General features: G+C 71.4%; 45 protein-coding genes. 30 read left to right on the forward strand and 15 right to left on the reverse strand.

All coding sequences use genetic code 11. The annotated features are described in order from the left end of the window. Nucleotides 1-238 precede the first annotated feature (238 nt). The 4 genes from ABZT49_RS31450 to ABZT49_RS31465 all read left to right on the forward strand — a co-directional run bounded on the left by ABZT49_RS31450 (nucleotide 239) and on the right by ABZT49_RS31465 (nucleotide 4,725). Nucleotides 239-1,138 (forward strand): metallophosphoesterase, encoded by a 900-nt coding sequence (locus tag ABZT49_RS31450; RefSeq protein WP_355292176.1) that lies wholly within the window; start codon nucleotides 239-241, stop codon nucleotides 1,136-1,138. A gap of 160 nt (nucleotides 1,139-1,298) precedes the next feature. Further along, complete coding sequence (locus ABZT49_RS31455) at nucleotides 1,299-3,575, forward strand: CDC48 family AAA ATPase (protein WP_355292178.1); 2,277 nt, start codon at nucleotides 1,299-1,301, stop codon at nucleotides 3,573-3,575. 125 nt (nucleotides 3,576-3,700) lie between these two features. Further along, entirely contained in the window at nucleotides 3,701-4,285 is a 585-nt protein-coding gene (locus ABZT49_RS31460) for a L,D-transpeptidase (RefSeq protein WP_355292180.1), read from the forward strand. Between the two features lie 146 nt (nucleotides 4,286-4,431). Beyond that, complete coding sequence (locus ABZT49_RS31465; RefSeq protein WP_355292182.1) at nucleotides 4,432-4,725, forward strand: GIY-YIG nuclease family protein; 294 nt, start codon at nucleotides 4,432-4,434, stop codon at nucleotides 4,723-4,725. Nucleotides 4,726-4,974: 249 nt separating this feature from the next. Here ABZT49_RS31465 and ABZT49_RS31470 read toward each other — a convergent pair whose 3' ends face one another. Continuing rightward, on the reverse strand, nucleotides 4,975-6,393 hold the full coding sequence (locus tag ABZT49_RS31470) for an FAD-linked oxidase C-terminal domain-containing protein (protein WP_355292184.1): 1,419 nt from the start codon (nucleotides 6,391-6,393) through the stop codon (nucleotides 4,975-4,977). A 227-nt stretch (nucleotides 6,394-6,620) separates the two neighbouring features. On the opposite strand from ABZT49_RS31470, the gene ABZT49_RS31475 reads away from it, so the two are divergent. Continuing rightward, entirely contained in the window at nucleotides 6,621-7,184 is a 564-nt protein-coding gene (locus tag ABZT49_RS31475) for a thioesterase family protein (protein ID WP_355292186.1), read from the forward strand. A gap of 75 nt (nucleotides 7,185-7,259) precedes the next feature. Here ABZT49_RS31475 and ABZT49_RS31480 read toward each other — a convergent pair whose 3' ends face one another. Next, nucleotides 7,260-7,508, reverse strand: a complete 249-nt coding sequence (locus ABZT49_RS31480; protein WP_355292188.1) for a hypothetical protein — start codon at nucleotides 7,506-7,508, stop codon at nucleotides 7,260-7,262. Nucleotides 7,509-7,656: 148 nt separating this feature from the next. Between ABZT49_RS31480 and ABZT49_RS31485 the strand changes: the two genes are divergently transcribed. The 4 genes from ABZT49_RS31485 to ABZT49_RS31500 all read left to right on the forward strand — a co-directional run bounded on the left by ABZT49_RS31485 (nucleotide 7,657) and on the right by ABZT49_RS31500 (nucleotide 12,830). Continuing rightward, on the forward strand, nucleotides 7,657-9,996 hold the full coding sequence (locus tag ABZT49_RS31485; protein ID WP_355292190.1) for a UvrD-helicase domain-containing protein: 2,340 nt from the start codon (nucleotides 7,657-7,659) through the stop codon (nucleotides 9,994-9,996). Nucleotides 9,997-10,390: 394 nt separating this feature from the next. Next, nucleotides 10,391-11,107, forward strand: coding sequence for a PhoH family protein (locus ABZT49_RS31490; protein ID WP_093570027.1), 717 nt, complete (start codon nucleotides 10,391-10,393; stop codon nucleotides 11,105-11,107). Between the two features lie 464 nt (nucleotides 11,108-11,571). Further along, nucleotides 11,572-12,222: an NAD(P)H-binding protein gene (locus tag ABZT49_RS31495; protein ID WP_355292192.1), complete on the forward strand. Its 651-nt coding sequence runs from the start codon at nucleotides 11,572-11,574 to the stop codon at nucleotides 12,220-12,222. A 5-nt stretch (nucleotides 12,223-12,227) separates the two neighbouring features. Then, nucleotides 12,228-12,830 carry a heme-binding protein gene (locus tag ABZT49_RS31500; RefSeq protein ID WP_355292194.1) on the forward strand — a complete coding sequence of 201 codons (603 nt, stop codon included), beginning with the start codon at nucleotides 12,228-12,230 and terminating at the stop codon, nucleotides 12,828-12,830. A gap of 86 nt (nucleotides 12,831-12,916) precedes the next feature. Here the strand turns inward: ABZT49_RS31500 and ABZT49_RS31505 are convergent, their stop codons facing one another. The 8 genes from ABZT49_RS31505 to ABZT49_RS31540 form a co-directional block, all read right to left on the reverse strand. Continuing rightward, nucleotides 12,917-14,479 carry a cytochrome c gene (locus tag ABZT49_RS31505; RefSeq protein ID WP_355292195.1) on the reverse strand — a complete coding sequence of 521 codons (1,563 nt, stop codon included), beginning with the start codon at nucleotides 14,477-14,479 and terminating at the stop codon, nucleotides 12,917-12,919. 18 nt (nucleotides 14,480-14,497) lie between these two features. Next, the gene (locus tag ABZT49_RS31510; protein WP_355292197.1) at nucleotides 14,498-14,767 is read right to left on the reverse strand and encodes a hypothetical protein; all 270 of its coding nucleotides are present in this window, start codon (nucleotides 14,765-14,767) and stop codon (nucleotides 14,498-14,500) included. A 246-nt stretch (nucleotides 14,768-15,013) separates the two neighbouring features. Continuing rightward, complete coding sequence (locus ABZT49_RS31515; RefSeq protein WP_355292199.1) at nucleotides 15,014-15,502, reverse strand: TspO/MBR family protein; 489 nt, start codon at nucleotides 15,500-15,502, stop codon at nucleotides 15,014-15,016. Further along, on the reverse strand, nucleotides 15,499-16,683 hold the full coding sequence (locus tag ABZT49_RS31520) for a geranylgeranyl diphosphate reductase (protein ID WP_355292201.1): 1,185 nt from the start codon (nucleotides 16,681-16,683) through the stop codon (nucleotides 15,499-15,501). Before ABZT49_RS31520 ends, ABZT49_RS31515 begins: the two co-directional genes overlap by 4 nt. Before the next feature lie 50 nt (nucleotides 16,684-16,733). Further along, a complete protein-coding gene (locus ABZT49_RS31525) occupies nucleotides 16,734-18,074 on the reverse strand; it encodes a BCD family MFS transporter (protein WP_355292203.1) in 1,341 nt (446 codons plus the stop codon). Continuing rightward, the gene (chlG, locus tag ABZT49_RS31530) at nucleotides 18,071-18,997 is read right to left on the reverse strand and encodes a chlorophyll synthase ChlG (protein WP_355292205.1); all 927 of its coding nucleotides are present in this window, start codon (nucleotides 18,995-18,997) and stop codon (nucleotides 18,071-18,073) included. The genes ABZT49_RS31525 and chlG overlap by 4 nt, the downstream gene beginning before the upstream one ends. Before the next feature lie 176 nt (nucleotides 18,998-19,173). Next, the gene (gene ppsR / locus ABZT49_RS31535; protein ID WP_355292207.1) at nucleotides 19,174-20,586 is read right to left on the reverse strand and encodes a transcriptional regulator PpsR; all 1,413 of its coding nucleotides are present in this window, start codon (nucleotides 20,584-20,586) and stop codon (nucleotides 19,174-19,176) included. Nucleotides 20,587-20,666: 80 nt separating this feature from the next. Then, on the reverse strand, nucleotides 20,667-21,554 hold the full coding sequence (locus ABZT49_RS31540) for a cobalamin B12-binding domain-containing protein (protein ID WP_355292209.1): 888 nt from the start codon (nucleotides 21,552-21,554) through the stop codon (nucleotides 20,667-20,669). 269 nt (nucleotides 21,555-21,823) lie between these two features. Between ABZT49_RS31540 and bchF the strand changes: the two genes are divergently transcribed. From bchF to ABZT49_RS31640, 20 genes are all read left to right on the forward strand, one after another. Then, the gene (gene bchF, locus ABZT49_RS31545) at nucleotides 21,824-22,315 is read left to right on the forward strand and encodes a 2-vinyl bacteriochlorophyllide hydratase (RefSeq protein WP_355292211.1); all 492 of its coding nucleotides are present in this window, start codon (nucleotides 21,824-21,826) and stop codon (nucleotides 22,313-22,315) included. Further along, nucleotides 22,312-23,586 carry a ferredoxin:protochlorophyllide reductase (ATP-dependent) subunit N gene (locus ABZT49_RS31550; protein ID WP_355292213.1) on the forward strand — a complete coding sequence of 425 codons (1,275 nt, stop codon included), beginning with the start codon at nucleotides 22,312-22,314 and terminating at the stop codon, nucleotides 23,584-23,586. The genes bchF and ABZT49_RS31550 overlap by 4 nt, the downstream gene beginning before the upstream one ends. A gap of 4 nt (nucleotides 23,587-23,590) precedes the next feature. Continuing rightward, nucleotides 23,591-25,129: a ferredoxin:protochlorophyllide reductase (ATP-dependent) subunit B gene (gene bchB, locus ABZT49_RS31555; RefSeq protein WP_355292215.1), complete on the forward strand. Its 1,539-nt coding sequence runs from the start codon at nucleotides 23,591-23,593 to the stop codon at nucleotides 25,127-25,129. Next, the gene (locus ABZT49_RS31560; protein ID WP_355292217.1) at nucleotides 25,104-28,820 is read left to right on the forward strand and encodes a magnesium chelatase subunit H; all 3,717 of its coding nucleotides are present in this window, start codon (nucleotides 25,104-25,106) and stop codon (nucleotides 28,818-28,820) included. The genes bchB and ABZT49_RS31560 overlap by 26 nt, the downstream gene beginning before the upstream one ends. After that, complete coding sequence (bchL, locus tag ABZT49_RS31565; protein WP_355292219.1) at nucleotides 28,817-29,707, forward strand: ferredoxin:protochlorophyllide reductase (ATP-dependent) iron-sulfur ATP-binding protein; 891 nt, start codon at nucleotides 28,817-28,819, stop codon at nucleotides 29,705-29,707. The genes ABZT49_RS31560 and bchL overlap by 4 nt, the downstream gene beginning before the upstream one ends. Further along, entirely contained in the window at nucleotides 29,707-30,408 is a 702-nt protein-coding gene (gene bchM / locus ABZT49_RS31570) for a magnesium protoporphyrin IX methyltransferase (RefSeq protein WP_355292221.1), read from the forward strand. Before bchL ends, bchM begins: the two co-directional genes overlap by 1 nt. Continuing rightward, nucleotides 30,405-31,811: an MFS transporter gene (locus ABZT49_RS31575; RefSeq protein WP_355292223.1), complete on the forward strand. Its 1,407-nt coding sequence runs from the start codon at nucleotides 30,405-30,407 to the stop codon at nucleotides 31,809-31,811. Before bchM ends, ABZT49_RS31575 begins: the two co-directional genes overlap by 4 nt. A 12-nt stretch (nucleotides 31,812-31,823) precedes the next feature. After that, a complete protein-coding gene (gene puhA, locus ABZT49_RS31580) occupies nucleotides 31,824-32,615 on the forward strand; it encodes a photosynthetic reaction center subunit H (RefSeq protein ID WP_355292225.1) in 792 nt (263 codons plus the stop codon). Beyond that, nucleotides 32,612-33,235, forward strand: coding sequence for a photosynthetic complex putative assembly protein PuhB (gene puhB, locus ABZT49_RS31585; protein WP_355292227.1), 624 nt, complete (start codon nucleotides 32,612-32,614; stop codon nucleotides 33,233-33,235). The genes puhA and puhB overlap by 4 nt, the downstream gene beginning before the upstream one ends. Nucleotides 33,236-33,246: 11 nt before the next feature. Beyond that, a complete protein-coding gene (gene puhC, locus ABZT49_RS31590; RefSeq protein WP_355292229.1) occupies nucleotides 33,247-33,711 on the forward strand; it encodes a photosynthetic complex assembly protein PuhC in 465 nt (154 codons plus the stop codon). Further along, nucleotides 33,711-34,010: a hypothetical protein gene (locus ABZT49_RS31595; RefSeq protein ID WP_048432793.1), complete on the forward strand. Its 300-nt coding sequence runs from the start codon at nucleotides 33,711-33,713 to the stop codon at nucleotides 34,008-34,010. Before puhC ends, ABZT49_RS31595 begins: the two co-directional genes overlap by 1 nt. After that, the gene (gene acsF, locus ABZT49_RS31600; RefSeq protein WP_355292230.1) at nucleotides 34,007-35,068 is read left to right on the forward strand and encodes a magnesium-protoporphyrin IX monomethyl ester (oxidative) cyclase; all 1,062 of its coding nucleotides are present in this window, start codon (nucleotides 34,007-34,009) and stop codon (nucleotides 35,066-35,068) included. The genes ABZT49_RS31595 and acsF overlap by 4 nt, the downstream gene beginning before the upstream one ends. 7 nt (nucleotides 35,069-35,075) lie before the next feature. After that, a complete protein-coding gene (puhE, locus tag ABZT49_RS31605) occupies nucleotides 35,076-35,858 on the forward strand; it encodes a putative photosynthetic complex assembly protein PuhE (RefSeq protein WP_355292232.1) in 783 nt (260 codons plus the stop codon). A gap of 44 nt (nucleotides 35,859-35,902) precedes the next feature. Beyond that, entirely contained in the window at nucleotides 35,903-37,114 is a 1,212-nt protein-coding gene (gene hemA / locus ABZT49_RS31610; RefSeq protein ID WP_355292234.1) for a 5-aminolevulinate synthase, read from the forward strand. Between the two features lie 274 nt (nucleotides 37,115-37,388). Continuing rightward, a complete protein-coding gene (gene bchI / locus ABZT49_RS31615) occupies nucleotides 37,389-38,411 on the forward strand; it encodes a magnesium chelatase ATPase subunit I (protein ID WP_355292258.1) in 1,023 nt (340 codons plus the stop codon). After that, entirely contained in the window at nucleotides 38,408-40,156 is a 1,749-nt protein-coding gene (locus ABZT49_RS31620) for a magnesium chelatase subunit D (protein ID WP_355292236.1), read from the forward strand. The genes bchI and ABZT49_RS31620 overlap by 4 nt, the downstream gene beginning before the upstream one ends. 3 nt (nucleotides 40,157-40,159) lie before the next feature. Continuing rightward, on the forward strand, nucleotides 40,160-41,047 hold the full coding sequence (bchO, locus tag ABZT49_RS31625; RefSeq protein ID WP_355292238.1) for an alpha/beta fold hydrolase BchO: 888 nt from the start codon (nucleotides 40,160-40,162) through the stop codon (nucleotides 41,045-41,047). Between the two features lie 63 nt (nucleotides 41,048-41,110). Further along, nucleotides 41,111-42,637, forward strand: a complete 1,527-nt coding sequence (gene crtI / locus ABZT49_RS31630) for a phytoene desaturase family protein (RefSeq protein ID WP_355292240.1) — start codon at nucleotides 41,111-41,113, stop codon at nucleotides 42,635-42,637. Further along, nucleotides 42,618-43,697 carry a phytoene/squalene synthase family protein gene (locus ABZT49_RS31635; RefSeq protein ID WP_355292242.1) on the forward strand — a complete coding sequence of 360 codons (1,080 nt, stop codon included), beginning with the start codon at nucleotides 42,618-42,620 and terminating at the stop codon, nucleotides 43,695-43,697. Before crtI ends, ABZT49_RS31635 begins: the two co-directional genes overlap by 20 nt. Further along, the gene (locus ABZT49_RS31640; protein WP_355292244.1) at nucleotides 43,694-43,837 is read left to right on the forward strand and encodes a hypothetical protein; all 144 of its coding nucleotides are present in this window, start codon (nucleotides 43,694-43,696) and stop codon (nucleotides 43,835-43,837) included. Before ABZT49_RS31635 ends, ABZT49_RS31640 begins: the two co-directional genes overlap by 4 nt. Before the next feature lie 46 nt (nucleotides 43,838-43,883). On the opposite strand, the gene ABZT49_RS31645 is transcribed toward ABZT49_RS31640, so the two are convergent. Then, nucleotides 43,884-44,765 (reverse strand): LysR family transcriptional regulator, encoded by an 882-nt coding sequence (locus ABZT49_RS31645; protein WP_355292246.1) that lies wholly within the window; start codon nucleotides 44,763-44,765, stop codon nucleotides 43,884-43,886. A gap of 145 nt (nucleotides 44,766-44,910) precedes the next feature. On the opposite strand from ABZT49_RS31645, the gene ABZT49_RS31650 reads away from it, so the two are divergent. Continuing rightward, on the forward strand, nucleotides 44,911-45,564 hold the full coding sequence (locus ABZT49_RS31650) for a hydrolase (protein ID WP_355292248.1): 654 nt from the start codon (nucleotides 44,911-44,913) through the stop codon (nucleotides 45,562-45,564). A gap of 95 nt (nucleotides 45,565-45,659) precedes the next feature. On the opposite strand, the gene ABZT49_RS31655 is transcribed toward ABZT49_RS31650, so the two are convergent. The 4 genes from ABZT49_RS31655 to ABZT49_RS31670 all read right to left on the reverse strand — a co-directional run. Beyond that, nucleotides 45,660-46,661, reverse strand: coding sequence for a DUF3616 domain-containing protein (locus ABZT49_RS31655; protein ID WP_355292250.1), 1,002 nt, complete (start codon nucleotides 46,659-46,661; stop codon nucleotides 45,660-45,662). Between the two features lie 179 nt (nucleotides 46,662-46,840). Then, nucleotides 46,841-47,164, reverse strand: a complete 324-nt coding sequence (locus ABZT49_RS31660; protein WP_355292252.1) for a hypothetical protein — start codon at nucleotides 47,162-47,164, stop codon at nucleotides 46,841-46,843. A gap of 73 nt (nucleotides 47,165-47,237) precedes the next feature. Beyond that, nucleotides 47,238-48,626: a dihydrolipoyl dehydrogenase gene (gene lpdA, locus ABZT49_RS31665; RefSeq protein ID WP_355292254.1), complete on the reverse strand. Its 1,389-nt coding sequence runs from the start codon at nucleotides 48,624-48,626 to the stop codon at nucleotides 47,238-47,240. A gap of 3 nt (nucleotides 48,627-48,629) precedes the next feature. Then, nucleotides 48,630-49,565 (reverse strand): dihydrolipoamide acetyltransferase family protein (locus ABZT49_RS31670; protein ID WP_355292256.1); only part of this gene is annotated, 936 nt, incomplete at its 5' end.

Here is a 49,565-nt window from a genome sequence, read left to right on the forward strand (position 1 = left end):
CTCGGCATCCCCGATCACGGGCCACCCATCCCACCTCTCGCAGACTTGGTCAGGCAGACCTCACCAGCCTGACCGCCCGCGATTTTGCCCCGGTTACTCAGGCAGTGTTCTAGGTCTTTGATTCTGCCGCATTTTCTGCGACGAACCGGTATCCGCTTCGTCGGAAAATGCTTCAGGGGGAACCGCGCGCGACCCCGGCGCACTGGACCCGATCCGATCTCATGCGTTCCTGCCCTCGATGACGTTCCGCCTCGCCCACCTCACCGATCCGCATGTCGGGCCCCTGTCCCGCCCGCGCCTGCGCCAGCTGATGAGCAAGCGCGCCACCGGCTGGGTCAACTGGAGCCGCGGCCGCAAGCTCACCCACGACATGGAGATCCTGGCCGCTCTGGTCTCCGACCTGCGCGCAGCCGCGCCCGACCACATCGCCTGCACGGGCGATCTCTGCAACATCGGCCTGCCGAGCGAGTGGGACACCGCCCGCACCTTCATGGAGGGCTTAGGCGAGCCCGGCTTCGTCAGCTTCGTGCCCGGCAACCACGACGCCTATGTGCGCGGCTCGCTGAGAGGCCTCCTCGACGCCGTCGGGCCCTGGACCCGGGACGATGCCGGCCGCGACAAGGCGTTTCCCTATCTGCGCCGGCGCGGACCGCTGGCCCTCGTCGGCCTGTCCTCGGCGATCCCGACCGCGCCCTTCGTGGCGAGCGGGCGCCTCGGCTCCGAGCAGATCCGGGCCGCCGAAAAGCTGCTGTCGGATCTCGCCGCCGAGCCCGAGCGGCCGTGCCGCGTGGTGATGATCCACCATCCCCCCCATGTCGGCGGCGCCAAGGCGGGGCGCAACCTAACCGACGCCCACGCCTTCGAGGCGATGATCGGCCGGGTCGGCGCCGACCTCGTGCTGCACGGCCACAACCATGTCGGCTCGGTCGCCTTCCTGATGGCGCCCGGCGGGCGGCGCGTGCCGGTGATCGGCGCGCCCTCGGCCTCCGCCCGCGGCGGCGCGCTCAAGCACTGCGCCGGCTACCACCTCTATGAGATCGAGCGTACCGGCACCGGCTACTCCCTCACCGCTACCTTACGCGGCCTCCTGCCCGAGGGTGGGATGGGCGATCTCGGTACCCTGACCCTCAAGGCCTGAGGTCCAAGGCCTCACCCGCGCCGCAACAATTCAGGCGAGAGGGCGTTCTCCCGCCGATGCGCCCCCGCTCTCCGGGTGGCGCCGGTGTGCGGCAGGGGAGGCGGCGCGGCCGCCCGCGGCGGGGCTTCGCGTCCCGGCCCCGAGGAGCGAGGTCACTCCGATGGCGGACGAAGCAGGCGGCGTGAGGGCGCAGGTCGCGAACGCGCGGGCCGAGGATGTGGGCCGGGGCGTCGCCCGGGTCAGCGCGGCCCTGCTCCAGAGCCTCGGCCTCCAGGAGGGCCAGCCGATCGAGATCATCGGCAAGCGCCACACCACGGCGCTCGCCATCGCGTTGGGCCAGGAGGACGAGGGCCTGAGCATCATCCGCCTCGACGGCCTCCAGCGCGTCAATGCCGGCGTCGGCTCCGGCGACCACGTCGAGATCCGCAAGGCCGAGGTGCGCCCGGCGACCCGGGTGGTGCTGGCCCCGGCCCAGAAGAACCTGCGCCTGCAAGGCTCGGGCGAGGCCCTGCGCCGCACCTTCTACCGCCGGCCGCTGGTCGCCGGCGACGTGATCTCGACCTCGGTGCCCTCGCGCTTCAAGCGCGAGGAGGTGCCGGAGGAACTGCGCCAGATGCTCAGCCTGCCGGCCTACGGCCTGCAGGAGATCCGCCTCGTCGTGGTCTCGACCCAGCCGGCCCGCGGCATCGTCCAGGTCACCGCCGAGACCGAGGTCGAGCTGCGCCCGCTCTACGAAGAGCCGAAGGAGGTGCGGCGCGCCGACGTCACCTACGACGACATCGGGGGCTTGGGCACCACCGTCGACCAGGTGCGGGAGATGGTGGAATTGCCGCTGCGCCATCCCGAACTGTTTCAGCGCCTCGGCATCGATCCCCCGAAGGGCGTGCTGCTCTACGGGCCTCCCGGCACCGGCAAGACGCTGCTCGCCCGCGCCGTGGCGAACGAGACCGAGGCGCAGTTCTTCCACATCGCCGGCCCGGAGATCATGGGTAGCCAGTACGGCGAATCCGAGCAGCGCCTGCGCCAGATCTTCTCCGAGGCGCAGCGCAACGCGCCGGCCATCATCTTCATCGACGAGATCGACTCGATCGCCCCGAAGCGCGAGGAGGTCCGCGGCGAGGTCGAGCGGCGCATCGTGGCCCAGTTGCTCACCCTGATGGACGGCCTCGAGCCGCGCCAGAACATCGTGGTGATCGGCGCCACCAACCGCCGCGACGCCATCGACGAAGCCCTGCGCCGCCCCGGCCGCTTCGATCGCGAGATCATCATCGGCGTGCCCGACGAGCCCGGCCGCCGCGAGGTGCTGACCATCCACACCCGCGGCATGCCGCTCGGGGACAATGTCGACCTCGACGAGATCGCCCGCACAACCTACGGCTTCGTCGGCGCCGACCTCTCGGCGCTCGCCCGCGAGGCGGCGATGGACGCGCTCCGCCGCGTCCTGCCGCAGATCAACCTCAAGGAGGGCATCCCGCACGAGATCCTGGAGCAGCTCCAGGTCTGCCGCGAGGATTTCTTGAACGCCCTCAAGCGCGTCCAGCCCTCGGCGCTCCGCGAGATCATGATCCAGGTCCCGAACGTCACCTGGGACGATGTCGGGGGCCTCGGCGACGTGCAGACCAAGCTGCGCGAAGGCGTCGAGCTGCCCTTGCGCAACCCGGAGGCGTTCCGCCGTATCGGCATCCGCCCGGCCAAGGGTTTTCTGCTGTTCGGACCGCCCGGCACCGGCAAGACCTTGCTCGCCAAGGCGGTGGCCCGGGAGGCGCAGGCGAATTTCGTTGCGACCAAATCCTCCGACCTGCTCTCGAAATGGTACGGCGAATCCGAGCAGCAGGTCTCGCGCCTGTTCGCCCGCGCCCGCCAGGTCGCCCCGACGGTCATCTTCATCGACGAGATTGATTCGCTCGCCCCCGTTCGCGGCGGCGGCCTCGGCGAGCCCGCCGTGACCGAGCGGGTGGTCAACACCATCCTCGCCGAGATGGACGGCCTGGAGGAACTGCAGGGCGTGGTGGTGATGGCCGCGACCAACCGGCCGAACCTCGTCGATCCGGCTCTTCTGCGTCCCGGCCGCTTCGACGAGCTGGTCTACGTGCCGGTGCCGAGCATCGCCGGGCGGCGCCACATCCTGGGCATCCACACCCGCGCGATGCCGCTCGCCGACGACGTCGACCTCGACGGGCTCGCCGAGCGCACGACCCGCTTCACCGGCGCCGACCTCGAGGACCTGACCCGCCGGGCCGGCCTGATGGCGCTCCGCGAGAACCTGGCGAGCGAACGGGTGACGCAAGCGCATTTCGACGCGGCGCTCCGTGAGACCCGCGCCTCGGTGACGCCGGAGATGGAGCAGGATTACGAGACGATGCTGCGCACCCTCAAGCAGGAGGGCCCGCAGCGCCAGCCGATCGGCTTCGTGCCCCTGCGCCAAGCGGCGGAGTAGAGCGGGAGGTGCTCCCCGGCCTGTGGCGGATTAGCATCACGGGCCGGGCGGCGATTGTTTCCGCCCTGTTTTCGCCACAGCCCGGCGGCCAACCCGTTCGATCTGTTTCGAACGGGAGGGGGACCATGACCCGTCTGACCGCGCCGCGGCGCTGCTTGAGGCCGCTTCTGGCGGCGACCGCCCTGCTGAGCCTTGCGGCACCAGCCCACGCCATCAGCCTGCTCGAGCGCGGGCCGATCGCCGACTTCCTCACGGTGTTTCGCCAGCAGGGCGTACCGCGCCAGACCATCGGCTGGAACAGCCCCTACAAGCCCGGCACGGTGGTGATCTCGACCAGCCAGCGCCGGCTCTACTACATCCTGCCGAACCAGGAGGCCGTGCAGTACGGCGTCGGCGTCGGCCGCGAGGGTTTCTCCTGGGCTGGCACCAAGACCGTGACGATGAAGAAGGAGTGGCCCTCCTGGCGCCCGCCGGAGCAGATGATCAAGCGCCGCCCCGACCTGCCGCGCTACATGGCCGGCGGCAACGACAACCCGCTGGGCGCGCGCGCTCTCTATCTCGGCTCCTCGCTCTACCGCATCCACGGCTCGAACGAGCCGGAGACGATCGGGGCGGCCGTGTCCTCGGGCTGCATCCGCATGACCAACCGGGACGTGATCGATCTGTACGATCGCGTGAAGGTGGGGACGAAGGTGGTGGTGCTGCCGTAGGGTTCGTTCTTCCGGGTTGTCCGGATGCGAAGCGGCCATGTCGGCGTTTGTGCCGACATATCGAGCCGCTTCGCGGCACTTCTCATGCTGGATCCCGGATCTCCTTCCGCTTACGCCGCTCTCGTCCGGGAAAGGGCGGTGCGCGAATGGCGAAGGGCGGCTTCGTCTACATGCTGGCGAGCGGGCGCAACGGCACGCTCTATCTCGGATCGACGGTTGATCTGTGCCGGCGCCTTTATGAGCATCAGCAGGCTTATACGCCTGGGTTCACGACGCGCTACGGTGTGCTGAACCTGGTCTGGTACGAGCAGTACGACCTCGTCACTGAAGCTCGCCACTGCGAATACGCGCTCAAGAAATGGCGCCGCGCCTGGAGAATCTCGCTGATCGAGGCAATGAACCCGGAATGGCGTGATTTGTCAGTAGACTTCAACAGCTGAGCTCGTCGCACTTCCACACCGCCCCTTTCCCGGACGACTGAAGCGAAGCGGAAGGAGATCCGGGATCCAGCATAAGAAGTGCCGCGAAGCGGCTCTGTATGCTGCACCGTTGCAGACATAAAGACGCTTCGCGACTTTTTGCGCTGGATCCCGGATCTCCTTCCACTTCGTTTCAGTCGTCCGGGAAAGGGAGAGCCTTATGACGAATGTCCGCCTACAAGCTCGATCTTGTCGTGGAAGGCGGGCCGCCTAAACCGCTACAACCTTCCCCGGATTCATGATGTTGTCCGGATCGATCGCCCGCTTCAGCGTCCGCATCAGGTTCAGCGCTTCCGGCCCGTGCTCCAGCTCCATGAAGCGCATCTTTTTCTGGCCGATGCCGTGCTCGCCGGTGCAGGTGCCCTCCATGGCGATGGCGCGGGCGACCAGACGCTCGATGAAGCCGGTGACCCGGGCGATTTCGTCGGGATCGTCCATCATGACGAGCGGCGAGGTGTGGAAGTTGCCGTCGCCGACATGGCCCGCGATCGGCGCGGTGATCCCGGTCTCGACGATGTCGCGCTTCGTCGCGTCGACGCACTCAGCCAACCGCGAGATCGGCACGCAGACGTCGGTGGCGATGACCCGCGCGCCCGGCCGCATGCCGACCGCCGCCCAGTAGACGTCGTGGCGGGCCTGCCACAGCCGGGTGCGGTCCTCCGGCTTCGTCGCCCACTCGTAGGGACCGCCCTCGAACTCCGCCGCGATCTCGCCGAAGCGCTCGGCCTGCTCGCGCACGCTCGCATCCGTGCCGTGAAATTCGACAAGCAGCAGCGGGGTCTCGGGCAGGGTCAGCTTCGAGTAGGCGTTGCAGGCCGCGACCTGGACCTCGTCGAGGAGCTCGATCCGCGCCACCGGCAGGCCGGACTGGATCGTTACGATGACCGCGTCGCAGGCCGCCTTGATGCTCGGGAACGGGCACACGCCGGCGGAGATCGCCTCCGGGATGCCGGCGAGCTTGAGGGTCAACTCGGTGATGATGCCGAAGGTGCCCTCCGAGCCCACCAGCAGCCGGGTGAGGTCGTAGCCGGCCGAGGTCTTGCGCGCGCGTGGGCTGGTGCGGACGACGTCGCCGTTCGGCATCACGGCGGTGAGCGACAAAACATTGTCCTTCATCGTGCCGTAGCGCACCGCGTTGGTGCCCGAGGCGCGGGTCGCCGCCATGCCGCCCAGCGAGGCGTCGGCGCCCGGATCGATCGGGAAGAACAGGCCCTGGTCGCGCAGGTGCTCGTTCACCGCCTTGCGGGTCACGCCGGGCTGGACCACGCAGTCGAGGTCCTCGGCATGGACCGCCAGCACCTTGTTCATCCCGTTCATGTCGATCGAGATGCCGCCGAACGGCGCGTTGACGTGGCCCTCGAGCGAGGTGCCAGTGCCGAAGGCGACGACCGGCATCTTGTGGGCGGCGCAGACCCGCACCACCGCCTGCACGTCCTCGGTGCTCTCGGCATAGACCACCGCGTCCGGCGGCTGGTTGGCGACCCAGGTCAGGGTGCTGGCATGCTGCTCCCGCACCGCCTGCGAGGTGACGACGCGGTTGCCGAAGAGCGCGGTCAACTCGCGGATGACCGCCTCGACGGTCTCCGGGGACGGGCGCTCGCGGGTCGGAACAGGGCTTGGGGCGTTCATGGCGGATCTCCCGGACGGTGTGGCGACCGGACGGACCGGCCTTTTGCCGGCCACTCTAGCAGCCGTGTCCCGGCCGGCATATCCGGGCGCCCGGTCACGGAGAAGTGCGCTCCGGGGCTGACACCTTGCCCCAAGGTGCAACGCATCCGGGGATGCATCCCTTCCCCAAGCGTGGTACGTCCCAGGGCGCCCTTGTCATCCCGCTTGCGCTCACCGGGAGCCCCACAATGGCTGACGACCGTCCCGCCTCGGTCTTCTTCTTCGCGCCGTTCGTGTCGTCCACGATGGTGATCGAGCCGGGCTGGATCGATTACAACGGCCACCTGAACATGGCCTATTACCATGTCCTATTCGACCGGGCGGTGGACGAGGCGTTCGGCGTGGTCGGCCTCGGGCCCGACTATATGGAAACCGGACGCGGTACGACCTTCGCCGCCGAGGTCCATGTGCGCTATCGCCGCGAACTGGTCCTCGACGACCCGGTGCGGGTGACGCTGCAGCTCATCGCCTTCGATGAGAAGCGGATCCACTTCTATTCCGAGATCCGCCACGCCACCGAAGGCTGGGTCGCCGCCACCTCGGAGAACCTGTCCCTCCACGTCGACCCGGTGACGCGGCGCGTGGCGCCGTTCCCGGAGGACATCCAGGCCAATCTCTCGGTCATGCTCGGCTCGCATGCCCGGCTGCCGCGGCCCGACGATCTCGGTCGGGTGATCGGCATCCCGGACCGCAGCCATCCGCGGCCGGAGGCGATCGCCTTCGCGGCTGCCGGCGCGCGGGTCAGGCACTGAGGCCCGGGCCCGGCGCGTCGGTGCCACAAAACCGGCCATACGGCGCGGCAGCGCCGCCGAACTAGCAGTCCGGCGTCAGCGCCGCGGGACCACGATCGGCGCGGGCGGCGGCGGTGTGGCCTGCTGGCTCCGGATCTGCCCCTGAAGCTGGTTGGTCTCGAACCGGTTCTGCTGCTGGATGCTCCGCGTCTCGGCACCGGACGTGATCGAGCGGTTGATCCCCTCGACGGCCTGCTGGGAGCGGTTGGCGGGAACCTGGTTCTGCGCCAGCGCCGGGAGCGGCGCGGCGGCGAGCGCCAGGATCAGGAGGCTGTGGGCGCGCATCGGAATCCTTGTCATAGCGAGGGCCTGTCCGTGGGAGACGACGCCGGGACCCCTGCAAGGTTCCGGTGCAAGGGTTTCGGCGCTTGGTGAAAGAGGGATGCGCGACCCACCCTCGACGCCGTTCGCGTTTTGGTCCAGTGATGCGGGCATGACTCGCGACATCCCGGACGGGACTGCCCCCATCTCGATCTCCGCCCGCGCCCGCGCCGCGGTGGTGCCGCAGGACGCCTCCTACCTCACGGGGCTCAATCCCGAGCAGCGCCGCGCCGTCGAGGCGACGGAGGGCCCGGTCCTGGTGCTGGCCGGCGCCGGCACCGGCAAGACCCGGGTGCTGACGACCCGCATCGCCCACCTGATCTCGACCGGGCGCGCCCGGCCCTTCGACATCCTGGCGGTGACCTTCACCAACAAGGCCGCCCGGGAGATGAAGGAGCGCATCGGCGCGCTGATCGGCCCGGCCGGGGAGGGGATGCCGTGGCTCGGCACCTTCCACGCCATCGGCACCAAGATCCTGCGCCGCCACGCCGAGCTGGTCGGCCTGCGCTCCGACTTCACCATCCTCGGCACCGACGACCAGCTGCGGCTCCTGAAACAGGTGATCGCCGCGGCCGATCTCGACGAGAAGCGCTGGCCCGCGCGCAGCCTCGCCGGCACGATCGACGGCTGGAAGAATCGCGGCCTGTCGCCTGAGCAGGTGCCGGCGGGCGAGGCCTCGGCCTTCGGCTTCGGCAAGGGGGGCGGGCTCTACGCCGCCTACCAGGAGCGGTTGAAGTCGCTCAACGCGGTCGATTTCGGCGACCTGCTGCTGCTCTGCCTGCGGCTGTGGCGCGAGAATCCGGACGTGCTGACCAACTATCAGCAGCGCTTCCGCTACATCCTGGTCGACGAGTACCAGGACACCAACGTCGCCCAGTACCTCTGGCTGCGCCTCCTCGCCCAGGGCCACCGCAACGTCGCCTGCGTCGGCGACGACGACCAGTCGATCTACGGCTGGCGCGGCGCCGAGGTCGACAACATCCTGCGCTTCGAGCACGACTTCCCGGGTGCCCTGGTGGTGCGGCTGGAGAACAACTACCGCTCGACCGGCCATATCCTGGTCGCCGCCTCGGTGCTGATCGCCCATAACGAGGGCCGGCTGGGCAAGACCCTGCGCACCGACAGCCCGGAGGGCGAGAAGGTCACGGTCACCGGCGCCTGGGATTCGGAAGAAGAAGCGCGCCTCGTCTGCGAGGAGATCGAGAGCCTGCAGGCCAAGGGCCACAAGCTCGCCGAGATCGCCGTGCTGGTGCGCATCTCGGCCCAGATGCGCGAGATCGAGGACCGCTTCGTCCAGCTCGGCCTGCCCTACCGGGTGGTCGGCGGCCCGCGCTTCTACGAGCGGGCCGAGATCCGCGACGCGCTGGCGTATCTCCGCATCGTCGCCAACGGCTCCGACGACCTCGCCTTCGAGCGGATCTTCAACACGCCGAAGCGCGGCCTCGGCGACGCGACGCTCCAGGCCCTGCACGGGCTCGCCCGCCGCGCCAAGGTGCCGCTGCTCCAGGCCGCCCGCATGATGAGCGAGACCGAGGAGCTGAAGCCGAAGCCCCGCTCCACGGTGCGCGCCCTGTGCCAGAGCTTCTCCCGCTGGGCCAAGCTCCTGGAGGACCAGCCGCACACCGAGGTGGCCCAGACGATCCTGGAGGAATCCGGCTACACCGAGATGTGGCAGAAGGAGCGCACCGCCGACGCCGCCGGCCGCCTGGAGAACCTGAAGGAGCTGGTGCGCTCGATGGAGGAGTTCCCGGACCTCGCCGGATTCCTCGAGCACGTCTCCCTGGTGATGGACGCCAACGAGGCCGAGGGCGGCGACCGGGTGAGCCTGATGACGCTCCACGCGGCGAAGGGCCTGGAATTCGACACCGTGTTCCTGCCCGGCTGGGAGAACGGCCTGATGCCGAACCAGCGCGCCCTCGACGAGAGCGGGCGGGCCGGCCTGGAGGAGGAACGGCGCCTCGCCCATGTCGGCCTGACCCGGGCGCGCAAGCGCGCCAAGATCTCCTTCGCGGTCAACCGGCGCATCCACGGCCTGTGGTCGTCGACGGTGCCGAGCCGCTTCATCGACGAATTGCCCGAGGCGAGCGTCGCGGTGCTCGACGCGCCGGCGAGCTTCTCGCAGGGGCCGTCGCGCTTCGACCGGCAGGCCCCGGCCTTCGGCTCGTCCTATTCCACCCCCGGCTGGCAGCGGGCCCAGGCCCAGACCGCCGCTCAGGACCGGTTCGGCGGCGGAGGGCGGAACAATTCGCCCGGCCGGCGCGGGCCGCAGCAGATCGAGGGCACGCTGGTGGCGAAATCCATCACGCCGTCGGCCTTCGAGCCGGGCGCGCGCATCTTCCACACCAAATTCGGACCGGGCTCGGTGGCGGCCGTCGACGGCAACAAGCTCACCGTTGACTTCGACAAGGCCGGCCGGAAGATGGTCCTCGACAGCTTCGTCCAGCCGGGCTGAAGCGGTCCCGCGGGCACCGTCCGCGGACCAACCGGGAGCGGCGATCAGGTGGCGATCTCATCCGGCGACCCCGTCCTCATCGCCCGCCCCGCCGTCGCCCGTACCGCTTCCGCGCCCACCCCCTCCACCTCTGTGTGGTTTTCATCACAATCCGTCGCCCCTTCCGCGTCCCTGCCGGTTTCGCAGGGGCATGGTGCGGCGCGACAATTGCTCGTTCATCATCGGCTGCTTACCTTGTCAGGCGAAGCGGGCGGACTTGTCCACCGCCTGCGTCAACCCCGACCGGAACCGTTGCGGCCCGCGAGGCTTTGAATCGTCACAAGAACACAGGAGATCAGGGACACGAGAGGGCACACCAATATCGGCACCGCAAGTCCAGTGGGAGTGTTGATCCGTGAAGAGACGACGCGCACGACTTGAACTGGTTGACGACCGCCCGATTCGCGTGCACCGCACGCGCTTCGAGGAAGAGCGCAACCCGCCACCGATCCAGCCGATGACGGCCCGTCAGGCCGAGTATCTGGAAGCCCTCGGGTCCCACCCGCAAGTTATCGTCCTCGGTCCCGCTGGCACCGGCAAGACCTACATCGCCGGCACCCGCGCCGCCGACCAGCTGCGCCAGCGTCGCGTCGCCAAGGTGGTGATCACCCGGCCGAACGTGCCCTCCGGCCGCTCCCTCGGCTTCTTCCCCGGCACCCTCGAGGACAAGATCGCCCCCTGGGTCGCCCCCCTCACCGAGACCATGAAGGAGCGCATGGGCGAAGGCGCCTTCGAGATCGCCGTCAAGGCCGGCGACATCGAGGTTGTGCCGTTCGAGGTGATGCGCGGCCGCACCTTCAAGAACTGCCTGGTGATCCTCGACGAGGCCCAGAACACCACCCCCGCCGAGATCAAGATGTTCCTGACCCGGATCGGCGACGACACCCAGGTCATCATCAACGGCGACGTCTCGCAGACCGACCTGCGCGAGACCTCGGGGCTGCGCACGGTCATTCACCTGGTCAAGAGCCGGATGATGCCGATCCCGATCGTCGAGTTCGGCCTGGACGACATCGTGCGCTCGGGGATCTGCGCCGAGTGGGTGCGGGCGTTCGAGGAAGCGCGGGTGTGAGGTTGTGCTGCCTGCCCGGCTGGAGAAGCCGGGCAGGCTTCGAATAGAGAACGGCACAGAGAACGATTTCGAGTATCTGCCTCGAAGCTTGATCAACTGCGTGACCCGCAAAACTGGGCTCTAGGATTCTGAGCGCCTAACCGTCGGCTGCGACATCCCATCCATCCCACTCACGATCTCATCCTGAGGTGCCGGAGCGAAGCGGAGGCCTCGAAGGAGGCCTCCAGTGATCACGGAGGCTTCTGGAGGCCTCCTTCGAGGCTCCCTGCGGTCGCGCCTCAGGATGAGGTCGTGAGTGGGATGGATGGAGTTATGCGGCTGGGCATTCCTCGGCGATTGACGTCCGGGGCCTATTGCCGCAACGGCCGCGCCCGTGGCGGAATCTGCCCCAGCGCCAGCAACCATCGCGCGCCCGAACGCTTCCTAGGGTCGACCGACTCCTTCGCTCCCCCCAGGACGCCTCCATGCCCCACCTCCTCGTCATCGGCGCCAGCCAGGGCATCGGCCTGGAGACGGTCAAGGCGGCTCTCGCCGCGGGGCACCGGGTGCGGGCCTTCGCCCGCTCGGCGAACAAGATCGACCTGTCCGATCCGGATCTCGAACGCTTCCCCGGCGATGCCCTGTCGACGGCCGACGTCACGGCCGCACTCGACGGGGTCGATGCCGTGGTCCAGGCCCTCGGCGTGCCGTTCCGCGACCTGTTCGGGCCGGTGCGGCTGTTCTCGGACGCGACCAACGTGCTCGTGCCGGCGATGGAGAAGGCGCGCGTGCGCCGGCTGGTTGCGGTCACCGGCTTCGGCACCGGCGATAGCCGCGCGGCGATCAGCCCGCTGCAGCGCTTGCCGTTCCGCCTCGTCTTCGGCCGCGCCTACGACGACAAGGACGCCCAAGAGATCCGGATCCGCCAGAGCGGGCTCGACTGGACCCTCGTCCGCCCCGGCGTGCTCACCGGCGGGCCCGCGACCGGGCGCTATCAGGTGCTCGACCGGCCGTCCTCGTGGAAGAACGGGCTGATCGCCCGGGCGGACGTGGCGCAGTTCATCACCCGCGAGATCGCGAGCGGCGACCATGTCGGGCGCGCCGTCGTGCTGATCCACCACCCGCTACCGCTCTGACTTCCATGGACAAGATCCTCTACTACGCCGTCACGCTGATCGAATCGGTCCTCGGGGTGTTCGGGATCCGCGCGTTCTACGACCAGCCCCGCTACGCGGTGGTCGAGCGGCTCGACCACGGCGTCGAGATCCGCGCCTACGAGCCGCGACTCGCGGTCGAGACCGATTCGCGCGGCCAGGGCGACGGCGAGGCGTTCGGGCGCCTGTTTCGCTACATCACCGGGGCGAACCAGGCCGGCGACCGCATCGCCATGACGGCGCCGGTGGAAGCCGGCGGCCAGCGCATCGCCATGACGGTGCCGGTGGAGCAGGGGACGGGCGGCACGATGCGGTTCTTCCTGCCGCACGCCGTCGCGGCCGCCGGCGCACCGCAGCCGACCGAGCCCGGCGTTCGCCTCGTCGAGGTACCGCCGGAGCGGATCGCGGCGCTCCGCTTCTCCGGCCGCATCACGCCGGAGGCCCGCGCCGAGCAGGAGCGCATCCTGACCGAGGTGTTGCGGGCCGCCGGCCGGTCCCCGGCCGCGCCACCGTTCTTCATGGGATACGACCCGCCCTTCGCGCTTCCGTTCCTGCGGCGCAACGAGGTGGCGGTGCGGCTCGGCGGGTAAGGGTCCCGTCCCGCGAGGCGCCGGGCAAGCTCTCCGGGAACCGGCGACAAACGTTGGGGGGACGGACGCCGGCCCCCCGTCGCCGACTACTTCTCGGCCCGGCTCGGACTCTTCAGCTGTCCGTAGACCACGCCCGAGAAGCTGCCGAGCGTCGTCGGCCAATCGAGGCCGGTCTTGTCGTGGTCGGCGACCTGGCAGAAGGTGGCGGTCAGCCCGTTGACGAGATCGGCCGAACTCGCCTGCGGCGCGGCCTGGCGCACGGCCGGCAGCAGGGTCGCGACGCGGGGCAGCATCTGCTCGGCCTTCAGGTCCTTGAGCTGGCCCGCCGCATCCGCGGTCTTCAGCGCCTCGGCGAGCGTCGGGTTCGAGACGGTCTCGCAGGGGGCGTTGCCGGCGAGCATCGTCTGGGTCTCCTTGCGCAACGTCGCCACCTGGCCGGGCTCGGCGGTCGGCGGGGCCTGGTTGCCGAAGGTCTGGCGGACGTAGTTCGTGACGTCGGCGATCTCCGCGTCGGTCATGCCGACGCCGACCGCCGGCATCGCCGCGTACTCGCCCTTGGCGTCGAGGCCGCCGAGGATCACCCGGATCACCGTCTCCGGGCCCTTGGCCAGCACCGCGCCGTTGCCGGCGAGCGCCGGGATCGCGCCCGGCATGCCCTGGCCGTCCGGCCGGTGGCAGGCGACGCAGCGGTTGAGGTAGGTGTCGGCGCCCGGCGCCGCGGAGGCCGACTTGAAGTCGGACTTCACGTCGGGCGTGTAGGTCGGCTTGGGCGCCAGCGTCTTGAGGTAGACCGCGATGGCGCGCACGTCCGCGTCCGTCATCTTGCTCAGGCTCTCCTCGATCACCTGGCGCATCGGCCCGGCGACGACGCCGGCGCGGCCCGGGGCGGCGCCGGTCTTGAGGTAGGTCGTGAGCTGGTCCTCGCTCCACTTGCCGAGGCCCTCCTTGTCGTCGCCCGAGAGGTTCGGCGCGTACCAGCCATCGATCGTGCCGCCCTCGAGGTAGCCGCTCCATTGCGAGGCGCCGACGAGCTTGCTGCCGTTGTGGCAGGCGCCGCAATGGCCCGGGCCCTCGACCAGGTAGGCGCCGCGATTGACCTCTTCGCTCGCCTTCGGGTCGGGCTTGAAGCGCCCCTCGGTGAAGAAGGCGAGGCGCCAGGCGAGCAGCCCCTCGCGGATGCTGAACGGGAAGGCGATGTCGGTGGGTTTGCGCGGCGCGTTCACCGGTTCGAGCGAGAACAGGTAGGCCTTGATCGCCGCCACGTCCTCGTCGGACAGGCGGGTGTACCAGGGGAACGGAAAGGCGGGGTAGAGGTAGCTGCCGCTCTTGGTGATCCCCTGGTGCAGGGCCTTTTTGAAGTCGTCATCGCTCCAGTTGCCGATGCCGGTCTCCTTGTCCGGCGTGATGTTCGGCGTCGCGAGCTTGCCGATGCCGCCCGGAAAATTGATGTAGAGGCCGCCCGCATAGGGCTTGCCGCCCGGCGCGGTGTGGCAGGCGACGCAGTCGCCGGCCGTCGCGAGATAGCGGCCCTTCTCCACGAGGTCGGACGAGGCCGGCTGCGCCAGTGCCGTGCCGGCCGCGAGGGCGAGAGCGCTGGAGCCGAGCAGGGCGGTGAGCGTGCGACGACGGGTGACTTGCTTGCGACGCATGGGGCTTCCTCCGAAGAATTAGCGGGCGGCGGAGCGCAGCCGCAGCCAGAGATCGGCGACATGGGCGGCGCCCGCCCCCGCGAGCGCGGCGGCGAGCCAGTATCCGGACGCACCCGCGAGCACGGCGCGCAGGGCCACCATCAGGCAGGCGCCCGAAGCGAGGTTGATGAGGAGCGCCCCCCGCCCGGGGCCGCCCCGGCGTCGCCACAGGACGATCAGGACGGCCTCCGCGGCGACGATGAGCAGCGCGGCGTCGACGATATGGCCGCTGGCGAGGAGGTCCGGCACGCGTCAATCCTCCTGACCGCATCGATGATGCGCAGTCGATCGGGGAAATCACCGAGCAGACGGGAGAGTCCAGTTCTGCAAACTCGGGACATAGGGTGGCGTTCGCCGAAATCGCCCCACGGTTCACGATGTCGCATCTGCGGCGATCCGGTCTCAAGCGATCGAATTTTTCGCGACCCGAGCAACGGGTCCGGTGCCGGACACACCGGATCTGCACCGAACCCGGCGGATGCTGCGTGAGGTGGATCAGAACGGCCCGTTCAGCCGCACGATCGACCAGTTGAGCATCGCGGCGGTCCCGACCCAGACGAGGTAGGGCACGAGGAGCAGCGCGCCGAGGCCGGTATGGCGCCCCACCACCAGGATTAGCACGGCCACCGACAGCCACAGGGCCGCCACCTCGATCAGCGCCCAGTCCGGCCGCTGCAGGCGGAAGAACACGCCGCTCCAGGCGATGTTGAGGGCGCCGTTCACCGCGAAGGCGGCCAGCAGCCAGACCCGTTCGGGCCCCTCCGGCGCCGCGTTCCAGGCCAGCACGCCGGCGATGGCAGCCAGCGTGAAGATCGTGGTCCAGACCGGGCCGAACGCCCAGTCGGGCGGCTTCCAGGACGGCACCTGCAAGGAGCGGTACCAGGGACCCAGCGTGGTGAGCCAGGCGCCCGCCGCCGCCACCACGATGGCCGAGACAGCCGCCACCACGATCGGGCCCCAGCGCCCGCCGAGAGCGTCGATCACGGCGAGACCCAGCGGAAGAGGTGGGCGAGGTCCTTGAAGAAGATCCGCGCATGTGCTGCGGGCTTCGCCCGCACCAGTTCCTTGTTCATGTAGGCGTCCCAGGTGAGCGACTGCACGTCGGGGTCGCGGCAGATGCTGACGAAGCGCTCGCGCAACGCGTCGTTGCGGTACCAGACGCCCTGCATCAGCCGCAGGATCCAGAACACCCGGCCATGCGCCTTGAGGAAGCGCCGCCGCGCCTGCGCAAGCGCGCGGGCCTTGCCGGTGGCGAGGAAGTCGTGGGCCGCTTCCGCGGCGAGGCGCCCGCCGAACATCGCGTAATAGATGCCCTCGCCCGAGGCCGGGGCGACGAGGCCGGCGGCGTCGCCGGTGAGCAGCACGTCGCGGCCGTTGTCGAAGCGGGAGAGCGGCTTCAATGGCAGCGGTGCGCCCTCGCGCCGGATCGTCTCGCCGAGATCGAGACCGGTGGCGGCACGAAGCCGTCCGACCGCGCCGCGCAGCGAGAACCCCTTGCGGGCGCTGCCGGTGCCGATGCTGAGCGTGTCGCCGTGCGGGAAGATCCAGGCGTAGAAATCCGGCGACAGGACGCCCTGGTAGTAGACGTCGCAGCGCGTCGCCTCGATCGTCTCCGCGCCGGCGGGGGGCGTGCGCACGATCTCGTGGTAGGCGAAGACCTGCCGCATCTTGCCGTGCGCCGGGATCTCCTGGCGCCCGACGGCCGAATTGGCGCCGTCCGCCCCAATGACGAGGCGGGTGCGGATCGTCGCCTCGCCGCCCTCCGCATCCCGGTAATGCACCGTGACCGGGCCGTCACCCGCGCGGGTGAGGCGCAGGTAGGTGCCGGTCACCCGCTCGGCGCCGGCCAAACCTGCGCGCACTCGCAGCCACTCGTCGAACGGCCCCCGGTCGACCATGCCGACGAAGCCCTCGCCGACCGGCATGTCGACTGCGCGGTCCCGCGGCGACACCATGCGGGCGGAACGGATCTTCGCCACCAGCAGGTCGTCGGGGATGGCGAAGTCGCGGATCAGCCGCGGCGGGATCGCACCGCCGCAGGGCTTGATGCGCCCGGCCCGGTCGAGCAGCACGACCCGGCGCCCGAGCCGCGCGAGATCGGTCGCCGCCGTCGCCCCGGCCGGTCCCCCTCCCACCACCACCGCGTCGACGATTTTCTCGTCCATGGCCGTGCCTCCGGGTTGTCCGGGCCGGTTGATGGCGGCCGGGATTGTTCTTAGACCGCGTGCCGCACCGACAGCGTCCCGACCGTCCGCGCACCCCGCTCCGGCCGCCCGATCCGGGTGGCCAGCCAGGCAGCGAGCAGGAACAGCGCGGCCTCCGTGACGAACACCAGCGCGTAGGCCGGCACCACGGTGCCGAAGGCCAGCCGCGCGAGGTCGACGCCCGCCGCGCCGAGGAAGCCGCCGAGTCCGAAGGCGACGCCTTGGGCGGCGCCCCACACCCCCATGCGGGTGCCGTGGCGGCGCTCGCCGTCGGGCGCGCCGCCGCTGCCGGCGAGCGCCATCATCTGGCCGATCGCCGCCACCGCGAAGATGCCGTTGAACAGGCCGAGCCCGACGACGCAGGACCGCAGGGGGACGTCCGGCCCGGCATAGCCGCAGGCCGCGATCGCCGCGAGCGCGGCGGCCGAGCCGAGGCAGCCGGTGACGGTCCACAGGCGCAAGGAGGCGAGCGGCCCGCGCCCGTTGGCGGTGACGAGGGCGACGACGATCATGCCGGCGAGCACCCCGCCATTCTGCAGGCCCGAGAGCTTGGTGGTGGCGCCCGGCGACAGCGCGAAGACGAGGCCGGCGAAGGGTTCGAGGATCAGCTCCTGCGCGCTGTAGGCGAGCATCGCCAGGAAGACGAAGACCGTGAAGCGGCGCGCCTCCGGCTCGGCCCAGACCTCGGCGAGGACGCGCGCAAAGGGCCGCGGCGGCGCGCCTTCGGCAGCGGTGGAGGCGGGGATCCGCGCCGGCTCGACGCCCCAGAGTGCGCCGAGCGCCACCAGGAAGGCGATCAGCGACACGCCGCTCGAGACCGCAACGAGGCGGGGCCCGGAGAACGGATCGAGCAGGTGCCCGGCGGTCGGCGCGGTGACGACGAAGCCGGCGATCATCATGATCCAGACGATCGTCGCGGCAGCCCCCCGGCGATGGGGCGCGACGCCGGTGGAGAGCAGCACGAGCAGCGAGGTGCCCGCCGCCCCGACTCCGATGCCGACGGCGAGGAAGGACGCGACCAGGAGCCCGAAGCCCGCCGCCGGATGGCTCGCGACGAGCGCCGTGCCGAGGGCGGCGCCGGCGCCGCCGAGCGCCAGGAGCGCCATGCCGCCGACGATCCAGGGCGTGCGGCGGCGGCCGAGATCCGAGCCGTAGCCCCAGCGCGGGCGCAGCACCTGCACGGCGTAGTGCAGCGCCACCAGCCCGCCGGGCAGGGCGGCCGGCAGCGCCAGCTCCACCACCATCACGCGGTTGAGGGTCGAGGTGATGAGCACCACGATGGCGCCGAGCGCGGTCTGGACGAGGCCGAGGCGGACGATGGTGCCCCAGCCGAAGGTCGCCGGGCCGCTCATGCGAGGCCCCCCACAAGACTTCCACGCAGGGCGAGCGCCGCGGTGAGCATGCCGAGCACGTAGAGCAGCGTGCCGGTGCCGTTGTACCAGGCGGCCCATCGGTTCGGATCGCCGAGGAAGCGACGCATCAGCAGGCCCTGGCCGGCGAGCAGGGCGGCGACGAGGGCGGCGTGCCAGGGCGCCCCCCAGGCCAGCAGCAGGATCACCACCACCGCCTGCGGCGCCGCCATGACCCAGCAGGCGAGGCGGGCGGCCCGGTCGGCGCCGAGCTGGACCGGAAGCGAGCGGATGCCGGTGCGCCGGTCGCCCTCCATCGACTTGAAGTCGTTGAGGGTCATGATGCCGTGGGCGCCGAGGCTGTAGAGGAGGGCGAGTCCGATGATCCGCCCGTCCGGCAGGGCGCTGCCCATCACGGCGGCGCCGGTGAACCAGGGCAGGCCCTCGTAGCAGAGGCCGCAGGCTGCGTTGCCCCACCAGCCGTCGCGCTTCAGCCGCGCCGGCGGCGCGCTGTAGAGCCAGGCGAGGGTGAGCCCGAAGACCGCGGCGCCGAGCACGAAGGGCCCGAGCAGGGCGGCGACCGCGAGCGACAGGAGCGTCCAGGCAATCGCCACATAGAGGCCCCAGCGGCCGGGGATGCGGCCCGACGGGATCGGCCGGTTCGGCTCGTTGATGGCGTCGACGTGCCGGTCGAACCAGTCGTTCGCCGCCTGGCTGGTGGCGCAGACCAGTGGCCCCGCGAGCAGGATGCCGGCGATCACCACGGGCCAGCGCCCCTGGACCGGGCTTCCCGAGGAGACCACCCCGCAGGCGAAGGCCCACATCGGGGCGAACCAGGTGATCGGCTTGAGCAGTTCCAGAAGCGCCCGGGGCGCCGGAACCGCCGGGGGCGCGATCAGGGGCTTGGTCAGGGGCTCGGTCGTCATGCCGCGAGGGTGGGACGGCCCCGGGCGAGTGTCAAGCGCGCTTTACACTCTCGCGCGCCTCGTCGCGAAGACGTGCGCGCTCACGCGTTGTTCAACCGGTTGCGATCGCCATGCGGGGACCAGCCTGGCTCAAGGCACGGCGCGCGCGGGGAATGATGCGCAATCCAGACTGCACATCATTCCCCGCCATCATCCGCCTCTTCCGTCCCGTCGAGGTCGCCGAGACCGTAGCGGCGCATCTTGGCGTAGAAGCCCTGCCGGCTGAGACCCAGCATCTCGGCCGCCGAGGCACGATTGTCGTGGGTGATGCGCAGGGCCGCCTCGATGCACAGGCGCTCGATCAGGTCGGTGGTCTCGCGCACCAGCGCCTTCATCGAGACGCGGCCGACGAGCTCGGTCATGTGCTCGACCGAGCGCGGCAATTCGCGCCCGCCGGTTGCCACGGCGGCGACGCGGCGGGGCAGGGTGCGCAGGGTGAAGCCGAAGCAGGGCCGGTCGCCGCCCGGGACCGAGACCGCCGCGACCTCGACCTCGTCGAGCGCGCCGAACTCGCCCCGCACCACGGTGGCGAAGTGGCGCACCGAGCCGTGCTCGGCGAGCGTGGTGAACAGGGCGGCGATCTCGGTGCCCTCGCGCCCGAGCCATCGCTCGAGCGATTCGCCCTTGGCCTGATGCTCGGTGGCGAGCTGGGCGAGGTCGAGGAAGGCGGCGTTGGCGCCGATGATGCGCCGGTCGCGGTCGGTGACGACGAAGCCCTCGGGCATCGCCTCGATCACCTCGAGGGCACCCGAGCGCGGTGCTGCCGGGTGCGGGGCCGGGTTGAGGGCGGCGAGGCGCACCAGGATGTTCATCCCGGCCTCCTCGCGAAACAGGGTGGCGGAGACCCGCGCCTCACCGCGCCGCTGGGCGAGGCGGGCGGTGAGGTCCTCGGCCTGGCCGGTGAGGCGCAGGCCCACGAGCAACGCCTGGACCGCGCGGGCGCCCTCGGGCTCGAACAGGTCGATCAGGTCGCGCCCGACGATGCGCTTGACCGCCCGGCCGAGGAGCCGGGCGGCGGCCGGGTTGATCTCGGTGACGCGGCGCGTGCCCGCATCGACGATCAGGATCGGTTCGCCGGCGAGCTGGAACAGCACCCGGTAGCGGGTCTCGGCGCTGCGCAGGCGGGCATAGTCGCGCTCCAGCGCCTGCTGCGATTCGGTCAGGCGCTGCTGCAGGGCCGAGAGCGCCCGGAGGTCCCGGCCGATCACGATGATGCGGTCGTCGTCGGGCAAGCGGAGCGCCGCGTACCGGATCGGCACGTCCACGCCGCCCTGCGCGGAGGGGTGGTTGACCTGGCGCCAGCGCGTGACGGCGTCGGGCGCGGCGTCCTCGATCAGGCTCAGGACCTTCGGCCGGCTCTCCACCGTCACGGTGTCGATCCAGCGCCGGCCGAGCCAGCTCTCTCCCGCCTCCTCGGACAGCCCGTCGGCGCCGAAGGCGGCGTCGCGGATCACGCCTTCGCCGTCCACGACGAGGGACACGTCGCTGGCGGCAGCGACGAGGCTGCCCGTCATCCGGGGATCGAGGCGGGAGACGGCGTCTCGCAGCACCGCGAACGGTTCCTTCGCAGCAGGGCTCAGGGGTCTGTTCAAGGGTCACCAACACACGCCGACCGCATCGAACAGGTCTTTCAGCAGGCTCTAATCCGCAGATCAAGCAAGCTTTGCACGATTCCGGGCGCATCGCGCGCATCGTCGACAGCCGCGTCGGCGCCGGCGAGCCGGATTCGGTCGGGCCGGCCGTGGAAGGCGGGCCCGCCGACGATCACCTGCAGGTCGCGGTTGCGCGAGGCGCGCCGCAGCACCGGCACCGCCGCGACCAGCCGGTCGAGGCAGACGTCGCAGGAGAGCGACAGGCCGATCACGTCGAACCACTCGGCCCGGAGGCGCTCCAGGGCGTCGGCGAGGTGGGCGTCGAAGCTCGTCGTCACCTCCCAGCCGGCCTCGGCGAAGAAATGGGCCGCCAGCGTCAGCCCGAATGTGTGGGTCTCGCCCGGCGCGGGCACGAGCAGGACCCGCCGGCTCGCCGGATCGACCGGCTGCGGGTCGAGGCAGAGCGTTTCCAGGTCGTGGACGAGGCGGCGCAGCCGCGCCATCGCGGTCGTCACCTGGACGAAGTCGCAGACATCCTCCTCCCACAGTCGTCCGATATGCCGGGCGGTGGGGGCGAGGAGCCCGGTCAGCACCTCCTCGAGGGCCATGCCGTCCGCGATCAGGCCGCGGATCTCCGCCAGCACGTCCCGGTCCTCGGGCAGCAGCAGCAGGGCGCCGAGGCGACCGATGTCGTCGGTCCCGCTCAGGCGGGCGGGAAGACCGCGCGGCGTTCGCTCGCTGCGATGGGCGAGCATCAGCCGCGGGATGATCTCGGCCTCGACGACCTGCGCGAGGTCGTCCCGCCAGCGTAGGTTCCTATGTACTCCCCCGGAGTTTATATCGAGGGACGGCCGATCATGGAAAGCCCGGTCACGAGGAGCCGGCCTGTTGCCGGACACCATGCCGGACTGTGCTTGATCTCCCACCGGCACCTCCCCGATGCTCAGGAAAATCGGGTTTTCTCGCCCTTGTGTCGGGTATTCTACCCTGGGAGCGCCGATGTGGGGCGGCGTCATCCGGATTCATTCTAGGATACATCTCCGGCGTTCTGCCGCAAGGCGCATTCGCGAACCCCTCCGCGGATTGTCATCACAACCAACTGTCAACTTAGGTTGACACTCTGCCGCTGCCGGCCCTAGGCTTCCTCCATCGGCATCCGCAGCCAATGCGGGTCGGACAGGTGAGGGCAGGCGCGATGGCGACGTCCACGGACCGGCCGTTTCTCTACAGCGAGGCCGAGCGCCGCCGCCGGGACGCCTCGCCCTGGACCCTGGTCCAGGGGGTACTGGCGCCGCTGCAATTCGCGATCTTCCTCGTCAGCCTCGCCCTCGTCTCCCGCACGCTCGCAACCGGGGAGGGGGCTGCTTTCGCCAACGCCTCGGTGGTGGCGAAGACCCTCGCGCTCTACGCGATCATGGTCACCGGCTCCCTGTGGGAGAAGGCGGTGTTCGGGCGCTACCTCTTCGCCCCGGCCTTCTACTGGGAGGACGTGGTCAGCATGCTGGTGCTGGCCCTCCACACCGCCTACCTCGTGGCGCTGGCGACGGGGGCTCTCGGCACCGCCGGGCTGATGCTCCTGGCACTCGCCGCTTACGCCGCCTACCTCGTCAATGCCGGCCAGTTCCTGCTCAAGCTGCGGGCCGCCCGGCTGCAGGCCCCCGTCTACGCCGTGGGGGCCGCCCGATGACGGCGCTCGCCACCCCCCTCGCATCGCCAGTCCCGTGCGGCCCCGAGATCCGCCACGAGCGCGGCCAGCGGGCGGTGTTCTGCGGGCTGACCGGCATCGTCTGGCTGCATCGCAAGATCCAGGACGCGTTCTTCCTGGTGGTCGGCTCGCGCACCTGCGCGCACCTGATCCAGTCGGCCGCCGGGGTGATGATCTTCGCCGAGCCGCGCTTCGCCACCGCGATCATCGAGGAGCGGGACCTCGCCGGCCTCGCCGACGCGCACGAGGAACTCGACCGGGTGGTGCGCCGCCTGCTGGAGCGCCGGCCCGACATCAAGCTCCTGTTCCTCGTCGGCTCCTGCCCGTCCGAGGTGATCAAGCTCGATCTCGGCCGCGCCGCGACGCGGCTCTCCGCCAGCTTCGCCCCGGACGTGCGGGTGCTCAGCTATTCCGGCAGCGGCATCGAGACGACGTTCACGCAAGGAGAGGATGCCTGCCTCGCCTCCCTCGTCCCGGATCTGCCGCGCGGACGCGATGAATCGCTCCTCGTCGTCGGGGCGCTCGCGGACGTGGTCGAGGACCAGTTCGCGCGGCTCTTTCACGATCTCGGCATCGGCGACGTGCGCTTCCTGCCCGGGCGGCGGGCCGCGGACCGGGCGCCGGTCGGCCCGAACACCCGCTACCTCCTCGCCCAGCCCTTCCTCACCGACACGGCGCGTGCCCTGGAGAACCGGGGGGCCATCCGCATCGCGGCGCCGTTCCCGCTCGGCGCCGAGGGCACGACCCTGTGGCTGGCAGCCGCCGCCCGCGCCTTCGGGATCCCGCCGTCGCGCGTCGTCGCGGCGACCGAGGCCGGCCGGGCCCGGGCCGCGCGGGCGCTCCAGGCGCATCGCGCCGCGCTCTCGGGCCGCCGGGTGTTCTTCTTCCCCGATTCGCAGCTCGAAGTGCCGCTCGCCCGCTTCCTGTCGCGGGAGATGGGGGCGGAGCTGATCGAGGTCGGCACGCCTTACCTGCATCGCGGCCACCTCGCCGAGGACCTGGCGCTCCTGCCCGACGGCACGGCGGTGACGGAGGGGCAGAGCCTCGACGACCAGCTCGACCGCTGCCGGGCGGCGCGGCCCGACCTCACGGTCTGCGGCCTCGGCCTCGCCAACCCGCTCGAGGCCGAAGACCTCGCGACCAAGTGGTCGATCGAGCTGCTGTTCACCCCGATCCAGGGCTACGAGCAGGCCGGCGACCTCGCCGGTCTGTTCACCCGACCGCTTGCCCGCCGCGCGCGGCTGGAGGGCTAGGACCATGCAGCTGACGCTCTGGACCTACGAGGGCCCGCCCCATATCGGCGCGATGCGGGTCGCCACCGCGATGCGCGGCCTGCACTACGTGCTGCACGCGCCGCAGGGCGATACCTACGCCGACCTGCTCTTCACCATGATCGAGCGGCACGGCGCCCGCCCGCCGGTGACCTACACCACCTTCCAGGCCCGCGACCTCGGCTCCGACACCGCCGAGATCTTCAAGCAGGCGGTAGCCGCAGCCTATGACCGCTTCCAGCCGCAAGCGATGATCGTCGGCGCCTCCTGCACCGCCGAGTTGCTGCAGGACGATCCGGCCGGGCTGTCGCGGGCGCTCGGCCTGCCGATCCCGGTGATCCCGCTGGAGCTGCCGGCCTACCAGAAGAAGGAGAACTGGGGCGCCTCCGAGACCTTCTACCGCCTCGTGCGGACGCTCGCCGGACCGCGCAGCGACGCCCCCCGGATCCAGGCCAGCTGCAACATCCTCGGGCCGACCTCGCTCGGTTTCCGCCACCGCGACGACCTGCGCGAGGTGCGCGGCCTCCTCGGGGAACTCGGCATCGCCGTCAACGTGGTGGCGCCGCTCGGCGCCACGCCGGCCGATCTCGGGCGGCTCGGGAACGCCGCCTTCAACGTCGTGCTCTACCCAGAGGTGGCGCGCAGCGCCGCGCAATGGCTGGAGCGCACCCACGGCCAGCCCTTCGTCGAGACGAGCCCGATCGGCGTGAAGGGCACGACCGCCTTCGTCGAGGCGGTGGCGGCGCTCGCTCGCGTCGATCCGGCGCCGGTCCTCGAGGGGGAGGGCTCGCGCCTGCCCTGGTACTCGCGCTCGGTCGATTCGACCTATCTCACCGGCAAGCGCGTCTTCGTCTTCGGCGACGCCACCCACGCGGTCGCGGCGGCCCGGGTCGCCTCGCGCGAGATCGGCTTCTCCGTCGTCGGGCTCGGCACCTACTCGCGCGAATTCGCCCGCGAGGTGCGGGCGGAGGCCGCCGCCCACGGCGTCGAGGCGCTGGTCACCGACGATTACCTCGCGGTGGAGGCGGCGATCGCGGCGGCGCAGCCGGAACTGGTGCTCGGTACCCAGATGGAGCGCCACATCGCCAAGCGTCTCGGCATCCCCTGCGCGGTGATCTCGGCGCCGATGCACGTGCAGGACGTGCCGGCCCGCCACGCGCCGCAGATGGGCTTCGAGGGCGCCAACGTCCTCTTCGACACCTTCGTCCATCCGCTGATGATGGGGCTCGAGGAGCACCTGCTGGCGATGTTCCGGGACGACCCCGAGTTCCACGATGGTGTCGCTCCCTCGCATCTCGGCGGAAGGCCGCAGGAGACCGAGGCCGAGACCGTCGTGCTGGCCGCGCCCGCCACTGCCGTCGCGCCGGTCGTCTGGTCGATCGAGGCCGAGCGCGAGCTGAAGAAGGTCCCGTTCTTCGTGCGGGGCAAGGCCCGCCACAACGCCGAACGCTTCGCCCGCGAGCGGGCGCTCCCGCTCATCACCGTCGAGACCCTGTACGATGCCAAAGCGCATTTCAGCCGGTGACGGACCGGGCGCGCTGCCGGAGCTGCGCGTCGTCATCGTCACCCTCGACAACCACCTCGCCGGGGCGGTGGAGCGGGCGCGCCGGGAGCTGGCGAAGACGGCTCCCACCCTCGTCCTCGGCTTCCACGCCGCCGCGGAGTGGGAGACCGACCCGTCAGCCCTGGAATCCTGCCGGGCCGACATCGCCCGGGCCGACATCGTGCTCTCGGCGATGCTGTTCATGGACGAGCACGTCCGGGCGGTGCTCCCCGCTCTGCTCGAACGCCGTCCGGATTGCGACGCGATGGTGGGCTGCCTCTCGGCGGCCGAGGTGGTGCGCACCACCCGGATGAACCGCTTCGCCATGGACGGGTCGCAGCGCGGCGCGCTCGACTTCCTGAAGCGCCTGCGCGGCAAGTCGGGCCCGGGCGGGACCCAGGGCAGCGGCGCGCGCCAGATGGCGCTGATCCGCCAGATCCCCCGGATCCTGCGCTTCATCCCGGGCTCGGCCCAGGACGTGCGGGCCTATTTCCTGACCCTGCAATACTGGCTCGCCGGCTCGGACGAGAACGTCGTCAACCTGGTGCGCTTCCTCGCCGGCCGCTACGCCGCCGGCCCGCGCGCCGCCTGGCGCCGCCACCTCACGGCCGCCGAGCCGCTGGCCTATCCGGAGACCGGCCTCTACCACCCGCGTACGCCTGAGCGGGTGACCGAGCGCCTCGACACGCTGCCGGCCTCCGGCAAGGCGGGCCGGGTCGGCCTCCTGCTGATGCGCTCCTACGTGCTCGCCGGCAACACCGCCCATTACGACGGGGTGATCGCGGCGCTCGAAGCGCGCGGGCTCACCGTCGTGCCGGCCTTCGCCAGCGGGCTCGACAACCGCCCGGCGGTCGAAAAATTCTTCCTGCGCGACGGAAGGCCGGCGATCGACGCGCTGGTCTCGCTCACAGGCTTCTCCCTCGTCGGCGGTCCCGCCTACAACGACGCGGCCGCCGCGAGCGCGATGCTGGCGCGGCTCGACGTACCCTACCTCGCCGCCCAGGCGGTCGAGTTCCAGAGCCTGGAGCAGTGGGAGGCCTCCGCCCGCGGCCTGTCGCCGGTCGAGGCGACCATGATGGTGGCGATCCCCGAGCTCGATGGCGCCACCGCCCCGATGGTGTTCGGCGGCCGCGCCGCCAACGTGGGTGAGTCCCGCGACATGGCGGTGCACCCCGAGCGAACGGCTCGCCTCGCCGACCGCGTGGCCCGCCTCGTCTCCCTGCGCTCCCGCGCGCGCGCCGAGCGCAAGGTCGCGGTGGTGCTGTTCAACTTCCCGCCGAATGCCGGCGCCACCGGCACTGCCGCCTTCCTGTCCGTCTGGGAATCGCTCCACCGCGTGCTCACCGGCCTGAAGGCGGACGGCTATTCCGTCGAGGTGCCGGAGACCGTCGACGCCCTGCGCGCCCGGGTGCTGGAGGGCAACGCCGCCCGCTACGGGACGCCGGCCAACGTCGCGCACCGCATCTCGGCCGACGAGCACGTGCGGCGCGAGGCCCATCTCGCCGAGATCGAGGCGCAGTGGGGCCCGGCGCCGGGCCGCCACCAGACCGATGGCGGCGGGATCCTGGTGCTCGGCGCCCAGTTCGGACACGTCTTCGTCGGGGTACAGCCGGCCTTCGGCTACGAGGGCGACCCGATGCGCCTGCTGTTCGAGCAGGGCTTTTCCCCGACCCACGCCTTCTCGGCCTTCTACCGCTACCTGCGCGAGGATTTTGCCGCCGACGTGGTGCTGCATTTCGGCACTCACGGGGCGCTCGAATTCATGCCCGGCAAGCAGACCGGGCTCTCGGCCGCCTGCTGGCCCGAGCGGCTGATCGGCGCGCTGCCGAACGTCTACCTCTACGCCGCCAACAACCCGTCGGAGGGCACCCTCGCCAAGCGCCGGGCGGCGGCGACGCTCGTGAGCTACCTGACGCCGAGCCTCGCCCTGGCCGGGCTCTATCGCGGCCTCATCGACCTCAAGGCGTCGCTGGAGCGCCGTCGCGCCCTGCCGCCGGAGGATGCGGTCGAGCGGGGAAAGCTCGCGATCCTGATCCACGGCCAGGCCCTCGGTCTCGACCTCGCCGAGGGCGAGGAATGGGGCGAGGATGCGGAACAGCGCATCGCCGCCCTGTCGGTGCGGCTCGTCGAGCTCGAACACACCCTGATCCCGCACGGGCTGCACGTGGTGGGACAGGGCACGCCGGCGGAGGAGCGGGTCGACCTGCTGCTGGCGCTCGCGGAGTCCGTCCACGGCCTCGCGCCGGAGCGCGCCGGCATCGCCCGGCTGGTCGACGGCGCCGCGCCGGAAGAGGCGGTCGCGGCCTCGGGCCTGCCCGCCGAGGAGGCGACGCTCGCCGCCTTCCGGGCGCTCTCCGAGACCGACCGGCTGCTCGCCGAGGATCACGAGATCCCAGCGTTGCTGCGCGCCCTCGACGGTCGGTTCGTCGCGCCGGTCGCCGGCGGCGACGTGCTGCGCTCGCCGGCGATCCTGCCGACGGGCCGCAACCTGCACGGCTTCGACCCCTACCGCATCCCGAGCGCCTTCGCGCTCGCCGACGGCCGGGCCCAGGTGGAAAAACTGCTCGTCCGCCACGCGGCCGATGGCGGCACCTACCCGGAGAGCATCGCGCTCGTCCTGTGGGGCAGCGACAACCTCAAGAGCGAGGGCGCCCCCGTCGCGCAGGCCCTCGCGTTGATGGGCGCGACGCCGCGCTTCGACGGCTACGGCCGGCTCTGCGGCGCGGTGCTGATCCCGCTCGAAGACCTCGGCCGCCCGCGGATCGACGTGGTCGCCACGCTGTCCGGCATCTTCCGCGATCTGCTGCCGCTCCAGACCAAGCTGCTCGCGGAAGCCGCCTACCTCGCCGCCACCGCCGACGAGCCGGAGGCGATGAACTTCGTGCGCAAGCACGCGCTCGCCCACCAGGCTGCGCAGGGCATCGACATCGAGACGGCGGCGCTCCGGGTCTTCAGCAACGCGGAAGGAGCGTACGGCGCCAACCTCAACCACCTCGTCGATTCCGGGCGCTGGGAGGACGAGACGGAGCTGTGCGAGACGTTCTCGCGCCGCAAGAGCTTCGCCTATGGCCGCACCGGCAAGCCGGAGCCCCGCCGCGCCCTGATGCAGGCGGTGCTGGCAGGGGTCGACCTCGCCTACCAAAACCTCGATTCGGTCGAGGTCGGTGTGACCAGCGTCGACCATTATTTCGACGGGCTCGGCGGCATGGCCCGCGCCGTGGCGAAGGCCCGGGGGACCTCGGTGCCGGTCTATATCAGCGACCAGACCCGTGGCGAGGGCCGGGTGCGCTCGCTCTCCGAGCAGGTGGCGCTCGAGACTCGCACCCGGATGCTCAACCCGAAATGGGTCGAGGGGATGCTGGGCCACGGCTACGAGGGCGTGCGCCAGATCGACCAGCACCTCACCAACACCGTGGGCTGGTCGGCCACCACCGATCAGGTCGCACCCTGGATCTACCAGCGTATCACCGAGACCTACGTCCTCGACGAGGTGATGCGCGAGCGCATGGCGGCGCTCAACCCCGCCGCCTCGGCCAAGGTCGCCCACCGCCTGATCGAGGCGCATCGGCGCGGCTTCTGGACCCCCGACCCAGAGACCCGTGCCGCGCTCGACCGGGCCGAGGAGGCCCTGGAAGACCGGCTCGAAGGCATCACCGCGGAGGCTGCCGCATGAACATCGCGATCCGAAACCCCGTGCCGCGGCGGGAGGAGGGCAGCCTCCAGGTCGCCCTCGATCCGGACATCCGCATCGAGACCGCCAAGGTCTTCGCCGTCTACGGCAAGGGCGGCATCGGCAAGAGCACGACCTCGTCGAACCTCTCGGTCGCCTTCTCGAAGCTCGGCAAGCGGGTGCTCCAGATCGGCTGCGACCCGAAGCACGATTCGACCTTCACGCTGACGAAGCGCCTGGCGCCGACGGTCATCGATGCGTTGGAGGCGGTGCAGTTCCACTCGGAGGAGCTGCGCGTCGAGGACTTCGTCGTCGAGGGCTATAACGGCGTGCGCTGCGTCGAGGCGGGGGGACCGCCCGCCGGCACCGGCTGCGGCGGCTACGTCGTCGGGCAGACGGTGAAGCTCCTCAAGGAGCATCACCTGCTCGAGGACACCGACGTGGTGATCTTCGACGTCCTCGGCGACGTCGTCTGCGGCGGCTTCGCCTCGCCGCTCCAACACGCCGACCGGGCGCTGATCGTCACGGCGAACGACTTCGACTCGATCTTCGCGATGAACCGCATCGTCGCGGCGATTCACGCCAAGTCGAAGAATTACGGCGTGCGCTTAGGGGGCGTCATCGCCAATCGGTCGGCCGAGACCAACGAGATCGACCGGTTCAACGAGGCGGTGGGTTTGAAGCGCCTCGCCCATTTCCGCGATCTCGACGTGGTGCGCCGCTCGCGCCTGAAGAAGGCGACCCTGTTCGAGATGGATCCCTCGCCGGAATTGCTGGCGGTGCAGGCCGAGTACCTGCAGCTCGCCGAGCAGCTCTGGGCCGGCGTCGACCCGCTCCCAGCGGTGCCGATGAAGGACCGCGACCTGTTCGAGTTCCTGGGCTTCGACTGATGACCAGCTCCACCTACGCCACCCGCCGGGCCCAGCTCGAAACCTATTTCGACCGCACCGCCGTCGAGGCCTGGGCGCGGCTGACCTCCGACGCGCCGGTGAGCCGCATCCGCGCCACCGTCCGGGCCGGCCGCGACGCGATGCGGGCCGAACTCCTGTCCTGGCTGCCGGCCGACCTCACCGGGCGGCGCCTGCTCGATGCCGGCTGCGGCACCGGCGCGCTCGCCGTCGAGGCGGCGCGGCGCGGCGCCGAGGTCGTCGCGGTCGACGTGTCGCCGACGCTGATCGATCTCGCCCGCGAGCGCACCGCGAGCCTGCGGCTCCCGGGCTGCCTCGACTTCCAGGTCGGCGACATGCTGGACGAGGGGTTGGGGCGCTTCGACCACGTCGTGGCGATGGATTCGCTGATCCATTACCGCACGCCCGACATCGTCCGGGCGCTGGCGGCGCTCGCCCGCCGCACCGATGCGTCGCTCCTCTTCACGGTCGCGCCGCGCACCCCGCTGCTCACCGTGATGCACGCCGCCGGCCGCCTCTTCCCCCGCGGCGAGCGGGCGCCGGCGATCGAGCCGGTCGGCGAGGGCGCCTTACGCCGCCGCATCGCCGCCGAGCCGGGCCTCGCGGCCTTCGCGGTGGCCCGCAGCCGCCGGGTCAATTCCGGCTTCTACCTCTCGAACGCCCTGGAGCTGGCGCGCCGATGAGCACGGCCCACCGCCTCGCCCGGGCGCTCGCCGAGCTCGGGCCCCGCTACCTACCCTTCGCGGATGCCGCGACCGAGGAGCTGCCCCTCGGCCGGCTCCTGCGCCTGTCGCTGTTCCAGGTCACGGTCGGGATGGCGGCGGTGCTGCTGATCGGCACCCTCAACCGGGTGATGATCGTCGAGCTCGCGGTGCCGGCCTGGATCGTCGCCGTGATGCTGGCGCTGCCGCTGCTCGCCGCTCCCTTCCGGGCACTGATCGGCTTCCGCTCCGACACGCACCGCTCGGTGCTGGGCTGGAAGCGGGTGCCCTACCTCTGGTTCGGCACGCTGCTGCAATTCGGCGGCTTCGCCATCATGCCGTTCGCGCTCCTGATCCTGTCGGGCGACACGACCGGTCCGATCGTCATCGGCCAGGCGGCCGCGGCGCTCGCCTTCGTGCTCGTCGGCGCCGGCCTCCACACCACGCAGACCGTGGGGCTGGCGCTCGCCACCGACCTCGCGCCGGCCCATGCTCGCCCGAAGGTGGTGGCGCTGCTCTGCGCCATGCTGCTCGCCGGCATGATGGCGAGCGCGGTGGTGTTCGGAATCGCGCTGCACAACTTCTCGGCCATCCGGCTGATCCAGGTGATCCAGGGCGCGGCGCTCGCCACCCTCATCCTCAACGGCATCGCCCTGTGGAAGCAGGAGCCGCGCGACACCTCCCGCAAGACGGAGACCCCGCGCCGCTTCGGCGATGCCTGGCGGACCTACGCCGCCCAGCCGCAGGCGCGCCGGCGCCTCATCGCCACCGGCCTCGGCACGGCGGGGTTCAGCATGCAGGACATCCTGCTCGAACCCTATGGCGGCCAGATCCTGCACCTGCCGGTCGCCGCGACGACCGCGCTGACGGCCGTGCTCGCGGTCGGCGGCGGGGTGGGGCTCCTCACCGCGGCGCGCTGGCTCAACCGCGGCGGCGATCCGTTCCGGGTCGCGGCGGCCGGCGCGGTCGTCGGCATCGCGGCCTTCTCGGCGGTCGTCTTCGCCGCCCCCTTAAGCTCCGGCAGTCTCTTCGCCTGCGGCGTCGCGCTGATCGGCGTCGGCGGCGGGCTCTTCGCCCACGGTACGCTCACCGCCTCGATGGCCGGCGCGCAGGCGGAGCAGACCGGGCTGGCGCTCGGCGCCTGGGGTGCGGTCCAGGCCTGCGCCGCCGGCCTCGCCATCGCGGCGAGCGGGATCCTGCGCGATCTCGGCTCGGCGCTCGCGGTCTCGGGCCGCCTCGGCGAGGCGCTCTCCGAGGCGTCCACCGGCTACCTCGTCGTCTACCACATCGAGATCGGGCTCCTCTTCGCCACCCTGGTGGCGATCGGACCGCTGGTGCGCCGGCCCGATCGCGCCCCGCTCTCCGCCCGTCCGGCCCTACCGTAGAAGGAGGCCATCATGCCCAAGGGTGCCCTCACAGGTTATCTCGACGTCGCGCAAGTGGTGCTCTACGCCTTCTGGATCTTCTTCGCCGGCCTGGTCTTCTATCTCCGCCGCGAGGATCGCCGGGAAGGCTATCCCCTCGAATCCGAGGTCCATGGCGGCCTCAAGGGCTGGGACTGGCTGTTCGTGCCAAGTCCCAAAACCTTCCTGCTCGCCGACGGCTCGACCGTGCTGGCGCCGCGCCCGCACGAGGGACCGGTCGGCCCGCTCAAGGCGGTCAAGCTCGAACCCTGGCCCGGTGCCCCGATCGTCCCGACCTCGACCGACGATTCCCGCCTCGCCGACGGCGTCGGCCCGGGCGCCTATGCTCTGCGCGCCGAGCGGCCCGACCTGACCTGGGAAGGCAAGACCCGCATCGTGCCGATGCGCGTCGCCGACGAGTTCACGGTCTCGGCGGATGATCCCGATCCGCGCGGCCTGCCGGTCTACGGCGCCGACGGGGTGCGGGCCGGCACCGTCACGGAGATCTGGGTCGATCGCGGCGAGTCGCTGCCGCGCTACTACGAGATGGAGATCGAGGGCGCCCGCGACCGCACCGTGCTGATCCCGGTGACCTTCGCGGACCTGCACCGCTTCAGCCGGGAGAAGAAGATCGTCGTCGCGGCCCTGCTCGCCCGCCAGTTCGCCGGCGTGCCCCAACACCGCGACCCCGACAGCATCACGCTGCGGGAGGAGGAGCGGGTCATCGCCTATTACGGCGCCGGCACGCTCTACGCCACCGACGCCCGCCAGGAGCCGCTGCTGTGACGGACACTCTTCCTCATGGGCTGCCCGGCCCGCTGCCGAAGGGCGAGCGCCTGCTGTGGCAGGGCCGCCCGATGCTCCTCAGCCTGGCGCGCCGAGCCTTCCACGTCGATCTCGTGGCGGTCTATTTCGGCGGGCTCGCGCTCTATCAGGCGGTCTCGGCCGGGCGGGTCGCGGCGGCCTGGCCGGTCCTGCTCGCCGGCGCGCTGGCGCTGGCGATCCTGTTCCTCCTCGCCTGGGGCGCTTGCCGTACCACGGTCTACACCCTGACCGACCGGCGGCTGATGCTGCGCATCGGCATCGCGCTCCAGATGGACATCAATCTCCCGCTGAAGGAGATCGAGGGCGCCGCCTTCCGCCGGCTCAGCGACGGCAGCGGCGACCTGCCCCTGCGGCTCAAGCCAGGCGTGCGGCTGGCCTACCTGCATCTCTGGCCGCATGCCCGGCCCTGGCGCCTGACCCGGCCCGAGCCGATGCTGCGTTGCGTGCCGGACGCCGAGGCGGTCGCCAAGCGCATCGCCGCGGCGCTCGCCGAGGCGAACGGCCAGCCGGTGCAGGCCCTGCCGCCCGCCACCGAGACCGCCTCCGTCCTCCCCGGCCGCCTCGCGGCGGCAGGCCACTAGGGGAGGCTCGAATGGCGCAAAATCTCGCAGGCAGTGACATCCCGGTCCCGCGGGTCCTCCTGCGCAATGCCGGCCTCCTCGTCGCCTTCTCGCTGGCGGCGGTGGCGATCGGACGGTTCGGCGGAATCGGCACCACGCAGATGCCGCCGGCCCAGGCCGTCCAGGTCCTCGATCTCACGGTCGAGGACCGGCCGGACGGCCGGGTGGATCTCCGCAACGCCGCTGACGGCCGCCTCGTTGCGGAGGTGCAGCCCGGCGAGGACGGGTTCCTGCGCGCGACCCTCCGGGTGATGGCCCAGGCGCGGCTGCGCGAGGGCCTGTCGCGCACCCCGCCGTTCCGGCTCACCCGCTGGGACAACGGCACGCTCTCGCTCGATGACGCCGCGACGGGCCGGCGGATCAACCTCGAAGCTTTCGGGCTCGGCAATGCGGCCGCCTTCGCGCGGCTGCTCGAACAGGGGAGGGGCGCATCGTGATGCACTGGTTGGGCGGCCGACGCCGCATCGAGGTGCCGTGCACGGTCGAGATCGAGCAGACGGCCGAGAGCCTGCACGCCCACGTCACGCTGGACGGGGGACTGCTCATCGCCCCGGGCGACGAGGTCACGGTGCACGACGCGCCGACCTCTGTGCCCTACGGCGACCGGATCGTGGTGCGCCGCACCGCCACGGTGGTGCGCGCCGGCGCCGTCGAGCGCCTGTGGACCCGCATCGCGGGCCATTTCGAGCTCACCGAACTCTACGAAGTCAGCTTCTCGGAAAGGACGCGGCTATGAGCGCGACGACCCTGAAGACCCCGAACGAGAGCACCCAATCTGCTCAGCAAACCACGTTCCTGAGCCCCCGCTTCTACACCACGAACTTCGAGGAACTCGACCGCACCAATGTCGAGCCGGTGCGGGCCGAGTGGGACGTGCTGATCGCCGAGATGCGCTCGGACCCGAACAAGCGCCACTTCGTGCGCAATTCCGACTTCGACCTCGACCTGTCCGGCCTCGATCCGGAATTGCGCAAGGAATTCCTCGACTTCCTGGTCTCGTCGATCACCGCCGAGTTCTCGGGCTGCGTGCTCTACGCCGAGATGCGCAAGCGCGCCAAGAACAAGGACATCCGCGAGCTGTTCGGCTTCATGAGCCGCGACGAGGCACGGCACGCCGGCTTCATCAACGACACGCTGAAGGACTTTGGGGTCGGCATCGATCTCGGCTTCCTGACCAAGGCCAAGAAGTACACTCATTTCCGGCCGAAATTCATCTTCTACGCCACCTACCTCTCGGAGAAGATCGGCTACGCCCGCTACATCACCATCTTCCGCCACCTCGAGCGCCATCCGGACAAGCGCTTCCACCCGATCTTCAAGTGGTTCGAGAAGTGGTGCAACGACGAGTTCCGCCACGGCGAGGCCTTTGCGCTGCTGATGCGCGCCAACCCCAAGCTGCTCACCGGCGTCAACTACTACTGGATCAAGTTTTTCCTGCTGGCGGTGTTCTGCACGATGTACGTGCGCGACCAGTGCCGGCCGGCCTTCCACAAGGCGCTCGGAGTCGACCCGAAGGAGTACGATTTCCAGGTCTTCGCCATCACATCCGAGATCTCGCGCCAGGTGTTTCCGCTCACCCTCGACATCGGGAATCCGGGCTTCCGGGCCGGCCTCGAGCGGCTGCTCGCTTGCGCCCGCGGCATCGAGGAGGCGAAGGCGCAGGGCGGGATCGTCGGCAAGATCAAGCATGCCGGCTACGCCGCGAAGGCGGCGCTCGCCTTCGGGCGGCTGATGGTGATGCCGGCGAAAGCCAACCCGATGCCCGCGCAGATCCGCCTCAGCCCCGCCTGGTAGCGCCCGCATGTCCGACTACGCCGCGCCGATCCTCTACGCTGTCGTGATCTGGTGGTTCCTGACCGGAGCGATCCTCTGGCTCAACCACCGGCCGCGCCGCACCCACGTCTGGAGCTTCGGCGCGACGACGCTGGCACTGGCGGCCGCCCTCTGGGTCGTCGCCTGGAGCGCGACACAGGAGAGCGAGGCGGGGGCCTACGCGGCCTTCACGGCAGCCCTGATCGTCTGGGGCTGGCAGGAGATGGCCTTCTACATGGGCTATCTCGCCGGTCCCCGGCGTACCCCGGGGCTGGCCACCGACCGGGGCCTCGCCCGGTTCGGTGCCGCCGCGGCGACCAACCTCTGGCACGAGGCGGCGATCATCCTCGGGTTCGTCGCCATCGCCTGGCTGACGGCGGGCTGCCCGAACCGGATGGCGCTCTGGACCTACCTGGTGCTGTGGGGGATGAACCTCAGCGCCCGGCTCAACCTCTTCCTCGGCGTGCGCAACCTCAACGCCGAGTTCCTGCCCGAGCATCTGCGCTATCTCGGCAGCTTCTTTCGCCGCGCGCCGATGAACGCGCTGTTTCCGGTGGCGATGATCCTCGCCACCGGCTTCCTCCTGGTGCTGCTGCACCCCGCCGTGACCGAGAGCGCCTCGGCCTTCAAGCGCTCCGGCCATACGATGATGGCGACCCTGATGGCCCTCGCCATCCTGGAGCACGGCTTCCTGATGCTGCCGCTGCCCTCCGCCGCGCTCTGGGGCTGGGGGCTGCCCGCCCGCCGCCCCGGAGCCGACGCGGCTCCGTAACCACAAGAACACGACTAGAAAAACACCGTACAAGGGGACATTCGATGGACTACGAAGCGCACTTCTCCGCCGCTCTCCAAGGTCTGCGCCGCGAGGGGCGCTACCGGGTCTTCACCGACCTCGAACGCCAGGCCGGCCGGTTCCCCTACGCCACGCAGCACGGCGCGCACGGCACCCGCGAGGTGACGGTGTGGTGCTCGAACGACTATCTCGGTATGGGCCAGCACCCGGCGGTGACGGGGGCGATGCACGAGGCGATCGACCGCTGCGGCGCAGGAGCCGGCGGCACCCGCAACATCTCGGGCACCAACCACTACCACGTGCTGCTCGAGCAGGAGCTCGCCGACCTGCACGGCAAGGAGGCGGCGCTCCTCTTCACCTCGGGCTACGTCTCGAACTGGGCCGGGCTCGGCACGCTCGCCTCGAAGCTGCCGGGCTGCGTGGTCTTCTCCGACGAGGGCAACCACGCCTCGATGATCGAGGGCATCCGCTCCAGCCGCGCCGAGCGCCACATCTTCCGCCACAACGATCCCGACGACCTCGACCGCAAGCTCCGCCTCGTCGACCCGAAGCTGCCGAAGCTCGTCGCCTTCGAATCCGTCTACTCGATGGACGGCGACATCGCGCCGATCGCCGAGCTCTGCGACGTGGCCGAGGCGCACGGCGCCATGACCTATCTCGACGAGGTCCACGCGGTCGGCCTCTACGGCCCCCGCGGCGGCGGCATCGCCGAGCGCGACGGGCTGATGCACCGTCTCACTGTCATCGAGGGGACGCTGGGCAAGGCCTTCGCGGTCTCGGGCGGCTACATCGCCGCCTCCGCGGCCCTGTGCGACTTCGTGCGCAGCTTCGCCTCGGGCTTCATCTTCACCACCTCGCTGCCGCCCGCCATCGCGGCGGGCGCAGCGGCGAGCATCCGCCACCTCAAGGCGAGCGGGGTCGAGCGCGCCCGCCACCAGGACCGGGTCGCGGCGGTGCGCCGGCGGCTCGCGGCAATCGGCATCCCGCTCCTCGACAATCCGAGCCATATCGTGCCGGTGATGGTCGGCGATCCGGTGCAGTGCAGGCAGATCAGCGACACGCTGCTCGACGAGTTCGGGATCTACGTCCAGCCGATCAACTATCCCACCGTCCCCCGCGGCACCGAGCGCCTGCGCATCACCCCGTCGCCCCTGCACAGCGACGCCGATATCGACCATCTGGCGACAGCGCTCGGGGCGATCTGGGGACGGATCGGGCTGGCCCGGGCGGCCTAGGGCGCTGCGGTTCCTGAACCCTCCCCCCTCTGCGGGGGAGGGTTCTTTGCGCGCGACCATCGCGGCCTCTCAGCAAAAAGCTGATGCAAGTATGTCACCAAAACCAACCGTCAATTTCATTAGACAATCCCGCTATCCCGGCCGATCCTGCCTCCATCGTCAGCCTTCGAGGACGCGAACCGTGGCCCCCACCCACTCGGCCCTGTCCCGGCGGGCTTCCAAGCCGGGCTTCTCGACGCCGACCGTCGTGGATCCGGCCGCGCGCGCCGAGGCGATGCCGCGCCCGCCCTATCCGTTCTCGGCCATCGTCGGGCAGGATGCGATGCGGCGTGCGCTCCTCGTCGCGGCGGTCGATCCGGCGGTCGGCGGGGTGCTGGTCTTCGGCGACCGCGGCACCGGAAAATCCACCGCCGTGCGGGCGCTGGCCGCCCTGCTGCCGCCGATGCGGGCGGTGGCGGGCTGCGCGTATGCCTGCGATCCGGTCGACGCCGCCTCGCTCTGCCCGGCCTGCGCGGCGCGCCGGGTGCAGGGGCTCACGGTGAAGACCATGCCGGTGCCGGTGGTCGACCTGCCCCTCGGCGCCACCGAGGACCGGGTCGTCGGCGCCCTCGATATCGGCCGGGCGCTCGGGGCCGGCGAGAAGGCGTTCGAGCCGGGACTGCTCGCCCGCGCAAACCGCGGCTTCCTCTACATCGACGAGGTCAACCTCCTGGAGGACCACCTCGTCGACCTGCTCCTCGACGTGGCGGCCTCCGGCGTCAACACCGTCGAGCGCGAGGGATTGAGCCTGCGCCACCCGGCGCGCTTCGTCCTCGTCGGTAGCGGCAACCCGGAGGAGGGCGAACTGCGCCCGCAGCTCCTCGACCGCTTCGGCCTCGCCGTCACCGTGACGACGCCCACCGACCTCGCGACCCGGGTGACGATCGTGCGCCGCCGCGACGCCTACGAACGCGACCCGGCGGCCTTCGCCGCCGAGTGGTCGGCGGAGGAGGGGCGGCTCGGGCGGGCGATCCTGGCGGCGCGCGCGCAGCTGCCCGAGGTCGTGGTGCCGGATTCGGTACTGGAGGCCGCCGCCCGCCTGTGCCTGGCTTTGGGCACCGACGGCTTGCGCGGCGAGCTGACCCTGATGCGCACGGCCCGCGCCTCGGCGAGCCTCGACGGGGCCACGACCGTGACCCTCGACCACCTGCGCGACGTCGCCCCGAGCGCCTTGAGCCACCGTCTGCGCCGCAACCCCCTCGACGAGGCCGGCTCCGAGGCGCGGATCGCCCGGGCGCTGGTCGAGGTGCTCGGGTGAGCGCTGCACCCGACGCGGCCTGGATCCAGGCCTGCCTCGCGGCGTCCCTGCTGGCGATCGACCCGGCGGGAACGAGCGTCGTCGTGCGGGCCCGGCCCGGCCCGGTGCGGGACACCTGGCTCGCGCGCCTGCACGCCCTTCTCCCGGAGGGCACCCCGGTGACGCGCCTGCCGGCCGGCATCGCCGACGATGCGCTCCTCGGCGGGCTCGACCTGCCGGCGACCCTGGCGACGGGGCGTCCGGTGGCGCAGCCCGGGCTGATCGCCCGCAGCCATGGCGGGATGGTGGTGGTGCCGATGGCCGAGCGGCTCGGGCCCGGCACCGCGGCGCGGATCGCGCAGGCGCTCGATACCGGCGCCGTCGAGGTCGCCCGCGACGGGATCGCGACCCGCCACCCGGCGCGCTTCGGCCTTGTGCTCCTCGACGAGGGGGAGGGCGAGGACGAGGCGCTGCCGGCCTGCCTCGCCGACCGGGCGGCCCTCCATCTCGATCTCGACGCCGTGCCGCCCGGCGCCCTCGCGGCTGCGCCGCCGCTTCCCGACCTCACCGGTGCCGGTGCCGGTGCCGGTGCCGGTGCCATTCAGGCAGACGTCCCGCCCGAGGCGGCGGAGACTTTGTGCGCCGTCGCGGCACGCCTCGGCATTGCATCCCTGCGCGCGCCGCTCCTCGCCCTGCGGGTGGCACGTCTGCACGCTGCCCTCTCCGGGCGCGCGGCCCTGGAGGATGCCGACCTCACGGCTGCCGTCGCCCTGGTGCTCGCGCCCCGGGCCCGCGCCTGGCCCGACGACAAGAGCGAGGCGCCATCAGAACCGCCGCCCGGCCCGGACGAGGCCGAACCGGCGGACCGGCAGGAGGACGACCGGATCGGCAAGCATCAGTGCCTCGACGACCGGGTGCTCGCTGCCGTCGCGGCGAGCCTGCCGCCCGGCCTCCTCGCCCGCCTGCTCGCCGGCGAGGGCCCTCGGACGCGCAGTCCCGGCGCCGGCCGCGCGGGCGCCGCCACATCGGCGCAACGCGGGCGTCCGGTCGGGGCGCGTCCGGGCGATCCGCGCCGCGGCCGCCTCGCCCTGATCGAGACCCTGCGGGCCGCCGCACCCTGGCAGCGCCTGCGCCGCGGCGAGGCCGAGGCCCGCCTGCGCATCACCGCCGACGACCTGCGCATCCGCCGCCTGGTGCAGAAGCGAGAGACCACCACGATCTTCGCGGTCGACGCCTCCGGCTCCGCCGCCCTGGAGCGGCTGGCCGAGGCCAAGGGCACGGTCGAATCGCTCCTCGCCGAGTGCTACGTGCGGCGCGACCGGGTCGCCCTGGTGGCGTTCCGCGGCAGCGGCGCCGACCTGCTCCTCGCCCCGACCCGTTCGCTGGTGCGGGCCAAGCGCGCGCTCGCGTCGCTTCCCGGCGGCGGCGGCACGCCGCTCGCGGCCGGGATCGAGGCGGCCGGACGGCTGGCCGCCATGGAGCGCCGGGCCGGCCGCAGCGCGACCGTGCTGCTCCTCACCGACGGCCGCGCCAATGTCGCCCGCTCCGGTGCGCCGGGCCGGGCCCAGGCGGGCGCCGACGCGCTCAGCGCGGCAAAAGCGCTGGCGGCGACGGGCACGCGCGCCCTGGTGATCGACACCGCCGCCCGCCCGCAGGATTCCGCCCGGACGCTCGCCGCCGCCATGGCCGCGCGCTACCTCGCCATGCCGCAGGCCGACGCCGCGCGCCTGACCCGGGCCGTGCGCGAGGCCGCCCCGCCGGGTTGACCGATGCCTCCTACCGACGACCGACCCGCCTTCGCCCGCGAGGGCCGCGACTGGCCGAACCGCGAGGCGAGCCGCTTCGTGTCCGCCGGCGGCCTGACCTGGCACGTGCAGGAGGCGGGGGCGGGCCCGGTGCTGCTCCTCGTCCACGGCACCGGCGCGGCGACCCATTCCTGGCGCGGGCTGCTGCCGCTCCTGGCGAAAGACTACCGGGTGATCGCCCCCGACCTGCCGGGCCACGGCTTCACCGATCCGCTGCCGACGCCCTCGCTGCCGCGGATGGCCCGGGCGCTCGGCGACCTCCTGCGGGTCCTCGGCTTGGCGCCCGAGATCGCGGTCGGACATTCCGCCGGCGCGGCGATCCTCGCCCGGCTCTGCCTCGACGGAGCCCTATCGCCGCGCCTCCTCGTCGGGCTCAACGCCGCCCTGAAGCCCTTCCCGGGCATGGCCGGCTTCATCTTCCCGGCGATGGCCCGCGCCCTGTTCCTCAACCCGGTCACGCCGCGGGTCTTCGCCTGGTCGGCCGACCGGGCGGCGGTGGAGCGGCTGATCCACGGCACCGGCTCGACCCTCGACCGCACCGGCCTCGACCTCTACCGCCGCCTGTTCCAGACGCCCGGCCACGTCGCCGGGGCGCTGGGCATGATGGCGCATTGGGACCTGATCCCCCTCGACCGCGACCTGCCCCGCCTCAAGGCCCCGCTGCTGCTGATCGTCGGCGGCCAGGACCGCACGATCGCCCCCGACGTGTCCTTCGGCCTCGCCGACCGCCTCGGCGGCCGGGCGCGGGTGGAACTGCTGCGCGGCCTCGGGCACCTCGCGCACGAGGAGAAGCCGGAGGTGGTGGCCGAGCTGATCCGGGCCGCGATGGCTCAGTCCCGCGCCCCGGCATAGCCTAACGCCGCCACCGACTTTCCCGCTTGCCACCCGCCCCGACCGCGATGATAGTGTCAACTTATGTTGACACTCGACGACGCGCCGCCGCGGGTCACGACCGCCCGGCGCAGACCCCGTGCGGTGGTGATCGGCAGCGGCTTCGGCGGGCTCGCGGCGGCGATCCGGCTCGGCGCGCGGGGCTACCGGGTGAGCGTGCTGGAGCGCCTGGACCAGCCCGGCGGGCGGGCGCGGGTGCACCGGCAGGACGGGTTTACCTTCGATGCCGGGCCGACCATCGTCACCGCGCCGTTCCTGTTCGAGGAGCTGTGGGGCCTATGCGGGCGATCCCTCGCCGACAACGTGACGCTGGTGCCGATGCGGCCGTTCTACCGCATCCGCTTCGATGATGGCGCCACCTTCGCGATGTGCGGCGAGGCCGAGGCGATGCGCGCCGAGGTCGAGCGCCTGTCGCCTGGCGAGGCACCCGCCTATGACCGCTTCATGGCGCTCTCGGACGAGCTGTGCCGGGTCGGGTTCGAGCAGCTCGGCGCGGTGCCGTTCGGTCGCCTCACCGACATGCTGCGCATCGCCCCCGACCTCCTGCGGATCGGCGGCCACCGCAGCGTCTACGGCCTGGTCTCCTCGGTCTTCCGCGACGAGCGCCTGCGCACGGCGTTCAGTTTCCACCCGCTCCTCATCGGCGGCTCGCCGTTCCGGGCGAGCGCGCTCTACTGCCTGATCGCCGCCCTAGAGCGGCGCTGGGGCGTGCATTCGGCGCTCGGCGGCACCGGCGCCCTGGTGCGCGGGATGGTGCGCCTGATCGAGGGCCAGGGCGGCGAGGTGCGCTGCGGCGCCGAGGTCGAGCGGATCCTGGTGACGAACGGCACCGCGCGGGGCGTGGCCCTCGCCGACGGCACGGAGATCGCCGCCGACGTGGTAGTGTCGAACGCCGATTCGGCCGTGACGGCGCTCCACCTGCTGCCTCCGGAGGCGCGGGGCTGGCGCGAGCGCCGGCTCGACCGGGCGCATTCCTCGATGGGGTTGTTCGTCTGGTATTTCGGCACGCGGCGGACCTATCCGGACCTCGCCCACCACACGATCCTGCTCGGCCCCCGTTATCGCGGGCTCCTCGACGACATCTTTTCCCGGAAAGTGCTGGCCGAGGACATGAGCCTCTACCTGCATCGCCCGACCGCGACCGACGCGAGCGTCGCGCCGCCGGGCCATGACGCGTTCTACGTGCTGGCGCCGGTGCCCAACCTCGCCGGCGGGCAGGACTGGGCGCGGCTCGCCGAACCGTTCCGGCAGCGCATCGCCGCGCGGCTCGAAGCCACCGTGCTGCCCGGCCTGTCGGAGGCCCTCGCCACCTCCCGGGTGACGACGCCGCAGGATTTCTCCGACGATTTTTTGGCGTTTCGCGGCTCGGGCTTCGGCCTCGAACCGATCCTGACCCAGAGCGCGTATTTCCGCCCGCACAACCGCTGCGGCGCGGTGCGCCACCTCTACCTCGTCGGCGCCGGCACCCATCCGGGGGCCGGGCTGCCGGGCGTGCTCTCCTCCTCCAAGATCCTCGATCGCGTGGTGCCGGATGCAGCCGTCTTCGCCTGATCCGCGTCGTCAGACGCCCTTCGCCGCGTCCCTGGCCCGCGCCGCCGACCACGCCGCCTGCCGGGCGGCGATCCGGGCCGGCTCGCGCAGCTTCTACGCCGCCTCGTGGCTGCTGCCCAGGGCGGTGCGCCGCGACGCCTACGGGCTCTACGCCTTCTGCCGCCTCTCCGACGACGCGGTCGACGGGGCGGGCGCCCGGGCCGACGCGGTGCCGCGCCTGCGGGCGCGCCTGGCGGCCGCCTATGCCGGCCGGCCCGCGAATGCGGCCGCCGACCGGGCGCTCGCCGAGATCGTCACCCGCCACGCGATCCCCCAGGCGCTGCCCGCCGCGCTCCTCGAGGGCCTCGCCTGGGACGCCGCCGGCCGGCGCCATCCGGACCTCTCCTCCCTCGTCGCCTACGCTGCCCGGGTCGCCGGCTCGGTCGGGGCGATGATGACGCTGGTGATGGGCGAGCGCTCGCCCGAGGCGCTGGCCCGGGCCTGCGACCTCGGCATCGCCATGCAGCTCACCAACGTCGCCCGCGACGTCGGCGAGGATGCCCGCAACGGGCGCCTCTACCTGCCCGAATCCTGGCTGCGCGAGGCCGGGCTCGACCCCGATGCGTTCCTGGCCCATCCCGAGCCGAGCCCGGCTTTGGCCGCCGTCGTCGCCCGCGTGCTCGCTGCCGCCGACCTCCTCTACGCGCGGGCGGGATCCGGCATCGCGATGCTACCGCCCGCTTGCCGCCCGGCCGTGCGCGCCGCCGGGCTGATCTACGCCGAGATCGGCCGCGACCTCACACGCAGCGGGCTCGATTCGGTGACCCGCCGCGCCCGGGTGCCGGGCGCCCGCAAGGCGCGGCTGCTTGCCCGCGCGGTCCTCACGTCCTCGTCCCGCCGCGCCGACCGGCCGGCCCTGCCGGAGGCGGCCTTCCTGGTCGAGGCGGTGACGGCGATGCCTGTGCCTCCCGCTGCCCCGCGGCCGGCCTGGTGGAACCTCGGCGGGCGGGCCGTGCGCGTGCTCGACCTCATCGAGACCCTGCGCGAGCGCGAGCGGTTCGGCGGCGCGGCCCCGTCGTGAGCCAGACGCTGTTCGCGCTGCTGGATTTCGGGCTGGTCTTCGGGGCGGTGCTGGGAATCGGGTTCTGGCAATTGTGGGTACTGCGGCGGGACAAGCGGCGCAGAGTGGCGCGCCGGGAGGACAAGTCGGGGGAGGCGTGACAAATCTTGACTGTGATGGACGCTGCGAAGATTTCATACGTAAACGTTAGCGGCTCTCCCGGGATTTTTCGAAGCAGTCAATCAACAGCTCCGTGAGTGCTCCCACCTTCGGCGCCGGATGCCGACCCGGTGGACGAACGACGTAGATGCCTGCCGGCGGCGGCGGATAGCGCGTCATTACGGCTACGAGCGCTCCGGAGGCCAAGTAGTCCCCGGTGATGCCATCGGGAAGCCAGGCGATCCCGAGACCTGCGGTGGCCGCCGCAACCAGGGCCGTGCCGTTATCGGCCTTGAAGCGCCCGCGCGGGCGAACCGTGACGATGTCGGCGCCGTCCATGAACTGCCAGGATTCGTTGCCCTGCATCAGGGATTGGTGAGCGAGCAAGTCTTCCGGGATTTCGGGCGACCCATGGGTGTCGATGTAGATCGGGCTCGCAACGAGCTTTCCATAAAGCGGCCCGACGCGCCGCGAGAGCAAATCGGAATCCGGCAGATAACCGACCCGGATCGCGCAATCGTAGCCCTCCGCGACGAGGTCGACGAACCGATCGGTGTAGCAAGTGTGGATATGGAGCCTAGGATGGAGCCTCGCCATGGTGGCGATGATCGCGGCGAAATGGCTCGGACCGAAGGTCAGCGGGGCCGCGACGCGGAAGCGGCCGCGAAGCTCGCCGTCCGGCATGATCGATTCCCGGCCTGAATCGATCTCGGCGCAGGCGCGGGCGGCGTAGTCCCGGAAGGTCGCCCCGGCCTCCGTGAGAGCCACCCCGCGGGTGGTTCGGGCGAGAAGCTGCACGCCGAGCTCCGTCTCGAGCCGCAGGAGCCGGCGACTGACCACCGATTTTGAGAGGCCGAGGCGACGCGCGGCGCCCGATACGCCGCCGGCATCGGCCACTTCCACGAAGGTCCGCAGCTCTTCGATATCCAATTCGGCGTTCCCCGTTGCGCGACGCACCGTAGCTCTCACGAGTACTATCGCATTATGGAACGCGGTGACAGGGTCTCCAGGCAGCCCACGGTCGAGGCATTGCTCGACCAGTCCGGCCTCGCCCACAGCAGATCAAGGAACAAACATGACCCGCCGCAACGGCCTTGCTTCTCTTCTTCGCCCTGAGGACTCCGTGCTCGTGCTGATCGACCATCAGCCCTACCAGCTTGCGAACGTGAATAGCCACGAGCCGCAGATGGTCATCAACAACACGGCGGGCCTGGCGAAGGCCGCCAAGGCTTTCGGCGTCCCGACGATCCTGACGACCGTGATCGCGGAGCGCGGCGGCCTGCTCTTTCCGCAGGTCACCGAGGTGTTCCCCGGCCAGGAGGTGTTCGACCGCACGTTCATCAACACTTGGGAGGACCGCAAGGTCGTCGAGGCGGTGACGGCGACGGGCCGCAAGCAGCTCGTCATCGCGGGATTGTGGACCGAGGTCTGCGTCGCGATGCCGGCGATCCAGGCCTTGGGCGAAGGCTGGGACGTGACGGTCGTCACGGATGCCTCGGGCGGGGTATCGGTCGAGGCCCACGACGTCGCGATCCGGCGCATGATCGCGGCCGGCGCGAACGTGATGACCTGGCTCGCCGTCGCCGCCGAATGGCAGCGCGACTGGGCGCGGGCCGAACAGGCGGCTGCGCTGACGGAGGTGATCACGCAGCATGCCGGCGGCAGCGGTATCGCGTTCCTGTGGGAACAGCAGCTGCTCAACACGCTCGTTCCCGGCACCGCCCGATAATCCGGGCTGGACGCAGCGTGATCCCGGGATTCGCCGCGAGACGAGTTCCGGGATCACGTCGTCTGATCGGAAGCCGAGTGGGGGCGGCCGCCCCCTCACTCAAGATCCAGCACCACACTCCGAAAACCCTGCGGCTTGCGCGCCGGGCAGACGTCGGCGTCGTCGCTGATCAGCTGCACCTTCTTGCCGTCGGCGGCGACGATCAGGCCCTCGGGCTGGAAGTCGGGGAGCGCCGCCAGCGCCTCCGCCACGCCCGCGACGCGGGACGGCGCCTCGCCGGCCGTGCCGGACCAGCGGTAGAGGTCGGCGGCCTCGCCGCCGCTGCCCGAGCCGCCGGCGATCAGGAAATACGCCTTGAGGCCCGGCGCGTAGGCGATGTCGCGGATGCCGCGGCCCTTGAGGTCGAGGGCGACGGGCTTGGCAAGCTTCGGGCCTGCGCCGCCCGCCAGCACCTCGGCCGGGTTCTCGAACGGCACCACCAGGGCGTCGTTGTCGGCGTTGAGCGGGTTGCGCAGGCCCACGAACAGGCCGCGCCCGTCGGGCATCGGGCTCAGGCCCTCGATGGCGAAGCCGCGCCGCCGCGGGCTCAGGCTCGCCTTGGCCGCGAGATCGACGGCGATACGCTCGGACAGGCGCGGGTCGAGGTCGGCGATGGCCTTGGCGAGGCCCTGGAACGGCTTGCCCTTCGGCGTCACCGCAGGGGCCTTAGGGTCACCGCCGACCGCGAGGGCGAGCATCTGGCGCGAGGCCTCGCGGGTGCGCCCCTCGGAGTCGCGGGCGTGGGAGCCCATCAGCACCAGGTCGCTACCGAGCCAGGCGAGGGATTCGAGGTCGGCCTTGGCGGGCTCCTCGCGGCCGCCGGTCGCGAGCGCCGCGTCGAGATCGCCGCCCTTGAGCATCAGCGGCGGGCCGGATTCGTCGGCCTTGTAGAGGCGCAACGCGTTGCTCTCGTCGTCGACCACCAGGAACCGGTCGCCGAAGCTGCCGGCCGGGTAGGGGACGGCGCCGGAGGCCTCGCACGGCCCCCAATGCATCAGAACCGGCCCGGTCTTCACCTCGGCACGCGCGCCTTGCGCCGGGAGGCAGAGAGCGAGCACGGAAACGAATCTCCCCAGGCGTTTCGAGCCCCGGCCCGTCATGGCGATTCTCCCTGGATCGCGGCCCGTCTTCAGCCAGAGCCGTCTTCGCAGTATTTCACGCGGGCCCGGATCTATTCAATGCTGAGGCGGAAAATTCTTCGTGTGCCCGGCCTTCGGCGGGAGGCGGCGGTGGCGCGTCAGGCTTCCTCCGGCGCGTCCGCCCCGCCGTCCCCCTCGCGCTGCGCGGCGACGAAGCGGCGGCGCGCCTCGGCCGCCTCGCGGAACGTCCTCGTGCGCGGCGCCTCGCGCGCCAGCTTGCCGATCTCGCGCAGGATCAGCTCGGCCTCGAACGCCGCGGCGCGCTCCGCCGCGGCGGCCCGGCTGTCGGCCCCGTGCGAGGCGGTGTAGCGCTCCAGCCCGTCGCGGCAGACCGCGACGCGGTATTCCAGCCACTCGATCACGTCGCCGAAGGCCCGGCCGCGGATCTCCGCAGCCGTGGCCCGGCGCTTCTTCTCGCTCACCCCTCGTCCCTCCGCGGCCCGGACGAACGATCCTCTCGCATATCGAGCGGCGATTCACCCGGCGGCGCGCCTCTCAGATGTGGAGGGCTTCGCCGAGCGCCCGCAGGTTCGCCTCGTGGAAGGCTTCGCCGAGGGTCGGGTGGGCGTGGATCGTCCCGGCGATGTCTTCGAGCCGTGCCCCCATCTCCAGGGCGAGGCCGAACCCCGCCGCCAGCTCCGAGACGCCGGCGCCCACCGCCTGGATGCCGAGCAGGAGGTGGTTGTCGGCCCGGGCCGTCACCCGCACGAAGCCGTCCTCGGCGCCGAGCGTCATGGCGCGGCCGTTGGCGGCGAAGGGGAAGAGGCCGGTGCGGATCTCGTGCCCGGCGGCCCGGGCCTCCTCCGGCGACAGGCCGGCCGAGACCACCTCCGGATCGGTGAAGCAGACCGCCGGGATCGCCACCTTGTGGAAGGCGCGGCGGCGCCCCGCCACGAGGTCGGCCACCATCTCGCCCTGCGCCATGGCGCGGTGGGCCAGCATCGGCTCGCCGGTGACGTCGCCGACCGCCCAGACGTTGCGCATTGAGGTGGCGCAGCGCTCGTCGATGCGGATGAACGGTCCGCTCATGTCGAGGTCGAGCCGGTCGAGCCCGAGATCCTGCGTGCGCGCCTTGCGGCCGACCGCGACCAGGATCACCTCCGCCGGGATCGTCCGGTGTTCGCCGCCGACCTCGACATCCAGCGCGTCGCCCGAGACCCCGGTCGCCTTGGCGCCGAGCAGCACCTCGATCCCAAGGCCCCCGAGGCGCCGGGCCACCGGCCGGGTCAGCTCGGCATCGTAGGCCGGCAGGATCCGCTCGGCCATCTCGACCACCGTGACCTTGGCGCCGAGCTTGGCAAACGCCGTGCCGAGTTCGAGGCCGATATAGCCGGCGCCGACCACCGCCAACGTGGCGGGGATCTTCGGGAGCGACAGGGCCTCGGTCGAGGAGATGACGCGCCCGCCGAAGGGGATGTGCGGGAGCGCCGCCGGAACCGAGCCGGTGGCCAGGATGACGTGCTCGGCCCGCACCCGCTCGGGGCCGGTATCGGTCTCGACGAGGCAGGTCTTGCCGTCGACCATCTGCCCGCGCCCGCGCAGGATCTTGACCCCGCCGCGCTTGAGGAGCGACGCCACGCCGGTGTTGAGCCGCCCGACGATGCCGTCCTTCCACGCCACAGTGCGGGTGAAGTCGAGTTGGGGCGGACCGGCCGAGAGGCCGAAGGGCGAGGCATCCTCGGCCTGGAGGAGGGCGGCGTGATACGCCTCGGCGGCGTGGATCATCGCCTTCGAGGGGATGCAGCCGACATTGAGGCAGGTGCCGCCTAAGCGGTTCTCCTCGACCAGCACCGTGTCGATGCCGTGCTGGCCGGCGCGGATCGCCGCGACGTAGCCGCCCGGGCCGCCGCCGAGCACCAGGAGCTTGGTGGTGATCTCGCCCACGGGTCAGGCCTCCATGAACAACGTCGCGGGCGTCTCGAGCAGGCCCTTCAGCGCTTGCACGAACAGGGCGGCGTCGTAGCCGTCGACCACCCGGTGGTCGAAGGACGCCGAGAGGTTCATCGTCAGGCGCGGCACGAAGGCGCCGTCGCGCCAGACCGGGCGCATCACCTGCTTGTTGACGCCGATGATCGCCACCTCCGGCCGGTTGATCACCGGCGTCGTCACGATGCCGCCGAGCGCGCCCAGCGACGTGATGGTGATGGTCGAGCCCGACAGCTCGTCGCGGGCCGCCAGCCCGTTGCGGGCGGCCTCGGCGAGGCGACGCACCTCGGCGGCCGCGTTCCACACGTCGCGGGTCTCGGCGTGGCGGAGCACCGGCACCATCAGGCCCGACGGGGTCTGGGTCGCGATGCCGACATGGATGCCGGCATGGCGGTGGATCACCTCCGCCTCGTCGTCGTAGTGGGCGTTCATCTGCGGGAAGTCCGGCAGGGCCCGCACCAGGGCCTGGACTAGGAACGGGATCAGGGTCAGCTTCGGACGACTGGTGCCGTGGCGCTGGTTGAGGGCGGCGCGCAGCTCCTCCACCGCCGTCACGTCCACCTCCTCGACGTAGGAGAAGTGGGCGACGCGGCGCTTGGCGTCGGCCATGCGCTGGGCGATGCGCCGGCGCAGGCCGATGACCTTGATCTCCTCCACGCCCGTGCGGGCGACGCGGCCGGCGGGCGCGGGAGCGGCGTCCTCGGGCGGAGCGTTGAGGAACGCGTCGAGGTCGTCGTGACTGACGCGGCCAGCCGGGCCCGTGCCGCGGACCTGACGCAGGTCGATGCCGGCTTCGAGCGCCCGCCGGCGCCAAAATCCGCCGCGGCGCCCAGCGCCACCGCAGCTGTGAGGCCGCCCGAGGCGCCGAAGCCGGCGCGGGCTGGGCCGGCTCCAGGC

The organism is Methylobacterium sp. EM32 (assembly GCF_040593685.1).
Taxonomy (GTDB): domain Bacteria; phylum Pseudomonadota; class Alphaproteobacteria; order Rhizobiales; family Beijerinckiaceae; genus Methylobacterium.

Excerpts from the sequence above, each read along its gene's own strand:
- ABZT49_RS31450 (WP_355292176.1), top strand. The coding sequence starts at position 239 with ATGACGTTCCGCCTCGCCCACCTCACCGATCCGCATGTCGGGCCCCTG.
- ABZT49_RS31455 (WP_355292178.1), top strand. The coding sequence starts at position 1,299 with ATGGCGGACGAAGCAGGCGGCGTGAGGGCGCAGGTCGCGAACGCGCGG.
- ABZT49_RS31460 (WP_355292180.1), top strand. The coding sequence starts at position 3,701 with ATGACCCGTCTGACCGCGCCGCGGCGCTGCTTGAGGCCGCTTCTGGCG.
- ABZT49_RS31465 (WP_355292182.1), top strand. The coding sequence starts at position 4,432 with ATGGCGAAGGGCGGCTTCGTCTACATGCTGGCGAGCGGGCGCAACGGC.
- ABZT49_RS31470 (WP_355292184.1), bottom strand. The coding sequence starts at position 6,393 with ATGAACGCCCCAAGCCCTGTTCCGACCCGCGAGCGCCCGTCCCCGGAG.
- ABZT49_RS31475 (WP_355292186.1), top strand. The coding sequence starts at position 6,621 with ATGGCTGACGACCGTCCCGCCTCGGTCTTCTTCTTCGCGCCGTTCGTG.
- ABZT49_RS31480 (WP_355292188.1), bottom strand. The coding sequence starts at position 7,508 with ATGCGCGCCCACAGCCTCCTGATCCTGGCGCTCGCCGCCGCGCCGCTC.
- ABZT49_RS31485 (WP_355292190.1), top strand. The coding sequence starts at position 7,657 with ATGACTCGCGACATCCCGGACGGGACTGCCCCCATCTCGATCTCCGCC.
- ABZT49_RS31495 (WP_355292192.1), top strand. The coding sequence starts at position 11,572 with ATGCCCCACCTCCTCGTCATCGGCGCCAGCCAGGGCATCGGCCTGGAG.
- ABZT49_RS31500 (WP_355292194.1), top strand. The coding sequence starts at position 12,228 with ATGGACAAGATCCTCTACTACGCCGTCACGCTGATCGAATCGGTCCTC.
- ABZT49_RS31505 (WP_355292195.1), bottom strand. The coding sequence starts at position 14,479 with ATGCGTCGCAAGCAAGTCACCCGTCGTCGCACGCTCACCGCCCTGCTC.
- ABZT49_RS31520 (WP_355292201.1), bottom strand. The coding sequence starts at position 16,683 with ATGGACGAGAAAATCGTCGACGCGGTGGTGGTGGGAGGGGGACCGGCC.
- ABZT49_RS31525 (WP_355292203.1), bottom strand. The coding sequence starts at position 18,074 with ATGAGCGGCCCGGCGACCTTCGGCTGGGGCACCATCGTCCGCCTCGGC.
- chlG (WP_355292205.1), bottom strand. The coding sequence starts at position 18,997 with ATGACGACCGAGCCCCTGACCAAGCCCCTGATCGCGCCCCCGGCGGTT.
- bchF (WP_355292211.1), top strand. The coding sequence starts at position 21,824 with ATGGCGACGTCCACGGACCGGCCGTTTCTCTACAGCGAGGCCGAGCGC.
- ABZT49_RS31550 (WP_355292213.1), top strand. The coding sequence starts at position 22,312 with ATGACGGCGCTCGCCACCCCCCTCGCATCGCCAGTCCCGTGCGGCCCC.
- bchB (WP_355292215.1), top strand. The coding sequence starts at position 23,591 with ATGCAGCTGACGCTCTGGACCTACGAGGGCCCGCCCCATATCGGCGCG.
- ABZT49_RS31560 (WP_355292217.1), top strand. The coding sequence starts at position 25,104 with ATGCCAAAGCGCATTTCAGCCGGTGACGGACCGGGCGCGCTGCCGGAG.
- bchL (WP_355292219.1), top strand. The coding sequence starts at position 28,817 with ATGAACATCGCGATCCGAAACCCCGTGCCGCGGCGGGAGGAGGGCAGC.
- bchM (WP_355292221.1), top strand. The coding sequence starts at position 29,707 with ATGACCAGCTCCACCTACGCCACCCGCCGGGCCCAGCTCGAAACCTAT.
- ABZT49_RS31575 (WP_355292223.1), top strand. The coding sequence starts at position 30,405 with ATGAGCACGGCCCACCGCCTCGCCCGGGCGCTCGCCGAGCTCGGGCCC.
- puhA (WP_355292225.1), top strand. The coding sequence starts at position 31,824 with ATGCCCAAGGGTGCCCTCACAGGTTATCTCGACGTCGCGCAAGTGGTG.
- puhC (WP_355292229.1), top strand. The coding sequence starts at position 33,247 with ATGGCGCAAAATCTCGCAGGCAGTGACATCCCGGTCCCGCGGGTCCTC.
- ABZT49_RS31595 (WP_048432793.1), top strand. The coding sequence starts at position 33,711 with ATGCACTGGTTGGGCGGCCGACGCCGCATCGAGGTGCCGTGCACGGTC.
- acsF (WP_355292230.1), top strand. The coding sequence starts at position 34,007 with ATGAGCGCGACGACCCTGAAGACCCCGAACGAGAGCACCCAATCTGCT.
- puhE (WP_355292232.1), top strand. The coding sequence starts at position 35,076 with ATGTCCGACTACGCCGCGCCGATCCTCTACGCTGTCGTGATCTGGTGG.
- hemA (WP_355292234.1), top strand. The coding sequence starts at position 35,903 with ATGGACTACGAAGCGCACTTCTCCGCCGCTCTCCAAGGTCTGCGCCGC.
- bchI (WP_355292258.1), top strand. The coding sequence starts at position 37,389 with ATGCCGCGCCCGCCCTATCCGTTCTCGGCCATCGTCGGGCAGGATGCG.
- bchO (WP_355292238.1), top strand. The coding sequence starts at position 40,160 with ATGCCTCCTACCGACGACCGACCCGCCTTCGCCCGCGAGGGCCGCGAC.
- crtI (WP_355292240.1), top strand. The coding sequence starts at position 41,111 with ATGTTGACACTCGACGACGCGCCGCCGCGGGTCACGACCGCCCGGCGC.
- ABZT49_RS31635 (WP_355292242.1), top strand. The coding sequence starts at position 42,618 with ATGCAGCCGTCTTCGCCTGATCCGCGTCGTCAGACGCCCTTCGCCGCG.
- ABZT49_RS31650 (WP_355292248.1), top strand. The coding sequence starts at position 44,911 with ATGACCCGCCGCAACGGCCTTGCTTCTCTTCTTCGCCCTGAGGACTCC.